Genomic DNA, 49,879 nt, shown 5'->3' on the forward strand with positions numbered 1-49,879 from the left:
GCTGGTCGCCGTGGTCGCCGCCTGCGGTCTCGAAGCCGGCGGCGCCGTTCCGCTGCCGGTCGGGCCGGGCAGTATCGAGCCGATTCCCGCGCTCGACGGCGTGCAGATCACCGTGGGCTCCAAGGATTTCACCGAACAGAACATCCTCGGCTATCTCATCGAATTCGCGCTCACCGCCGCCGGGGCTCAGGTCCGTGATCTCACCAATATCACCGGATCGAACAGCCTGCGCGATGCGCAACTGCACGGACAGGTCGATATCGCGTACGACTACACCGGAACCGGATGGATCAACTATCTGGGTAACGAGACACCGATTCCCGACTCCACGCGGCAATTCGAGGCGGTGCGCGATGCGGATCTCGCACAACACGGCATGGTCTGGGCCGATCCGGCGCCGATGAACAACACCTACACGATGGTGACCAATGCGGCCGCCGCCGCACGCACCGGCACCACGACGATTTCCGACTATGCCCGTCTGGTGAACACCGACCCGAGTACGGGTCCGACCTGCCTCGGTACCGAATTCAGCGTCCGCCAGGACGGATTTCCGGGCCTGGCTCGCAAATACGGTATCGACCTCGGCAAGGTGCACAAGCAGATCATGCAGGATTCGCTGGTGTATTCGGCCACCGCGAACGGCACCTGTCAATTCGGCGATGTCACCGCGACCGACGGCCGCACCAAGGCGCTGAATCTGGTGCAGCTCACCGACGATCTGAACTTCTTCCCCAAATACAATGCGGCACTGGTGATGCGGAAATCCTTCGCCGACGCGCATCCACAGGTGGCGCAGGTCATGGCGCCGATCTCCGCACTGCTCACCAACGAGACGATCACCGAGTTGAACCGGAAGGTCGACGTCGACGGCGCCGAGCCGGCGACCGTCGCGCGCGATTGGCTGATCCGGCAGGGGTTCGTGACCGCCGGCTGAGGATCAGGCGAGCGCCGTCCGCACCGCGAGCCAGCGACCGCCCGGGTCGGCATAACCGTGATACATCAGCGGAATCCGTTGGTCCACACCGAAATAGCGGAAGACGGCCAGCATCGCCTGCCGCACCGAGTAATCGGCGAAGTCGTCGATGCGGCGCGGGCCGATCGCATGTTCGGGCAGCACGGCCAGCCGCGCCATCTCCTCCGGATCACAGACGTCGAGGCCCATCGGCCCGTCGGCGATGTAGTGATCGTGGAAGATGTGACGCAGCTCCGACGCATCGGCATGCCGAGAGACGCAGGGCAGCAACCGAATTGCCGCGCCCGGCAGGGTCGGTGCTTCCAGTGCGGCGGTCAGCTCGGGATCCGGCGCCGGCGCATCCCGAACCGGCACCTGTTCGAGCAGATGCAGCATGGACGCGCCCCGGACCCGCGGCTCGGGCACCAGGAACAGACTCACCATCGGTCCGGTATGGGCGGCATCGGTCAGACATACCCGCGTATGTGATCGATCGGGCGAACGCGGCGCGGCGGGCGTGGACGGGGGCGTGGTGATCGGGTCGGACATGCGGTCTCCTGGAGGGGAGGGCGATCGACCCTCCTGCGAACGCGCTGGTACGAGGTCCGAAGCTGCGCCGGCCGCCGAGTTACCCGACTCGGACCGATCTCCTCGACGTCCGACCGTTGTGCCATGAATTATAGGAGCCGGGGACACGACGCGACATCCGGAATCCGCTATCCGGTTGCTTCGGGGGGTGCGATCACGCGTTCAGCAGCCGCGGGAGTCCGCCCAGCTCCGTGTCGATGCGGCGGCGCACCGCCGGCCATTCCTCGTCCAGGATGGAATAGAACGCGGTGCTGCGCACGGTACCGTCCAAGCCGCGCGAATGTGCCCGGCGGACGCCGTCGCTGGTCGCGCCCAGACGCTCGATCGCCGTGCGCGAGCGGACGTTTCGCACATCGACGCGCAGCGCGATCCGGCGGACCCGCCACACGTCGAAGGCGTGCTCGAGCAGCAACAGTTTCGACTCCAGATTGATACCGGCGCCGCGCGCTCGTGGGCAGAGCCAGGTATTGCCGATTTCGGCGGCGTCGGGCACCGCGAGCAGCGGATCTCCGGTCGGCATACCGTGCACGACCGGCCACACCATCGGCCCCTGCCAATAGTCGAAACGGCAGAAGCGCGTCGAGCCCAGTACCCGGTTGTCGGCCGTGGCGACGACCGCGAAGGCCAGTGCCGAACCGACCGCGTGCGCCGCCGCGGCCTGGGCGACATAGTCCGCGGCCTCGGCTCGGCCGTGCGGTACGGGGGTGAACGCGAACGCATCGCGATCCGCGGCGCCCGCCTCGGCGAGCCCCGGAACATGGTGCGGTGCCAAAGGTTCCAGCCGCACGTGGCGGCCGGTCAGGATGACGGGTGCAGGCACGTTCCCTCGATCTTTCGGGACGGACTCCGGTAACGCCCAACGATCGTCACACCGGCCTACAACGCTCCGGATCGACGACCAGTCCTGGCGCGCCGGCAGCAGCATCGGACAGTGAGATGAACGATAACCGAACGTGTGCCGTCGTCAATGCAGGTGTGGCTTAAATTTTACGGGATTGCTCGCGTGTCGCTCGGCGCGTCGCAGGGCGGTTTTCGGCGTCCTTTTCGGTGCGTTCGCCCCGGTTATCGGGTCGACACGAAACCGTTGCCGGAGTGCCGGACTCCTCCGGATGTGCCGTCGTAGCCTGGTAAGAGCGAACGGGGGGCGTCATGACCGAAACATCACGCGCGGCGATCCTGCTCGACGTCGACGGCCCCCTCAATCCCTACCCCCGGCCCGCGCACCCGCCCCCGCACGGGTATCTGCCTTATGTGTTGCAGCACAGCATCATTCCCGCGATACCGCCCATCGACCAGCAGGTGCTACTCGATGCCGCGGTCGGCTCGCGACTGCTGGAACTGGCCGAAATCACCGATGCCGAACTCGTGTGGGCGACCGCGTGGGAGTACGAGGCCAATACGGTCCTCGGTCCCGTCCTCGGATTGCCGCCGCTGGAGGTGATCATCTTCGAGGACACCGGAATTCGGCATCGCGAGGGCCACCACGGAAAGCTTCCGACCATCGACCGCTGGGCCGGACGCCGGCCGCTGTGCTGGTTCGACGACGAATTCCAGCCCGCCGACCAGGGCTGGGCCGAACGCCGTACCGACACCGTCGCACCCACCCTGCTCGTCCCGGTCGACCGCCACACCGGTTTGACCCCCGACCACCTCGAGGTCGCCAGGGCGTTCCTGGAGCCGCTTCGCGGGCCGCGAACTCGCTAGAGCGGCGGCAGTCGCAGCAGCGCCGCCACTGCCTTCGAGGCGCTCTGAACAGCGCTTTCCATCGTGGCAGACCAGTCGGTGCGGGTCCAGTCCCCCGCCAGCATCAGGGTCGGCACCGAGGTGCGCTGATCGGGCCGCAGCCCGTCGGTGCCCAGGGCCTGGGAGAAGGTCGCCTTCGGCATCTTGACCACATGACCGTGCACCACCCGCGCATCGGCCGCATCGGGGTAGTAGCGGCGCAGCAGCGCCATCTGCTCGTCGAGGATGTCGTCGCTGCTCTTGTGGATCTGCTCGTAGGCGCCGCTGGTGGTCAGGCAGTACAGCCAGGTGCCGTCCGGTTCGCGGCCGTGCATGCGCTGGCGGTCGAACACCTCGTCGATCACCCCGGTCCCGCCGATGATCGCCTCCATCGCACTGCGGGTGCCGAGCGGGCGGTCCAGATACAGATTGGTGCTGACGATCGGGGTGGCGCCCAATTTGTCTGCGGCGGCGTAGATCTCGGCGTGTTCGGGTAGCTCGTCGAGCAGGCCGTGGATCCGGGAATTGGGTACGGCGCAGATCACGGCATCGGCCGGGACCGTGCTGCCGTCCACCAGATCGACACCGGTCACCGCCCCGTCCTCGATCCGGATTCGGTCCGCCACCGCGCGATAGCGAACCTCGACGCCGTGGCGGCCGAACACCTCCTCCGCACCGGTGATGTAGAGCGTATCGAGGTCGACGGTCGGATAGCCGATGGTGACCGCGCGCCGATCCCGCACACCCAGCCGGATGCCGGTGGCCAGCACATCGGCGAAGACCTTCGCGCATTCACGCTGCACCGGTTCGGCGGCGATGCCCAGCGCGAGCCAATCCCACAGCGCCTCACGGGCTTTCGCGGGCATACCGATGCGCTCGAACCACTGTTCGGTGGTGATGTCGGCCAGATCCGCGGGCTGGAACAGACATTGCAGCCCCAGCCGCATCGTCGCCCGCGCGGCGGCCAGTCGCTCCACCAGCCCGGCGTCCGGATGGGCGCCCAACAGTGTGCCGAACGCCCGGATGCCTCTGGTGTGCAACGCCGTTGCGCGTCCGCCCGGCCAGCGCAGCGTGCCTCCGGTGGGGAATTCCACGTATTTCTCGGTGCCGACGCTCGCGAGGTACCGGAAGAGGTGGTGGTATCCGCTGGCGATCACATGCTGGCCGTTGTCGGGAGTATCGCCGACCTCGGCGACCGTCATCGCCTGGGTGCGACCACCGAGCCGGGCCCGGCGTTCCAGCAGTGTCACCCGCTTCCCGGCCTCGGCCAGCCAGACGGCCGCGGCGAGCCCGGCCAGACCACCACCGATCACCACGAACCGACGAGCGTCGTTCATTCGAACCTCCGTGCGCGACAGCGGGTTTCGACCCGCGGCGACCTCGATCCGAAGGCCGAGCCGCACCGAGCCGGTTCCGATCACTGTAGGCAGGTCACCACCCACGGTCAACGGTGAGTGAAAATGCGTCGCATTCTCTCACCTCCGGTGGGGGCTCCGCCGAACATCGACGCGGGAGAATGGTCGCCTCAACTCGACAAGATCCGGAGTCGCAATGCAATTCATGGTTCTCTCCCGTCGCCGCACCGAGACGTTCACCGATGCGGACTTCGAGGAGGTACTCCCGGCCGAAACCGACCATGTTCGCAAGCTCTACCTCGACGGCGTCGTCCGCCAGATCTGGCTGCGCGGCGATATCGCCGGCGCCTGCTTCACCATCGAGGCGGCCGATGCCGAACAGGCGAACGCCATCGTCGCGCGACTGCCGATGGCCGCGGCCGGAGTCTCCGAATTCACCGTGATCCCACTGAGCCCCTACCGCGGTTTCGGCGGGGCCTAGCGGAGTTCATGGCGGATCGGACGCCCTACTTGAGCATGCTGCCCGCGTCGACGGTCACCGGCAGGCCGGTGATGTAGCGCGATTCGTCCGAGGCCAGGAACAGCACGGCGTTGCTGATATCCACCGGCTCGACCCAGCCGACCGGCAGCACGTGCATGAACTTCGCCACCGGTTCGAAATCCTCGACGCCCGGATTCTCCAGATCCGGGCGGAACATCTTCATCGTGCCCTCGTTCATGAACATCGGGGTGTTGACGTTGGTCGGGTGGACGGAATTGACCCGGATCGAATTCGCGCCCAGTTCGACCGCGAAGGTCCGCATCAGGCCGACCACGCCGTGCTTGGCGGCGACGTAATGCCCGGTGTTCGGATATGCCTTGAGTCCGCCGACCGAACTGGTCAGAATGATCGAGCCACCGTTGCCACCGGAAATCAGATGCGGCACACCGGCTTTCACGGTCTTCCAGACGCCCTCCAGGTTGATGCCGATCATCGTGTTCCAGTCCTGCTCGCTGGTTTCGGCCAGGGTCGCACCCCCGTTGCCGATCCCGGCGTTCGCCACGATGATGTCGAGCCGGCCCAGCTGCTCGACCCCGTTGTCCACGGCAGCCTTCAACGCGTCGAAATCGCGGACGTCTACCTCGGCGGTCACGATGCGGCGCCCGAGACCCTTGACCAGCTCCACCGTCTCCGCCAGATCCGCCGGGGTCGAGGACGGAATCAGATCGGTGCCGCTCACCGGTTTGCAGACGTCGACGGCGATGATGTCGGCGCCCTCCTCCGCGAGTCGCACCGCATGACTTCGCCCCTGGCCGCGTGCCGCACCAGTGATGAAGGCGACCTTGCCCTCTACCCGCCCAGCCATAACGCACCTCGTTCATTGCCACTCGAGCACACCGATGCCCGATGTCGGATTGCCGACCACCCGCGCCGAGCGATCGCTCACTTGCTAATGGGATTCTCCAACATCAAGAATGAAATTTCCATACCTGGCCCGGGTGCGTTCAGTGGTCGGCGCTCGCCTGCTGCCGGATCCACCGCAGCAGGGTGGGATTGCCGGAATCGGTGGTGATCACCCCGGCCGCGGCGCGGACGAAGCGCCCCTCGGTGACGGCGGCCAGCATGCTCGCGGCCAGATCGCTGCGGGCGGTGAATATCCCGTCGGCATGCCCCTCGACCATCGTGTAATCGGTGACGTCGGGGCGGTCGTAGAGGCCACTCGGGCGCACCACGGTCCAGTCCCGATCACTGTCGCGCAGCAGCGATTCCATCCGCCGCATATCGTCGTACAGCGTTTTGCCCGCCACCCGCGTCACATACGGCACCAGCAGCCGGTTGAAGAGGAAGCCACCCTCGCTGTAGGGGCGCGGATCGACCCCGGCCGAACTCACCACCACGACCCGGCCCACGCCGTGGCGCCGCATCGCCGTCACGATGTTCGACACACCGTCGGAATAGGTGGTGATCGGTTCCTTGCTCGGCGGCACACCGAGCGCGGACAGCACCGCGTCCCGCCCCTTCACCGCGGTGTCGACCGCCCCCGGATCGAGGACATCGGCGCCGATCACCTCGAGCCGATCATGGCGCAGCGGGAATTCGCCCGGCTGCCGCGTCACCGCCGCGACCTGATGCCCGGCGGCCAGAGCCTGGGCGGTGAGCTGGCGACCGGTGGGACCGTTGGCCCCGAAGATGGTGATACGCATGGTCTTTCCTTCGGACAGCGGAGACGGACCGGCGGCGAGCTGAGCCGCCGCAGTCGCCGAACCCTCGTTGCGTGGACGCACACAAGACGCCCGCCGGGCCCGTCGCATGACAACCCGCGGCGGTGATCTACATCACCGGCGGTCGTCACCGCCCGGGATGCAGGACTGAATCGCGCGCTATCCGGAGGCCAGGGCTTCGATCGCCCGGCCGATCAGCATCGTTCCCACGAGGAACAGCAGCACCATCATCACGGTTCGGTCGTTGGCGACCAACCAGGTCTTGGTGGCGGCGAGGGGCTGGTCGAGCCGATCGCCCGCGACCAGGTAGGCGGCGACCGGCGCGATGCAGGTGGCCAGCGCGATCACGAGGAAGATCGCACCGGCGCCCAGCGCTCTGGGCGCCGAAAACCGCGCCTCCGCGATGTCGAGCCCACCCATGACGGCGGGCACGAGCGTGCTGACATCGATGATCACGAACGCCACGCCGAGTCCGAAGGCGCCCACCGGAGTCACGCGGTCGACTCGGTCCCACAGCTTCCGCGGCTTCTCCACGCCACGTGTGCGCTGGTACCCGAACCACACCGCGACACCGAGCAGCCCGATCCCGCCACAGAGCCGGATGATCGAGGTCGCGGTCGAGGCGTGATGGGGATGCAGATGCTCGGCGGTGGACGCGCCGATCAGCAGCGCCACCGCGGCGACGAGCACCGCGAATCCGCAGATCCGCCCGAGCAGATATCCGCTGCTCTTCGCTCGCGCCTGCCCCGACACCAGCATCAGCACCGCGACGATCAGCGGCAGCGGACTTACCGCGATCGCGGCGGCCAATGGCAGGGTCCTGCCGATCACGATGCCCATCCGCCGTTCCTTCCACCCGCCCGAGCGAATATTTGCCAAGGACTCGCTGTCATGTGGCTACAGGTTCGGAACTCCAACCATTTCTGGCAATCTAGCTGGGACTATAAGCCATATTCGAGGCGCTCAGCTCGAATTGCCAGCGATCCCCAGTCAGTGTCGGTCACCGGCGCGCGACAGCAGCGTCGCGGTGACGCGGACGGCGTATCGCTCACAACCACACGGTGGACAACCACGCGGCGACGAGGGCCAGCACCAGCAGGACGACATTCAGGCCGATCAGCTTCACCTCGCCGCGGCGCAGATGCAGCACGAGCGCACCGATCTGCACCAGCGCCAATCCGACGGCGGCCAGAAGCGCGAGAACCACGGCGATGCCGGTCAGCGGCGGCAGGATCAGCCCGGCCGCGCCGAGCACCTCGCTCACACCGATGCCCCGCACCAGCCCCAGCGGCACGGTATCGATCCACCCCATCATCGGCCGGAGCTGATCCTTCGAGCGCAGAATCTTGATTCCGCCCGAGTAGAGGTAGAACACCGCCAGCAGCGCCCCGACGATCCAGTACGCGATTTCCACCGCAGCCTCCAAAGTTACGAACAGTAAGCAGCAGCATCATCGTCGCTCATTTCGCATGCCGTCGCGCTCGCCAACTGAGCCGCGGCACACAGTGCGGCGATCGATGCCCACCGCCACGATCACGACTCGCGGCGGGACTGAGTCCTACTTCTGGCAGGGGACCTTGCCAAAATAGAATTTCTGGTAGAGGATCTTGCCAGATCTTCGATGAGGAGGACCTCGTGACGCCTACCGTTCCGCTCCGGCACCCGAACTCACCGCGCCCCGTTCCGGGCCCCGGCCTCGGCACCCTCGCCCGGATGCTCGGGCTCGACACCCCGGGTCCGGAGGAATTTCGCGAGCTGGGCGAGGCGCTGACCGTCGGCGACCGGCCGATGGACGAGCTCGTCGAGTGGATGTATCGCGAGGGGATGGCCACCACCCGGCCGCTGTTCGAACGCGCCCTGCGCGACGGCATCGCCGCGGTACCGGAAGCCCCCGGGCCGCTGCGCGAATTCTTCGAATACGTCGAAGCGGTGCCCGAGTGGGTCGATCGGCGAAAGATCCGCCATGCCGAACGTGTCTCCTGCCTCGGCGGTCGCGACGGGATCTACGTCGCCCGCGACATGTCGTTCCTCGGCGGATACCTGGCCTCCGGTTTCAACAAGACCCTGCTGCGCACCGGCGCCCTGGAGAAGGGCCCGGCCAAACGATTCGCCGAGACCACGCAGTGGGCGATGGACGTCACCGCGCCGGGCGGAATGGCACTGCGGGGCAGTGGTTTTCGCTCGACCGTGCACGTCCGGTTGATTCATTCGCTGGTGCGCCGGCACGTGGCCGCGATGCCGGACTGGCGAGCCGAGGAGTGGGGGCTGCCGATCAACCAGACCGATATGGCCGCCACACTGGTCGGCGCGCTGATCGCTCCGATGATCGGAGCCATCGGCATGGGAGTCGTGATCACGCCCCGCGACGCGGATGCCATGGCCCATCTCGCCCGCTACGTCGGCTGGGTGATGGGAGTCGAGGAACGCTTCCTGCCCACCGACTTTCGCGACAGCGTCCGCATTCTCTACCACACGATGACCGCCATCACGAACCCCGACCACACCTCCCGCCGGCTCGCGATCCCGATGCGCGACGAACCGCTCGGCTGGCACTACGACCATCTGCAGGGGCTGCGGCGGCGGATCGCCCGATCCCAGCATCTGTCGATCGCGATGATGTATCTGGGCCCGTCCGCGATGAAACGACTCGGACTGCCCAGTCGCACCCTGCCCTGGTATCCCGTGCTGCGCATACCGGTCAACCTCGCGCGGTCGGCGCGGGCCCGGCTCATTCCCGGACAGTTCGAGCGTGTCGTAGCCGAAGGCCGGGCCGCGCAACTGTCGTTCATCCGCACCCTCGCCGGCCCCGACGCCGCGGTGATCGGCGGGTCGGCCGAGCACATCACCCCGGCCGCCTGAACCGCTCCCCCGACTACTCCGCGACATCCGTCCACGTGACCGGAAGTGCATGCACCCCATAGATATTCATATCGGTCCGCAACGCCACCGCATCGGCCGGGACGGCCAGGGCCAGGGTCGGGAAGCGGCGTAGCAGGCCGGCGAATCCGGCGCGCATCTCGATCCGCGCCAGTTGCTGACCGAGGCACAGGTGCATGCCGTGACCGAAGGACAGGTGGCCGCGGGCCGTGCGGTGCACATCGAGGGTGTCGGGCTCGTCGAAGCGGCGTGGGTCGCGGTTGGCGGCCAGCAGCGAGACGACGACGGTCGAACCCTTGCCGATGGTTTCGCCGCCGAGCTCGATGTCCTCGGTGGCGTAGCGGTAGAAGATGTCGGCGACCGAGAGGTAGCGCATGAGTTCCTCGACCGCATCGGGAACCAGAGCCGGGTCGGCACGCAGTTCGGCCGCCTGTTCCGGATGCTCGAGCAGCGCGAAGGTGCCGAGCCCGAGCATGTTCGCGGTGGTCTCGTGTCCCGCCAGCAGGAGCAGGAAGGCGATGCCCGTCAGTTCCTCGACGGTGAGATCGTCGTGGCGGGCCAGGTCGGACAGGATGTCCTCACCCGGTTCGGCGCGCTTGCCGACGACCAGTTCGGCCAGATAGGACGTCAGCGCGCCGTAGGCCGCCATCTTCTCCTCGAGCGCCTGATCCTTGACGAGGAACTTCGCCGAGTTGACCTGGAAGGTCGCGCGATCCTCGTAGGGAACGCCGAGCAGTTCACAGATCACCAGCGAGGGCACCGGCAGTGCGAACTCCGCGACCAGGTCGATCGGCGGGGTCAGCCGCGCCATCGCCTCCAGTTGCCGCTCGACGATTTCCACGATGTGGTCCTCGAGCTGCTTCATCCGTCGGACGGTGAACGCGCCGACGAGCTTGCGCCGCAACCGGGTGTGATCCGGCGCGTCCATCGCGATGAAGACGCCGGGGATCTGCTGCGACGGCTCGGTGGCCACGGGCATGCCCGGAATCTCGTAGGGCACATGCAGAACGCCGATGTCCTGACGTGAGCTGAACCGGGAGTCGGCCAGGAGGCTGCGCACCTCGTCGTAGCCGGTGACCAGCCAGCCCTCGTGGCCGTCGGGAAAGATCATCGGACTGACAGGTCGAGCCTGGCGCAGCCGGGTGATCTCGCGGGGCGGATCGAAGGGCCCCGCATCGCGCTCCATGGGCAGGCCGTGCGGGACGGAAACCGTTCGGGTCATGGTGTTTTCCTCTCGAAAGAGACGACGGGAGTCAGGCGGCGGACGCGTGCCGGATGATGACGTTGCCGAACGCGTTGCGCGCGTACACCCGCACGGTGTGGTCCTCGTCCTGCGCACCGTCGACCGGTCCCAGCTGGTTGTGCACGGCGCCGCTCGCGACGGTGGTTTCCAGCCGCGCCGCGCTGCCCGGACGGATGCCGACCTCGAGCTCGCCCGTCGAGGTCTCCAGCCGGAGCACACCGCGCGTGGCCTCCGCGATCCGGATATTGCCCTGGGCGGTCTTCGCGGTCACCGAACCGAGCGGGCGTTCGACGACGATGTCACCGGCCGACACCTCCAGCACGCATTCGCCGAGTTCGCCGGCGCCGAGGATTCGGCCCACACCGGCGGTGCCATGGAAACGAGAGCCGGTCGGCACCTCGATGGTCACCTCGATCGACGGATTGCCGCCGAAGGGGCTGTAGGTCCGCCAGTCCTTCGGCGTCGTGACGGTCAGGGTGCCGTCGGCGAAGTCGACCCGCGTCTGCTCGGCGGCGCGCACATCGGCCTTCTTGGCCGCATCGGCGGGGCGGACCGCGACGACCGTGTCGGTGCGATCGGAGGCGGTGACGGTGACGTTGCCGGACAGCACCTCGACGGCGACGGCGATCGGTTCCGGGGTCTGGAAAGCAGGCATGGCGTTCTCCTGGGTTCTGCTGGGAATCGGGCGGCGGGATCGGGGGATCCGGCCGGTGAACCGGTCCGCGGTGCGGATCGCTGTGCTGTTCACGGGAACTACTGTCGCCGCGGGCCCTGATATCGGGCTGACGCCGGGCTGACATCTCCGCTGACATGGTGTTTCCGCTGGTGGGACGGGTGATCTCACACCGGTCGGCCCGCCACGGCAGAATGTTGCGGGTGCGAATCGGAATGCTTGGAACGCTCGACATCCGAGCAGATGACGGTGAAGTGATCGAGGTACCGGGCGCCCGGCTGCGGGCGCTGTTGATCGCCCTCGCACTCGAACCCGGCCGCGCGGTCCCCAGAACGACCCTGATCGACTGGATCTGGGGTGAGCAACCGCCCGCGGACGCGGCGAATGCGTTGCAGGCGTTGGTTTCCCGGCTGCGGCGGGTGCTGCCGGACGGATCGCTCGACGGGCAGGCGGGCGGCTATCGGCTGGCGGTGGATCCCGGCGCGGTCGACGCGTTGCGGTTCGAACGGCTCCTCGACCAGGCTCGTGGCGGCGACGTCGTCCGGCAGACGCATCTGCTACGTGAGGCGCTGGGGTTGTGGCGCGGGGCGCCGATGCAGGACATCGATGTGCGCGACAGCGAGGCGGTCGCGGCGGTGGTCACCCGCTTCGAGGGGTTGTATCTGGCCGCGCTGGAGGATCTGTACGAAGCGGAGATCCGCCTCGGCCGCGGAGCGGAGCTGGTCGCCGAACTCACCGAACTGGTCGCCCGGCATCCCGTCCGGGAACGACTGATCGCCGCCTTGATGCGGGCCCTGGCCGCCGCGGGCCGCGGCGCCGAAGCACTGCTCGTCTACCAGCGGGCCCGCGAAGCGCTCGCCGACACCCTGGGCGTGGATCCCTCGCCGGAACTATCCGACCTGCACGTGGCCCTGCTGCGCGGCGAAGCGGGACCGCGAGACAACGAACGCAAGACCAACCTGCGGACCGAATTGACCAGGTACGTGGGCAAATACACCGATATCGCCGCGGTGCGCGAACTCCTCGCGAACCATCGGCTCACCACCTTGACCGGGCCGGGCGGCTCCGGGAAGACCAGGCTGGCGCTGGAAACCGCACGCACCCTGCTCGACGATCTGCCGGATGGGGCGTGGCTGGTGGAACTGGCAGCCCTCGGCGCCGACGGTGACGTCGCGCAATCGGCCCTCGCCGCCTTCGGGCTACGGGACGCGCTGCTCGGCGGCACACCGGACGCGGAACCGGTGGACCGGCTCGTCGCGGCGATCCGCGACCGCGAGACGCTGCTGATCCTGGACAACTGCGAGCACGTGATCGACTCCGCGGCGGCCTTCGCCCACCGGGTGCTCGGCGAATGCCGGGGCCTGCGAATCCTCGCCACCAGCCGGGAACCACTCGGTATCACGGGCGAGGCGCTGTGGCAGGTGGCACCGCTGGCGTTACCGGCCGCGGACGCGAGCCCGGCCGAGATCGAATCCTCCCCCGCCGTGCAATTGTTGCGCGACCGGGCCGGCGCGGTCCGTGCCGATCTGGAGACGACCGAACCCGCCACTCTGTCGACCATCGCGCGCGTCTGCCGTGCGCTCGACGGCATACCGCTGGCCATCGAACTGGCCGCGGCGCGGTTGCGCACCATGTCCCTCGATCAGCTCGCCGACCGCCTCGACGATCGGTTCCGGCTGCTCACCGGCGGCAGCCGCACCGCCATCGCGCAGCATCGGACGCTGCGCGCGGTGGTGGATTGGAGCTGGGAACTGCTCACCGATGCGGAGCGCACGGTGCTGCGCAGGCTGGCGGTCTTCGCCGGTGGAGCGAGCCTCGCGGCGGCCGAGCGGATCTGTGCGGGCGCATCCGACGCGACGGGTGACGTCGAGCAGTGGGAGGTGCTCGAACTGCTGACGGCGCTGACCGAGAAGTCGCTGCTGCTCACCTCGCCGGACACCGAACCGCGCTACCGGATGCTCGAGACGATCAGGCGATACGCCTACGATCGCCTGGTCGAGGCGGGTGAATCGGAACATGTACGCCGACAACACCTCTCGTACTTCACGACCCTCGCCGAGACCGCCGAGCCGCATCTGCGCCGCGCCGAGCAGTTGGAGTGGCTCGCGAAACTCGAGGCCGAACACGACAACATCGCGGTCGCGCTGCGCGGCGCGCTCGCCGACGACGACGCGGCGGGAGCGTTGCGGCTCGCGGCGGCCGCGGGCTGGTACTGGTGGCTCGGCGGGCACAAAGCCGAAGGTATGGAACTGATCACCGCCGCGGCGCGAATCGGCGGGCACGAAGGCGGCAGCGAAGCATCACCACGCAGTGCCCTCGCGAGTGCCGCCGACAACCCAGCACGAATCGGCGGGCACGGAGGCGGCAGCGAGAGTGCCTGCACCGCAGACGATTCGGGTGACGACGAATTCCGGGCCAGGGTCTACGGCTTGATCGTGCATTTCATGAGTTCCGGGCCGAACGACGAGCACCAGGTGGCGGAATGGGTCCACAAGGCCTACCAGCTGGGCCGAAAAAGCGAATCCGACTATCCGCTACTGGCTTTCATCGGCGCTCTGCAACGCATGTTGCGCGGCGGGGACGAATTCCTGACCGCCTTCGAACCACTGCTCACCCACGACGACCCCTGGGTGCGAGCGCTGGCCCGGCTGCAGGTGGGCAAGGCGCGCATCGCCCTCGGCTTCCCCGGCCGGGAGGCCGACGACCATCTCGAGACGGCACTGGCGGAATTCCGGGCGCTAGGCGAGCGCTGGGGCATGTCGTTCGCACTGACCGAGCTGGCCAACAGGATCGCCATGCGCGGCGAATTCGCCACGGCCTGTGCGTATCTGGACGAGGCGATCGCGGTGGTGACCGAGGTCGGCGCCATCGAGGACGTTTTCCTGATCCGGGCGCGCCAGGCTCAACTGTATTGGCTGCAGGGCGATGCGGAGGCGAGCGCCGACGCCATGTCCGAGGCGCAGCGCTACGCGGACCGGTCCGCCTGGCCGAACGCACTGGCCGAATTCGCCTTCACGAAGGCGGAGCTGGCGCGGTGGCAGGGCGATACGGAACAGGCCCGCCGGCAGATCGAGATCGCGTCTTCCGTGCAGGGCGGCGACGCCGGCCAGAGCTACGTCGAAGCATTGCGTAACCACCAGATGGGTTGCCTCACAACGGATCTGGATGCCGCTCGGGCACTGCACGCCGCGGCGTTGCGCGCCGCGACCGGCGCCGGTTACGCACCTCTCACCGCCCTGATACTGGTGGGGATCGCGGATCTGGCGTCACGGACCCAACAAGACGAACAGGCGGTCCGGTTGCTGGCGGCCAGTGCCGCGATCCGCGGACTGGTCGACCGGTCCCAGCCGGATGTGGCGCGGATCGAGCAGACAGCACGACGCCGCCTCGGTGACCAGCGGTTCACCGAGGCGACGAAGGAAGGGGCGGAGGGGAAGTGGGAGGAATTGGTGGCGACTACGCTCGCTTGGTGAACGTGGCCCGCGACCAGAGGAATCCGACCACGGCGAATCCGGCACACCAGGCCAGCGCGGCGGCCGTATAACCGCCGGACGGGTGGCCTTCGAGAAATCCGCGCAGCGATTCGATGATCGGCGTGAACGGCTGGTACTGCGCGAACTGCCGGATACCCTGGCCCATCTTGTCGGCCGGCACGATCGCACTGCTGACGAAGGGCAGCATGATCAGCGGCACCACGCTCATACCGGCGGATTCCGGTGTCTTCGCGGCCATTCCGAGTGCGACGGTGAGCCAGGATGCCGCGAACGAGGTCGCGACCATGATGCCGACGGCGGCGAGCCAGTCCGTCGCGCTCGCCGGCGGACGGAACCCCAGGGCGAAGGCCACACCGATGACGGCCGCGATGGCGACCAGGTTGGTCAGCATGGTCGCCGCCACGTGGCCGATCAGAATGGCGCTGCGGGAGACATCCATGACCTTGAACCGGTTGATGATGCCCTTCGCCATATCGGAGCTCACCGACACCGCGGTGCCGGACAGGCCGTAACTGATGGCCAGCAGGATCAAACCCGGTGTGGCGTAATCGATGTAGTGGCCGCCGACATCGAAGGCGTTGCCGAAGACGTAGACGAAGATGAGCATCATCACGACCGGCATCAGTGCCGCGTTGAAGATGGTGACGGGGCTGCGGGCGATGTGGGTGAAGTTGCGGCCCAACATCATCGACGCATCGGACAGGGGTGCGGGCATGGTGATCGTGCTCATCGCGGGGAAACCTCCGTGGTCGCGTGACCGGTCAGGGAAAGGAAAACGTCGTCGAGATCGGGGGTGTGGACGGTGACCTCCTCGGCCTCGACCGAGGACTCGGCGAGCCGATCCAGCAGGTGACGCAGCGATGTCGTGCCGCCGTTGCCGGGGACGCGCAGGGTCAGCGCGCTGTCGTCACGGGTGGCGCCGGGCAGGCTGCGCGCGGCGGCGTCCAGTTCCTCGGGTTGGGTGAAACGAAGCTGGATGTGGCTGCCGGGCACCAGGCGCTTGAGGTCGTCGGGTGTGCCTTCGGCGACGATGCGCCCCTGGTCGAGTACCGCGATCCGGTCGGCCAGCTGATCGGCTTCCTCGAGGTACTGGGTGGTGAGGAAGATCGTCACGCCCTCGGATGTCAACTCCCGCACGATGTCCCACATGGTGCGCCGGCTGCGCGGGTCCAGTCCGGTGGTCGGCTCGTCCAGAAAAACGATCTGCGGTTTGGTGACCAGCGTCATCGCCAGATCCAGCTTCCTGCGCATCCCGCCGGAGTAGGTCGCCGCCCGCTTACCCGCGGATTCCACCAGATCGAACCGCTCCAGCAGGTCGGCCACCACCCGCTTGCCCGCAGCCCCGCGCAGGCGATGCAGCCCCGCCATCAGGCGCAGGTTCTCCTCCCCCGTCAGCAGATCGTCCACCGCCGCGAACTGCCCGGTCACCCCGATCGCCGCGCGCACGGCCTTGGCCTCGGTGGCGAGATCGTGCCCCGCGATCCGAGCCGTCCCGCCGTCGGCCTTCGCCAACGTGGTCAACACGTTCACGGTCGTCGTCTTCCCGGCTCCGTTCGGGCCGAGGAGCGAGAAGATGGTCCCGGCCTCGATGGTCAGATCGATCCCGTCGAGGATCGTCTTGTCCCCGTACGCCTTCCGTAACCCGGAGGCGGCGATTGCTGTGCTGTTCATGGGGACAACTGTGCGGCGGACGGCTGATACGCCCCTGATGCCGGCCTGACACGACCGCTGATACGCCAGTTTTCCCCGGTCAGCCGATTTCCTCGGCCAAGCCGACGATGATCCCCTCCGGACCACGGACGTAGCAGAGCCGGAAGATCTGTTCGTACTGCTCCACCGTGCCGACGAGTTCGGCACCGTGCGCACGCAGGCGGGAGATGACGTCATCGATATCGTCGACGGCGAACATGATGCGGCGAATGCCGAGCGTGTTGGCGGGCGCGTGCTGCGGCTCGGACCGGATCGGTTGCGGCTCATGGAACATCGCGAGTTCCACCCGGCCGTGACCGTCGGGAGTTCGCAGCATCGCGACCTCCTGCCGCACACCGTCGACTCCGATGATGCGTTCCACCCACCGCCCCTCGACCGGCCCCTTGTTCTCCAGCTCCATACCGAGTTCGACGAAGAACGCGATCACCGCGTCGATGTCCTCGACCACGATGAGCACGTTGTCCATCCGCTTGATCGCCACAGTCTCTCCTCCGATCGCAGGCCCACGGGATCTTCGTGAGTCCAGAGTTTCCTGTGAAAAGGATAAGCCCCGCGACATGCGCGTTCGAAGGGTTTGATTGTGAATTGATCTGGGTAAAGGAAGCCGCTCATCGAGAGACTCGAGCCGGCTCGCCGGATACGGTTCCGTGCGCGCTTGAGTCGTATTTCACATCCCGATGAAATGCTTTTTAACCTGCGACAATGCACTGTCTAAAAATCTTTGCCGCGCCGACTTCGGCGACAGACCTCGAATTCTGGACATATGACCGAATAACTCGAACAGCGGGTCGCGCAGGCCGCTGTATGTGATCCGAACCATTTTCACGAAACGTTGCTAACGGGGCGGAGAACCGGGTCGATAAACGCCATACAACTGAAAATCGTGACGGAAAGAAATCATGTATCGACAACGACAGGAGAAGTCCCATGGACCTGTCCACCGCGTTCAACCTCTTTCTCAGCTTGCTCGGCATCAACCTCGGCGCAGGCGGCCAGCTCGGCGCCGGCACCGGGTCGTCCTGAGCGCCCATAATCGCGCCGGGCCGGGCAGGGAGCTCCTGCCCGGTCCGGTCTTCACGGCCGAACGGTACGGGTTGTCGCGTGCTGCGATCATCCACCTGCCGCCCGGGTGAATCGGCCCGCGAGGGCCCGCAGATGTTCCACCAGTTCCGGCGGCGATTCGACCTCGAATTCCACATCGAGCATGCCGACCACCAGCGCCACCAAAGCGTAGGAATCCGAACCCATTTCGACGCGGCAGGTGTGCTCGTCGATCGGGGTGACCAGACCCTCGATACGCCCGGCCAGTTGTTCGGCGGGGACGTGGACGCGCATGACCGAGCGGTACGGCCACACCGCGAAACCCATCGTGCGACGCAGATAGGCGACGACGTCGCCGTCGGGGGACGGACGGTGTGCGAAACGCGGCCCGTTGGGGGTCCGCAGCGACATGCGGTCGACGCGGAAGGTGCGCCAGTCGGCCCGGTCGCTGTCCCAGCCGACGAGATACCACCGATGGCTCCAATGCGCGATGCGATGCGGCTCCACGGTGCGCCGGCTGTCCTCGCCCGCATGACTGCGATAGTCGAAGCGCAGCGTTTCGGCGGCGCGAATGGCGGCGGAGATGGCGGTGAGCTGATCGGCGTCGACAGCGGGACCCGGATCGTAGCGGGGCGGCATGGCGACCACGGCACCGCGCAGCGCGTCGACGCGGTGGCGCAGCCGGGCCGGAAGTACCTGCTCCATCTTGGTCAGCGCGCGCAGCGACGTTTCCTCGATGCCGGCGACATTGCCGGTGGTGTTGGTCTGCAGTCCGATCGTGACGGCCACCGCTTCGTCGTCGTCCAGCAGCAGCGGCGGGAGTGACGCACCCGCGCCGAGACGGTAGCCGCCCTCCGGTCCCATCACGCCGTGCACGGGATATCCCAATTCGCGCAGGCGTTCCACATCGCGCCGGACGGTGCGAGTGGTGACGTCGAGTCGTCCGGCCAGCTCCGTTCCGGTCCAGTCGCGATGCGTCTGCAACAGCGACAGCAATCGCAACAGCCGCGCCGGCGTGGTTTCGGGCATGGATCGATCATGCCGCACGAGTAGGACCGTTTCCGTCCTACACGCGGTGGATGCTCCTCTCATGACCGATACGACGATCACCCCGTTCCGCATCGACATTCCGCAGGAAGACCTGGACGAACTGAACTTTCGGCTCGCGCGCACCCGATGGACCGATGCCCTGCCGGGCGTCGGCTGGTCGTACGGGGTCGATCGCGACTACCTGATCGATCTGGCCGAGTACTGGCGCACCGGCTACGACTGGCGCGACCATGAGTCGAGATTGAACAAGGTCCCGCAGTTTCTCACCGAAATCGACGGGCAGACAGTGCATTTCATGCATGCCCGCTCTCCCGAACCCGATGCGACGCCACTGATCCTCACCCACGGCTGGCCCAGCACGCCCGCCGACTTCCTCGACATCCTCGGACCGCTGACCGATCCGCGCGCGTACGGCGGTGATCCGTCCGACGCGTTCCACGTGGTGGCACCGTCGGTACCGGGCTTCGGATTCTCCGGACCGACCCGCGAAACCGGTTGGGACGTACCGCGAATCGCGCGCACCTGGGCGACGCTGATGGAACGGCTCGGCTACGAACGCTACGGCGCCCAAGGGGGCGACTACGGCAGTCTCATCTCCCCCGCCCTGGGCCGGGTCGCACCGGACAAGGTGATCGGTGTCCACGTCAACGCGCTGGCCGATGCCGCGACCGCGACCGGGTCCGGCCGGGAACTCGACGAACTCTCGGAAGCGGACCGCGCGAAGGCCGTCGCGAACCAGCTGTGGTGGTACGGCCACAACGGCTACGCGACCCAGATGGCGTTGCGGCCGCAGACCATCGCCTACGCCCTCAACGACTCACCGGTCGGCCAACTCGCCTGGAATCTCGAATGGTTCGTCGACTGGGATCCGACGGCCACCGACCGAGCGCCGGTCGATCGCGACATCATCCTGACCGACGTCACGACCTATTGGCTCACCGGCACCGCCGGCTCCGCGGCACGGATCTACCGCGAGTCCGGGGCGTCGTGGGGCAGCAAACCCGCGCCGTCGGGCGTGCCCACCGCGGTCGCGAACTTCCGGGGCGACCGGGCCGTTCGCGGCTTGGCGGAGTCGGCCCACACCATCGTGCGCTGGAACGAGTACCCCGTGGGCGGCCACTTCGCCTCCCTCCAGGCGCCTGCGGAACTCGTCACCGACATTCGCGCGTTCTTCCGCTCGGTCGCCGGCTGACCGACCGGGATCGATTCCGGTGCGGGCGGTAAATCGCTTATCCCGCAGCGGAATCGGTCCTCGGCGCGACCGCCCACGCGCCCTCGATCATCGCGAAGACCTCATCCACCGCGGCATCCGGATCGGCCGACTCGCGAGCCAGTGAGTAGGCGTCGATCACGAATCTCGCGATCGTCCGGCAGGCCGTCGGAGTGCGAGACAGTTCGGGGTCCGCCGCGATGGCTTTCGCCAGCGACTCGGCGTGCCGCAGTCGCATCGACTCCTCGTACTGCCGCAGAGCGGGCGAGTCGTCGATCATGCGCCAGATCGGATCGGCGCCTTCCGCAGTGCAATGCCGGACCAGCGCGAGAATCTCGCGCCGCAGCGCGGGCATGAGCGGCTCCCCCGCGACCCGGTCGATGACCGCCCGGGTGAGGCGCTGTTCGAAGTCGTCGTCCCGCTCGAAAACCAGCGCTTCCTTCGAGGCGAAGTGGGAGAACAGCGTGGTCACCGCCACGTCGGCTTCGGCGGCCACATCCCGGATACCGACCGCGTCATAGCCGCGCTCGAGGAAGAGCCGCAGTGCGGTATCGGCGATCTTCTGGCGGGTCGCGGCCTTCTTCCGCTCACGACGTCCGGTCGGCGCAGTCACCTCTGGATGCTATCAAGTATGAAAAACTAACAACTACAAAACGCTAACCGTTAGTGTTATTGTCGCTCGCATGAAGAAGGTGAGTTTCGCCGAGTTCGGCGGCCCGGAAGTCCTGCAACTCGTAGACGCCGAGGAGCCGCACGCGGGCCCCGGACAGATACGCATCGCCGTGCGTGCGGCAGGCGTGAACCCCGTCGACTGGCGGATTCGCGAAGGGCAGTTCCAGCGGGCCCATCCGCTCGAGTTACCCGCCGGAGTCGGACAGGACGCGGCCGGCGTGGTGGACGAAATCGGCGAGGGCGTAACGGGTTTCGCGATCGGCGACTCCGTATTCGGCGAAGGTTCGAGCACCTGCGCCGAGTTCGCGGTGCTGTCGGTGTGGGCCCACATACCCGACGGGCTCGCGTTCGAGGAAGCGGCCGGCTATCCGTCCGTGGTGGAGACGGCATTGCGCATCATCGACCAGGTGGGTGCGCGGCCCGGCCACACCCTGCTGGTCAGCGGCGCGTCCGGCGGAGTCGGATCGGCCGTGCTCCAGATCGCCCGTGAGCGCGGTATCACGGTGATCGGCACGGCCGGGGCGGCGAATCAGGACTACCTGCGCAGCCTCGGCGCCATCGCCACCACCTACGGCGAGGGCTGGGTCGAGCGAGTACGCCGACTCGGCCGCATCGACGCGGCCCTCGACCTGGCCGGTTCTGGAATCATCCGCGAACTCGTCGAACTGACCGGAGATCCGCAGCGAGTGATCACCATCGCCGACCTCGGCGCACCGGAGTTCGGCGTCCGTTTCTCCGGCGTAGCGGGAAGCATGCCGGACGCACTCGGCGCGGCCGCCGACCTCATCGCGCGGGGAAAACTGCATATCCCGGTCGAGAAGTCGTACCCCCTCGCCGACGCCGCCGCGGCGCACATCGACAGCCAGGCCGGGCATACCCGCGGGCGACGAGTCATCGTCGTGTGACCATTCGAGAGCCGCAGCCGCTCGCACGGTGGCGGGGGATAGTGACCCATCCGCGGGAACCGTTCCCCGACAATGCAATAGCCCTCGCGATACGGTTGAAGCCATGACTTCCAGGCACGACGGCGACACCTGGGATCCCGCGACCAGCGTCGGCTCGACCGCCACCATGGCCGCGGCAGCGCGGGCGATCGCGACCCGCGCGGATCCGGAACTCATCGATGACCCGTTCGCCGAACCACTCGTCCGGGCGGTCGGGATCGATCTCCTCACCCGGCTCGCGACCGGCGAGACGCCTCCCGGCGACCTGGTCGAACAGGTCTGGATCGATATCGCCAAGGTACGCACCAAGTTCTACGACGAGTTCTTCCTCGAGGCGACGAGCGCGGGCATCGCGCAGGCCGTGATTCTGGCTTCGGGGTTGGACTCTCGTGGGTATCGCCTGCCGTGGCCGAGCGGGACCGTCGTCTACGAGGTCGACCAGCCGCAGGTCGTCGACTTCAAGACCCGCACTCTGGCCGGGCTGGGCGCCGCACCGACCGCCGACCGGCGCGCGGTCGGGGTCGATCTGCGCGACGATTGGCCCGCCGCCCTGCGCACCGCCGGATTCGACCCGGCCCGGCCGACCGCGTGGAGCGCCGAAGGACTGCTGGGTTACCTGCCGCCAGAAGCACAGGATCAGCTGCTCGACACCATCACCGACCTCAGCGCACCCGGAAGCCGGATCGCCACCGAGAGCAGGCCCAACCCGCAACCGGGCGACGACGAAACGACGAAACGAGGCCTGCACCGCATCTCGGACCGCTGGCGCGCCCACGATTTCGACACCGACATGACGAAGCTGCGCTATTTCGGAGAACGCAACGAGGCAGCCCCCTATCTGACCGACCACGGCTGGACACTCTCCGGAGCCACCATCCGAAACCTGTTGGAAATCAACAACCTTCGTCCTCTGCACGGCGACGACATGCACATGGGCGACACCCTCTACGTCAGCGGCACACTCGACCGGAACAGCAACTAGCACCGGCCGGGCCCGCAACGAGGCGAGATCGAAGCGCGAGAGCTGCTGGACCCTGATGCCTGACCGATCGAACGGTTCTGCGGGCGGCGAACAAGCTGATCACCGCAGTCCTCGCCGACCCTTTCCGAGGCATCGGAAAACCCGAGCCACTCGAACATCAGCTCGCCGGAAACTGGTCGAGACGAATACCCCGGGAACATCGCTTGATCTACTAGGTGACCGAGACCGAGATCGTCATCATCGGTGTAGGCGGGGGCATTACGACGATTGACACCCGAGCGTGACGACGAATTCTCGCCAGCGCGGGAAGGCGAGGACCACCAGGATCGGGGGCATGTCAGCGGATGTGATGACCACGTTGCGAGCGTTCTATGCGGCCGAAGCGGCCTATCTCACGGAGGGCGCCGAGTTCGGGGGGATGGCTCGGCACCTGGCACCGGATGTGGTCATGTACCAAGCAGCGAGCCTGCCTTACGGCGGTGAATGGCACGGACACGACGGCTTCCGGAAGTTCATCGCCGCGATGGGCGACAGCTGGGACGGTTTGTGGTTCGACGATCAGCGGTTCCTCAGCGACGGCGACCGGGTGGTCGTTCTCAGCCGAGGTCGGTTGCGGGCGCGCCGCACCGGTCGCGAACTGAAAACCTCACTGCTGCAATGGATCAGCTTCCGAGACGGGCTGATCACCGAGTTCCGGCCCTACTATCACGACACCTCGGCGGTCCTGGCCGTGCTGGACGAGGAGGTATAGGCACGGTTACCACGATTCGATCAGCGGGACATCGTGGTCCTGCCGCTGCCATTCCTCGGTGAGGCGGCCGAGCCGGTGCCGGGCGGCGATGCCGCGCACGCCCGCGATCTTGTCGTCGCGGACCTCCAGGATCAGCACACCCACGACGCGATCGTCGAGCGTGGCGAGCATGGCCGGGCAGCCGTTGACCACGGCGGCATGGATGGCCGGCGAGCCACCGGCGAGTTTGCGCTTGGCCGGAGAGGGTTTGAAGCCGGCCCGCACCGCGCCGGCGATCCGCTCCGGCGTCGTGTACCGGATGAGTTTCGCGGCCCATCCCAGGCCGGCGCCGTCGGAGACGCCGGTGGCGTCGGCGGTCAGCAACGCCACCAGCCGTTCGGTCCGGCCCGAGGAGGCAGCGGCGACGAACGCCTCGACGATCCGGCGCGCGGATGCGCGGTCGGTCTCGGTCGTCGCGCCGGCGGTGGCGATTCGGCGCCGCGCCCGATGGAGATATTGCTGACTCGCCGATTCGGTGATGTCGAGGATGCCGGCCGTCTCAGCGTGGCTGTACGAAAACGCTTCGCGCAGTACGTAAACGGCGCGTTCGATCGGCGACAGGCGCTCCATGAGCGTGAGCACCGCCAAGGTCACCGATTCGCGCTGCTCGACGGTCTCGGCCGGGCCCAGCATCGGATCGCCGTCGAGGAGCGGTTCGGGCATCCAGGCGCCGACCGCGCGTTCGCGCCACACCGTTGCCGACCGCAGGCGGTCGAGCGCCAGGTTGGTGACGACCTTGGTCAACCACGCCTCGGGCACCTCGACGAACTCCCGGTCGGCGGCCTGCCACCGCAGGAACGCCTCCTGCACCGTGTCCTCGGCGTCGGCGGCCGAGCCGAGTAGACGGTAGGCGAGCGAGGCCAGCCGACTCCGGCTGGCCTCGAAACGCGCCACGGTGGCGGTATCCATGAGCACGACCCTATGCGGCGACCACGCGCGGAGAATGCTCGAGGGCGGCGGCCGCGCGGTACTTGTGACTCGGCTTTCCGAAGGTCGGATGGCTCAGGGTCCAGGCGGCGGTGTCGAGAATCGTCGACTTGACGCGTGCGGCCGTCCGTCCGCACAGGGCCCACGACTTCGCGTGCGCGTCGCCGTCGACCAACTGGAAGATCCCGTCCTTGCGGCCGAGGCTGATGTGGTTGCCGACATACGACAGCGAGGTCGTCGATATCTTGCGCCCGGTCCGGTCTCCGATGATCGCCGCGGTCGCCTGCATAGCGGTGAATCCGGCCGACGCACAGGACATCGGCAACGGCCGGCCGTTCTCGCCGATGACGAAGACACTGTCACCGGCGACGTAGACATCCGGATGCGAGACCGACCGCATCTGACGGTCGACGGTGATCTGACCGTTGGCGATCACCTCGAGGCCGCTCGCGGCGGCAATCGGGTGCACGGCGAACCCCGCGGCCCACACGGTCGCGTCGGAGGCGAAAACGGCGCCGTCGGTGGCGACCGCGGCGTCCTCCTGGACGGACCCGATCGTGGTGTGTTCGTGCACCGAGATATCGAATCGCTCGAACGCGCGCAGCAGATGCCGTCGAGCTTTCACGCCCAGCCAGCCGCCCAGGTCACCGCTGGTGACGAGACCGACGCGAAGCCCCGGGCGAGATTCGGCGAATTCGGTGGCAGCCTCGATCGCGGTCAGGTTTCCGCCGACGACCAGCACCTTCCCGTCTCCGCCCAACTCGTCGAGGCGGGTGCGCAGGCGCAGCGCGGACGGTCGCGCGGCCACGTGGAAGGCATGCTCGTGGACGCCGGGAACACCCTGATCGGCGGCGGTGCTGCCGAGCGCGTAGACGAGGGTGTCGTATCCGAGTCGGTCGATGCCGTCACCGTCGGCAACCGCCACCGTCCGGTCCTCGACGTCGACCGCGGTGACCCGTGCCACTCGCAATCGGACGCCCGTACCCGCGAACACCTCGGCCAGCGGCCGATGGCGCAACTCCTGCCCGGCGGCGAGCTGATGCAGCCGCAACCGCTCGACGAAATCGGGTTCGGCATTGACGACCGTGATCTCGAAGTCGTCCGGATGCAGTTGGCGGGCCAGGTATCCGGCGGAGAAGGCTCCGGCATATCCGGCCCCGAGAACGACGATGCGGTGCTTCATGGTTCGCTCCTGTCTGGTTCACGTGCTCCCTGAACGAGACAGGGCGCGAATTCCTGACAGGAACGAATGGTGATGTGGGTCACCGTCGAGGATCGATCAGCCCTTGTTCGCCGGTTCCGCGAGCTCGGCGGGTCGTCCGGCACGCTGCGCCTTGATGCTCGCCTGCCACTTCTCGAAGTCCGCGCGCATCACCGATATCTGACGTTCGATCGCTTCCTGGGTGTCCGACCACCAGCTCTGCGCGGCATCCCGAAGTTCCGCCGCGGTCTTCTCGAACTCGTGCCCCTCATGTTCGAGAGTCGCGGTCAGCTTTTCCCGCCGAGCCTGCAATGCGGCACGGCTCTTGTCCCGAGCCCCGGCGGAGGAGTCTTCGAACTGCTTCACCCGGACCGCGAGATCCATCAGTGATTCCGACAACGGTTTCATATTCATGCCCTCTCGAAGCGGTGCGATCCTCGGCAGGATCCCGGTTGTCGCTGTCCAGCGTTGCCGCTTCGCTGGGCCGGACCAAGGGCAGAACGTCCTCTGATGTCCCGCTATGGAGATGGCCTTCGGCCCGGTCGGGTCCTCACGGACGCGCAGATGGGGCATGCTCTGGCCGGCACCGGGTACGCGCGAGACAAGAACAGTCGTCCGATGAGGAGTAGTCCGATGTCAGGAATCGCGACCCAACTGGGGCATCGAATATCGGCCGCGGCACATTCGGCCTGGGCGATGGTCCACCATCCCCGCCGCGAACCGAACACCGATCTCGCCGCCGAACACCACTCGACCACGAGCGACCCGACCGGCGGTAAGCAACCCGGCGAACCCGAATCCTCGCCCCGCGGGCTCGGTGGCATGGACTTCTAACCACTTGGTGCCTGAACTAATCGTGCAAACCTCGTCGCTTCATGCGGTTTTCGCGCAATTTCGCGGAGGTTTGCACGGAAAGTTCAGGGGCTCTGCCCTCAGCGACGCCAGAACAGATGGTGCGTCACACCACTCGGACTCGGCACCCGCTCCAAGTGAAAGCGGTCCGTGAGTTCGTCCGGACTGGTCCACAATTTTTCGCCGCCGCCCAGTTCGACCGGCGCGACGGCGATGTGCATCTGATCGATGAGATCCGCGTCGAGGAAATCGCGGATGGTGGAGACGCCACCGCCGATACGCACGTCCGAGCCGTCGGCGGCTTCGAAAGCCATCTCCAGAGCCTCTTTCGGAGACGCATCGACGAAATGAAACGTGGTGTCCCCCAGCACGATAGAGGGCCGCGGATAGTGGGTGAGAACGAATACCGGCGTACGAAACGGCGGTTCGTCACCCCACCACCCCTGCCACTCGTAGTTCTCCCACGGCCCGCGCTGCGGACCGAATTTGTTGCGCCCCATGATCTCCGCGCCGATGTTGTTGCGATAGTCACGAGTGAAGTAATCGTCGAGGCCGTAGGTTCCACCCGGCTCGGTACGGGTGGGCCAGTGCGCCGTGGGGCCACACCAGGCGAACAGCGCGCTCGGATCGGCCTGCCCGAAAGGCCGTTCCAGACTCTGCCCTTCCCCGGCCCCGTAGCCGTCGCTGGAGAGGTTGAAGTTCTGCACACGAACCAACTGTGACATCGACGCCCTTTCCGATTGCAATGCGCAACCAGTTGACGGTACCGACACTGCTCTTGTGTTGCAATCAGTTGCGAGGTCATTTCGCCGCGTAAATCTCTGCGATCAGGCGAAACGCCCTATCAGTGGCCATGTCAGGGCGATGTCAGCGCCGTGACAGCCGACCCGGCGAAAGTAACCGAACAACAGCGCAGAAACGCGGAGGGACCAGCCTTCCCTTGCGCATCACCGAAAGGAAAACAATGTCCGGCAACTTCACTTCGCACTCGGCAGACTCGACCTGGACCGGCATGGTGCCCGTCGACGACACCGCGCTGGCCGTGAGCGACACCGGCGGCTCCGGCCGGCCGATCGTCTATCTGAACGGCTCCTATGCCAGTCAGCGGCACTGGCAGCGGGTCATCGCCGACCTCGGTCCCGGCTACCGGCACATCACCTTCGACGAACGCGCCCGCGGTAAGTCGAAGCGATCCGAGGACTATTCCTTCGAGGCGTGTCTGCGCGATATCGACGCGGTCCTCGACGCACGGGGAGTGCATCAGCCGCTGCTGGTGGGCTGGTCCTACGGCGCGTTGCTGGGGGTGCACTGGGCCGACCGCCACCCGGACCGGGCCCTGGGAGTGGTCGGGGTGGACGGGCCGTACCCGTCCGGCTGGACCGACGAAGCCGGCCGGGAACGACTCCGCAAGACGTTTCGCCGCATGCGATTGCTGCTACCGCTGGTCGCCCCGATGGGCCTGGCCGCGCGTATGAGCGCCGACCAGCATGCCGAGATCCAGATCGAGGCCCATGAGCTCCATGCCGCCCTCGGCCCCATCCTCGACAGCATGAACCGCCCGGTCCGGTACGTGGCCGCCTCGGCCGAGACCGTCTACGACAAGGGCGGTGAGCTGGAGCAGATGCGCCGCACCCTCGACCCGTACCTGGAGCGGAACCCGAACCTGAAGGTCAGCGCGAGAGTCGCCAGTGACCACGGCAAGATCCTGCGCAAGGATTCCCCCGCGGTCGCCGACGCGGTCCGGGAGATCGTCGGCCTCCTCGAGTACAAGGAGAGCTGAGCGGTACCGAACTCCTTTGCACGCAACGGCATCCCGCGCGCCGGCGCCGCACTCGGCGGTCCTGCCTCAGATGACGCCCTCCCGCACCGGATAGTCGATGACGACCACACCGCCGGTGGCGTAGTTGACGACATCGGCGGCCGCCCGACGGCCGTACGACGACGCCCGCATCGCGGCCAGGGCGGCGGCGTCAGCGAAGTCGGCTTCGAAGACCGCGAAATACGGCGCTTCTCCGTTGGTCGCCGCCACGTCGAAGCTGTAGCGCCACCCGAGCAGGCCGGGCCACTTCGTGACCAGCGGAAGGTGATTGGACACGTAGTAGTCGCGGAAGTGGTCAGGGTCGGCGGGCTCGGGATACAGGACTACCAACTTATGCATAACTGCCTCCTGCATATACCGCGGTCGATCGAATCGTCATATGCGCAGGTTAGGGCTTGAAGTGTGGGCGAGGGAAAGACCGGGGCGCGATAGACTCAGAACAGATCGTTATCAATCGGCAGGGAGGGCACGTGGCGCCGGATACGGTGAGCCTGCGGTATTTTCTGGTGCTGGCGCAGGAATTGAACTTTACCCGCGCGGCCGCACGGATCGGTATCGCGCAGCCCGCCCTCAGTGCCCGGATGCGCCGATTGGAGGCGGAACTGGGTACGAGCCTGCTGGTTCGCACCACGCGCAGTGTCGTATTGACCACGGCCGGTGCGGCTTTGGCGGAGTCCGCGCCGCCCGCGCTGGCGGCGCTGGACCGGGCGTGGGACACCGCCCGGAAAGCAGGGGCTGGTGAACTGGGCACGCTGCGCATCGGTTTCAGCCTCAGCACGGGTGCCGAGACGGCGCCGGCCTTGGTGGACGAGCTCATTCGCAGCAGCCCGGGACTCGAGGTCGGCGCGGTCCCGATGGCGACACCGGAGATCACCTCCGCGGTCGCCGACGGCCGCATCGATGCGGGGATCACCCGCGGTGAACAGCCGGGTCGTGGCGTGCGCCGATTCCTGCTGCGGCGTGAGCGCGTCGGGGTCCAACTGGCACAGCATCATCCGCTGGCCGCACACCCCGAGATCGAGATCGCCGATGCGGCCGCGTATCCGCTGCGACTCCCCGACCGTGCCGCCAACCCCGTGATCCACGATCAGCTGTCCGCGCTGTTCCACGACACCCGGCCGAGCCCCCGATTCCACACGCCCACAGTCTCTTTCGACATGTCGCAGCGCGACCTACGCGACGGGCTCACCCTCGCTCCGGCCGGTGAAGTCGCGGTCACGACACAACCGGCCGGTCTCACGTGGCGACCGCTGCGGGGCGCACCCACCTTGACCATCCACCTCGTCCTTCCGCGCGTGCAGTCACCACTACACCGGCGCATCCGTACCGTCGCCAAAACCCTTGCACACGAGCTGCACTGGCTGCCGGACTGAACGCGCGGCAGGTCCGGCGGTTTGCCTACGGTCGATGGCGCTTACCTCCGGTATCGAGCAGAATCGTGCAGTGACCAGGAGACCGACCGCGCTGCGCGCAGCCTTGACCAAGGAATCGCGCGCGGCGTTCAGCCGCCGGGCGGGACGAATACAGCTGTTCCCCGCGGTCACCGCGGCGCTGCTCGCCGGACTGGCTGTCGCCTTCGCGGCCTACGGATTCCTACGCTGGATCACCCCCGTCGATGCGACCAAGCAAGCCGCCGAAATCGATATCACTCGTGTCGCATTGACCGTCGTCGCCGGTGTCGGCGGCGTGGTCGCCCTCGTCATCGCCTACCGGCGTCAACGCGATCTGGAACAGAGCCGGTTCGTCGAACGCTTCGGCGCCGCAGCCGCCCAACTCGGCGCGACAGATGTCGCGGTCCGAATCGCCGGGGTCTACGCGATGGCCGGTGTCGCCGATGGATCCGACGGCCCGCGCCGCCAGCAATGCATCGACGTGCTGTGCGGATACCTCCGCTTGCCCTACAGCCCGGAGCTCGGTGCCAACCACCAGAGCAAACTGGTCGTCAAACAGCACCGCGCGACGGCGGACAACACCCGCGCCGACGACCGGGAACACCACCACGAATATCGACACAATGACCGAGAAGTCCGGGCGACCATCGTCCGTGTCATTAGCGACCACCTTCGGCCCAACGCCGCATACAGCTGGTCAACAGCCGATTTCGACTTCCGCACGGCCTATCTGGAGAACGTCGATTTCAGCCGTGCGCAGTTCTCGGGTGCTGCTCGGTTCGGCGGCGCGATCTTTTCGGGCGACGCCCGGCTCGGTAGCGCGACCTTCGCCGGCAATGCCGAATTCGACGGCGCAACGTTCTCCGGCAACGCATGGTTCGACGACGTAACCTTCTCTGGCAACGGCCATTTCGACGGTGCGACATTCTCCGGCAGCGCCCATTTCGAAGGCGCGACTCTCTCCGGAAACTCCCGGTTCGACAAGGCAACCTTCGCCGAGAACGCCTCGTTCGCCGGTGCGAACTTCTCCGCCGACTCCCGGTTCGGCGGCGCGACCTTCGCCGGCGACGCCCATTTCGGTGGGACGACCTTCGCCGGCAACGCCCGGTTCGATGGCGTAATCTTCTCCGGCAACGGCCATTTCGACGGCGCAACATTTTCCGGCAACGCGCGGTTCGGCAACGCCACCTTCGCCCGCGACGCCCGGTTCGACGGTGTGACCGTGTCCGGCAATGCCCGGTTCGGCGACGCGTCCTTCGCCGGCGACGCAGCATTCGGCGGCGCCACCTTCTCCGGCAACACAGGATTCGACAGCGTGACCTTTTCCGGTGACGCGGAGTTCGGCGAGGCGAGCTTCTCCGGCAATGCCGAGTTCGGTGACGCGACCTTCGCCGGCGGCGCAGGATTTCGCGGCACCACCTTCTCCGGCGACACGGGATTCGGCGGCGCCACCTTCGCCGGCGACGCCCGATTCGACCGTGCGACCTTCGCCGGCAATACATGGTTCGGCAGCGCGACCTTCGCCGGCAAGGCGCGGTTCGACCGTGTGACCTTCGCCGCCAACACCCGATTCGACGAGGCCGACTTCGGTAGCGACACCATCTCGTTCGATGAACCGAGGCAGTGGGGACCTCCGACACCTGCATTCGACTGGAGCCAGGACCACAGTCGAAAGCCCACCAATATCGAACCGCAGGATTGGCCGCCCGTTGTCGCGGCACATTAGCCGGCCGCAATCCTCTCGAGAATCGCTTTGGTTCCGCCTCCACGCCCGACCTGTTCGCGCTCACCCACGCCGCCAGATTGCCACCGAACTGAAATCGATAAGAGGACTCGCCCGTGCACGGCACAGGCTCGCCCCTCGGGCGGAGGCACACACCGACCGCCGCGAAACAACAGCTGTCAGAACGTGATTCGGAGGGTCGTGGGGTGGGCGGCCCGATCCGGGGACGTCCGCCCGCGACCGGCGATGGGACAGCCCGACCAACCCGACCGGACCGTCCCCGTAACGCACAACGCGGCTACCGGCGGCTGGGTGCCGCCGGTAGCCGGGCGTTATGCGTGGGTCATCGCTTGATCAACGCGCGCAGGGCGGTGATCGAGGCCCGGCGTTCGTAGGCGATCCAGGCGAAGATCGCGGTGAGCACCAAGGGGAAGGGAGCCAATTCCGGGGTGCCGGCCAGGAACGCGTTGAAGCCCGCGGCGAGGAAGGTGACGATCGCCAGGCCGATCGCGGCGGCCGCGGTCAGGCGGGGCACCATGAGTCCGATCCCGCCCGCGACCTCCGCGAGACCGATGAAGACCAGCAGCGCCAACGGGATCGAGAAGGCGGTGGCGTTGTTTTCCACCAGGGTCTGCGGGATGACGAGCTTCGGGCCGCCGGAGGCGATGATGAAGAACAGACCGAGCACGATCTGCAGGGTCCACAGGACGCGGTTGCGGATCTTGCCGGGGCGGACGGCGGCGGTGGTCTGGGTGGCGGTGATGGCGGTCATCTCTTGTTCCTTCTGGGTCGGTCGCGCCGGGTTGGTGGCGCGTTCAGCAGTAGGGACGGGGGCGGTCCGGAAAACTCATCGCCGCGGTCGAAAGAATCTTCACCGCCGTCGAGGTCGGCCATCGCACCGCGCCGGCGAAACGACCGAGCCCCACCCGAATACCGGATGGGGTCCTCAGTAGAGGCGCTACCAGCAGCGATGCAAGCGCTGCCCTCCTTCTTCCACAGCCGATTACGAAGCCGCTGCCATTCAGCCCGGCCGACGGCTCGTGTCACCCTGGCGAGAGCACGGTTCAGACGTCACAAGACGGCCCCGCGGGCGTACGAGCCTCGAGGTCGACGATCCGGTTGCGCGGAATCTGTAGCCGCTCGCTGGGCTCGATGCGGAGGACCGCCGACAAACGGGAAGGCGTACAAGTCATTTCCTGACTTTGAACCGCAGGTGCAGCACGCGCTCGCCCTGGATGACCACATGGGGGTCCTCCAGCAGATGCTGGCCGTCGATGTCGCCGAAGAAGCGTTTACCGGATCCGAAGACCACGGGGACCACGTCCATGGCGACTTCGTCGACCAGGCCCGCGGCGAGGATCTCGCCGCCGACCCGTCCGGCGTTGACGGCGACGGTGCGGTCACCGGCGAGCTCGCGCGCGGTGGCGATCGCGGAAGCGACGTTGTCGGCGAAGTGGTACGAGGCCTCCGGATGCCAGCCCTGCGGTTTGGGGCGGTGCGAGACGACGACCACGTGCTCTCCGGCGGGTGGCTGCCCTTCCCAGCCGTTCACCAGGTCGAACAGTGTGCGGCCCATGACGATCGTCCCGATGGACGCCCACATGTCGCGGACATAGTCCGCGGAGGCGCGCGAGACCTTGAATCCGGCTCCGGTGCCGGAATGGTCGAAACCCTGATCGCCGGCAGGTTCGGTGATCAAGGTGTCACCGCTGAAATACCACTCGTGCAGCGGGCCGACGTCATCGTTTTTATCGGCGATGAAGCCGTCCACCGACATCACATTGTGCATGATCACCGCGCTCACGGTGTCTCCTCGGGTCGCTCGGGTAATGGTTTCCGATTCTGCTGCACCCCGTGCGCGCACGCTTGTAAAAAATCACTCGGCCGGCATGGGTCCGGCATCCGGTGGGAATCGGTCCTGGGCGGGAAATCTGCGCCGCAGAGCCAAGTAGTCGGTGGGGGTGTGGCCGGTGAAGGCCTTGAACTCCTTGCTCGCATGCGCCTGATCGAAATAGCCTGCAGCGTGCGCGAATTCGGTCCAGCCGATTGGGCCCCGCGTATTGACGGACAGGATCAGCCGGGCGAATCTGTAGATGCGCGCCACTCGCTTCGGTGTGACGCCGACATGAGATTTGAACTGCGCGGCCAGGTGATTGCCGCTCACCCCGGCAGCGTCGCTGAGCGCGGTGACCGGCACCGAACCGTAGGACCGCTCCAGCCGCGCCCCCGCGTGCGCGACCAAGTCGAGGGTTTGCGTCGGTTTCTCCGCGAGGCGCGATCGCAGCTCCTGCTCGACGAGGTCGAGCGCCTCGACAGGAGAGGCGGTCTCGCCGAGCCGATTGCGGATGCGGTCCAGTGCGCGCTGCCACACCGCGTCGACGGGCACATAGCGATCCCGCAGCTCGATCGCCGGAACATCAGTGAAGGCCGAGAGCCCCCAGGGCTTGAAATGTACTCCGACCAGTCGCACATGGGCCGGATACTCCAACAGGACGCGCTCGGTCCACAAGCCCATGAACCATCCGTCGACCAAGGTCGCGGGCGGCACCGCAGGGTCGCACACCGACAGCCGGACCGGATCGCCGAGGTTGATGAACAAATGCGCCGAAGGCATCGGGGGAACGAGCACGCGGCGATGGCGCGGCACTCCGGACAGACAGTAGATGTCGTCGATGAACCGGCTCAGCGGTGGGGTGAGGACCCGCCCTACGTAGCGCATACCTTCAGTGTTGTGCATCCACGGCGCCCGGATCGGTTCGACTGGTGTGCCCCGAGAGGTTCAGGCACTGGTGGAAACGGTGGGACCGCGCATCGGGCGGCAGCCGCGACCGGCGCGATTTCGTCGTCGGTTCGGGTATCCGGCCCGGTCGGGGGATGTAATCTGACTGCCCTCAGGGGGATTCGCCGGAGTCGGCTCCCTCCAGGGGAGGGAAGTTCGAATGACGGGCAGTGTCGTATCAGCCTGTGGCGCAGCGTGTTCAGTGGTCAAGCGCGGTCAGCTGCGCTCGGTTCTGATCGCGGTTTCGGCCGTGTTGTGCATTACCGGTACTTCCGTGGCGGTCGGTAGTGCGGATCCGATCCCGATTCCGCAGAACGACCCGTTCTACACCCCGCCGTCGGGCTGGGAATCGCAGGCGCCGGGCACCGTGCTGAATTCGCGGCCCGTCGAGGTGGCCTCGATGGGTCCGCAGGCGCAGGACGCCGATGCCTGGCAGTTGCTGTATCGAACGACCGATAACACCGGTCAGCCCATCACGACCGTGACAACGGTGCTGCGGCCACGAACGGGGCAGGTCAAAGGCTTGATCAGCTATCAGGCTGCCGAAGACGCCTCGGCCCCGGAGTGCGCTCCCTCGTTCGCGCTCCGGCAAGGAGCGGTCCCGATGGACCACAAGTACGACGCCTCGCTCGATTTCATTCAGATCGGCCAGATGTTGTCGTCCGGTCATGCGATTTCCGTACCCGATTGGGAGGGAGCGAACGGGGCGCTGCTCACCCCGAACCAGCCGGGCTATACCGCGCTCGACGGAGTGCGCGCAGCCGAGGCTTTCGCGCCACTCGGCCTGTCCGGCACCGATACTCCGGTTGCCGCGGTCGGCTACTCCGGCGGCTCGTACGGCAGCGCTTGGATCGCGCAGGTTCAACCGACCTACGCTCCCGAACTACGACTGGTCGGTGTTGCCCGGGGCGGCGGGGCGGGCGGCGCGGCAGAGCCCATGAGCATGTACCTGCAGTCGCTCGACGGCGGTCCGTTCTCCGGTTTCCTGCTGTCGCTCCTGCCGGGCATGATGCGCGCCGACCCGCGGATCGCGGCGGTTTTCGACATGTATCTGACGCCCGCCGGGAAAGCGTTGATGGCTGCGGGTGGCGACGAATGCTCGGTGCCGGACGTGGAACAGCATGCGTTCCTGCACATGGACGACTACCTGACGATCCCGTATTCGCAAGTGCTCGAGCAACTCCAGGCATCGTTCGACGAGATCGACGGCATCACGGCACCGACCGTGCCGCTGTTCCTCTATCACGCCGTGCACGACGAGATCGTCAACATCGCACCGGTCGACCATACGGTGGCGAATTGGTGCGCGACGGGGGCGCCGATCACCTACACACGGGACGAAATGAGCGAACACGCCAGTCTCGAGGTCGCTGCGATCCCCGCGGCCATGCGTTGGATCGATGACCGTCTGGCGGGGCAGCCTGCGCCGGATGGTTGTTCGATCCGCACGGTGCCGTCCATGTCGCTCGGTGGTGCTTAGCGCGCGGTCGGGACTACGCGGGGCGATGCCCACACAGTTCGACCGAACAACCGAGCTCCCTCCCGGTCTCCGAAGGGAGCTCGGTCAGAGTCTCCGACCAGCAAGGTCACTGCCTCGATGCCTACTTCTTCGCAGACGCTGATCCGCTATACGTTGAATCTGAACTCGACTACATCCCCGTCGTGCATGACGTAGTCCTTGCCTTCCATCCGCACCTTGCCCGCGGATTTGGCGGCGGCCATGGAACCGGCCTCGACGAGATCGTCGTAGGCCACGATTTCGGCCTTGATGAAGCCGCGTTCGAAGTCGGTGTGGATGACGCCTGCCGCCTTGGGCGCGGTGTCGCCCTGGTGGATGGTCCACGCGCGGGCTTCTTTCGGGCCGGCGGTGAGGTAGGTCTGCAGGCCGAGGGTGTGGAAGCCGGCTCGGGCCAGGGCGTGGAGGCCCGGTTCGGTTTGGCCGATGGATTCCAGGAGCTCCAGCGCGGATTCGGCGTCCAGCTCCAGGAGTTCAGCTTCTACCTTGGCGTCGAGGAAGACCGCATCGGCCGGGGCGACAGCGGCTTTCAGTTCGGCGACGCGGGCCTCGTCGGTGAGGACCGACTCGTCGGCGTTGAAGACGTAGAGGAACGGCTTGGTGGTGAGCAGCGACAGTTCGCGCAGCAGGTCGGCGTCGATCTTGTCGCGGACCGCGTAGAGGGTCTTGCCCTCATTGAGGAATTCCTGGGCCTGCTTGGCGGCGTCGGCTACCGGCTTGCGGTCCTTCTTGACCTTGGCTTCCTTGTCGAGGCGGACGACCGCCTTCTCCAGGGTCTGCAGGTCGGCGAGGATGAGCTCGGTTTCGATGACCTCGATATCGCTGAGGGGGTCGACCTTGCCGTCGACGTGGACCACGTCGTCGTCGGCGAAGACGCGGACCACCTGGCAGATGGCGTCGGCTTCGCGGATGTTGGCGAGGAACTTGTTGCCCAGGCCCGCACCCTCGGAGGCGCCCTTGACGATGCCGGCGATGTCGACGAAGGAGACCGTCGCGGGGACGATGCGCTCGGAGCCGAAGATCTCGGCGAGCTTGTCCAGCCTCGGGTCGGGCAGCGGCACCACGCCGACGTTCGGCTCGATGGTGGCGAAGGGGTAGTTCGCCGCGAGCACGTCGTTGCGGGTCAGCGCGTTGAACAGCGTCGACTTTCCGACGTTGGGCAGGCCGACGATACCGAGGGTGAGACTCACGAGTGCAAGAGTCTACGCGGCGCACCTTCGGCGACCGAATCTGCCCAGGTCGCGACCAGTGCTTGGAGTACCCGAACCCGCGGACCCGAGCGCCTCGCAGATGGCGAAGCCGCGGCCACCACGCCCGTGCGCACCCGTCCATACCCGGACGTTCTGCCACCTGTGCGCGGGTGGCGGGCAACGCGACCGCGCTGTCGATCGCCGCATCCAGAAACGCGAGAGTGTCACGGCGGCGTGCGAGCGGATCGCGGTAGGAGCGCGCCTCTCGGCACCGTTCGTGCGGAGGTGAAGACTCCCGACCACAACAACGTCTCGGCCTGCTCCGGAAGGCGGGACGGCCCCGCGACGCGGCGCACAAACATACACTGCCGCAAAGGATTAGGCGTCCCACACCGCCGCCCGCACACCGCGACGACACCCGGCTAAGGTCGACCCATGGCGCAGATCCCTCGACTTCCCGGATTGGGCTTGGCCGATGCCGATTGGCTGGTGACCGCGGCCCTGACGGTCGCCTCCGAACACCGATTTCCGCCGCTGGCGGTGGCGGTGACCGATGTGAGCGGCGCGGTGATCGCGCTGCGGCGGGCAGACGGCGGGATGCCGATGACGAGTCGCCTCGCAGTGGCCAAGGCGCGCACCGCACTCCTGACGCTGCATCCGTCGGGACAACTCCCGTTGCCGGGCGAGATCGTCGACAGCATTCAGCATCTCTACGACGGCGACTACATCCCCTTCGCGGGTGGGGTGCTCGTCACCGAGAACGGTGTGATTCTCGGGGCCGCCGGGGCCTCGGGTGCGCACGCGACACAGGACGAGGAGGCCGTGCAGGCCGCCGTGCAGCGGTGGCACGAAAACCGTTCGCACGCAGCCTGATCGGGCACACGGACATGCTCTCGTAGCCGCGGAAGCATGGAGATCGGACGATGCGATCGAAAGACGGCGCTCGGCTATACCGGGCCGGGCGCCGGGCGAGTCGGCACACCCAGCCCGAACTCGGCGCATTCGTCGTCCTGTTCGGGCCGCCCGCCACTGACCGCGACCGCGCCGAGTACGACACCGTCGCGACGAATCAGCCGCGAGCCCGCGCCCGCCACGATCGGTGTCGGCGCCAGCTGATCAATGCGGTCGAAGAGGGCGGGCCAGGCATTCTGGAGCTGCTGCAGTTCACCGCCGTCGCGATGGAACAGGGCGACGCCGGCCGCCTTCGCGGGAGCGATCCGGGCCGAGAGCGGTGGTGCACCGTCCATCCGATCCAGCACTCGCACGTGCCCACCCTCGTCCACGACGGCCACGGTCACCCTGACATCCAATTCCGCAGCGCGAGAGCGTATCCGAGCACTGATGGCGTGCGCTTCATCCAGCGTGAGCCACATCTTCTCCACCTCCGATAATCGTTGGGCGATCCAACGGTTCACTCAGGCGACGCTACGCCACATTCGTTGGCCCGTCCAACGAATCCACTAGACTTCACGCATGGACGACACACCCGCACGCCTGCGCGGCAAACCGAGCTGGCTGGTCAGCAAGACCGCGGCACTCGCCCAGCGGCATATCGGAGAAGCCCTGTCGGCGTTCGGCGCCCGCGGCTACCACTTCGCGATTCTGGCCGCGCTCGACGAGTTCGGGGCCGCCAGCCAGGTGGCGATCGGCCAGCGGTGCCGCATCGACCGCAGCGATATGCACGCTATGCTGACCGAGCTCGAGGCGCAGAAATACGTTGCGCGAAAACCGGATCCGGACGACCGCCGCCGCAACCTGATCACCCTCACCGCAGCCGGCGAACGACGACTGCACGATCTGGACGCCGCATTGACTACCGCCCAGGACGAGATATTCGACGGACTGACAACCGCAGAGCGCGACCGCCTGGTCCGCCTACTGACCCGCGTGCTGGACCGGCACGGGAACGGCTAGCAGAACCGGCCGAGCAGGCAAGGCGACCAAGGGCAGTCCCTCCCGTCTGCGAGTTACCATTGCGCCATGGTCCTGCCCGGAATCGACCGCCCCGACCTCCCCGAATACATGACGTGGGAGGAACTGGAACGGCTTCCGGCGGACGTGGCGGATCAGATCGAACTCTGGGAAGGGCCGGACGGTGTGACGCCGTTACGACCGGCCAACTATCTGCTGGTCGGCGAATGGACCCACGACGACGAGGCGGGAATTGCCTTCGGACACCCCTTCGATACCACGATGCCCTGGTCTGCCCTCGCCTTCTGAATCCGCCTTCCGCATCCCTTACAGAGTGCCCGAACGGGGCGTGCCGGCCATCGCATGTCGGCACGAAACCCGTTCTCGCGGAGGACAACCAGCAGACTCAGGGGCGCGGGTTGCGGCCGAGGTAGCGCAGGAGGGTGTCGGCGGGGGTGTCGCCGGGCTCGGCATTCAGCACCGCCGCGTAGGCACCCCACTGGCGCAGCGGTTCGATCAGATCGGTTGCGGCAGTGAGGAGATGGGTGGCCAGGGTGTCGGTGAGCGGGGAGGGGCGGCCGGTGGCGATCGCGATGTCCCAGGCGTGGACGGCGGCGTCGAGGGCGGCCATGACGGCGGCGACGGGGGTCGGGAGGGCGCCGTGCGGGAGCGGGGTGGGGACGGTTTCGGCGTCGTCGGTGACGGTGGCCCAGGCGGTGGCGGTCTGGTCGAGGGCGGCGGAGATCAGCTCCACGCCGGTGCCGTCGAGCGAGCCGGAGGGGGCGAAGGGGTCGTAGGTGGGGCCGGCGCCCACGCCGAGGGCGGCGGCGAAGGCGAGCTGATCACCGGCGGCGTGCTGGACGACCTGGGTGACGGTCCACTGCGAGCACGGGGTGGGCAGGTCCCATTGAGCGGCGCCGATTCCGGCGACCACGTCGGCGAGGGCACGGTAGGAGTCGGCGACGACCTCACGCCAGACGGGGGCGAGGACGGCGGCAGGGGCAAGGGTGGTGGCGTTCATCGGATGGCCTTTCGTTCTTCGTTTTCGGCGTTGAACTCAGACTATGTACCAATTAGGCTTGATTCCTTCCTAATAATCCGCCGCCGAAAAGGGCTTCGATGTGACGTCCACCACAACTCGGGTGCTGCGCCTGCTGTCGCTGTTGCAGGACCGCACATATACCGGGCGCGAGCTGGCGCAACGCCTCGATGTGAGCGACCGGACTCTGCGCCAGGACATCGCCCGGCTGCGGGAACTGGGCTATCCGGTCCATGCCGAGCGCGGAGCGGTCGGCGGCTATCGGATCGGCCAGGGCAAGACGATGCCGCCGCTGCTGCTCGACGATGACGAGGCGGTCGCGGTGGCCGTGGCGATCGGCCTCGCGGAGGACGGGTCCACCGGGATCGCGGATATCGACGAGAACGTGGCGCGGGCACTCGCCAAATTGGAGCGGATTCTGCCGGTTCGATTGCAGCGCAAGGTGACAGCGTTGCGCACCGCCACCGAGATCGGTCCCGCGACGACCGGCTCACGCGAACCCGATGCGCCCGTGCCGGCACAGACTCTCGCCACCATCGCGTCAGCGATTCGCGGCACCAGGGTCCTGACCGTCGACGGCGGACTGCTCGAGCCGTATCGGCTGATCAACTGGCAACGCCGGTGGTATCTCGTCGCCTACGATCTCGAAACCCATTGCTGGCGTGCGCTTCCCGTGGCCTCCGTCGACCGCGTCGCGAGCGGATCCCGGCACTTCGCGGCCCGTACGCTGCCCGACGACGATCTCGTGGCGTTCGTGCTGCGGGAAATCGCCACGGCCGGTTGGCGTGTCCACGCCCGGATCACGGTACTGGCGCCCGCCGAAACGGTGATCGCCCGCATCAACCCGGCCGTCGGCGTGGTGGAACCCGTCGACGCACAGTCGTGTGTGTTGTACACCGGCGCGGACACTCTGGAGACGATCGCGATCTACCTGAGCATGCTCATGATGGACTTCCGCGTCGACGGACCGCCGGAACTCGTGGACCATATCCGGACCCTGGGCCGGCGCTATTCGTCGGCTGTTCCGCCCGAATGATGGCCGGGCCGCCCGACACGCGACCACCTGCGGTTCGACCCTCGAGGCCGGGATCCGGTCCGATGAACAGTTCCTGAACGGGGTGCGGATACCAGGGAGGGCTCGCCCGATTCGGCGGGATTCCGCTACCTTGAGTCAGTTCCACCTGATGTCCGGCCGGAAGCTCCTCTTCGATCGGACCTAGACCAGCACGGGAGAGTAGCTCGCATGGCGACCATCGAATACCTCCGAACCGAGCCGGAGCTGCCTCCCGTCGGGATCGTCGACCGCCGGCCGATCACGCCCGCCAAGAAGGCGATCTTCGCGGCCGTCGCCGTCTTCGGTGCGGTCGCCTGGGCGATCCTCGCCGTCGCCCGCGGCGAGAACGTCAACGCGGTATGGATCGTCATCGCGGCGGTGTGCACCTACATCATCGCCTACCAGTTCTACGCCCGGCTGATCGAATGGAAGATCACCAAGCCGCGCGACGACACCGCCACTCCGGCAGAGGAACTGGAGAACGGCACCGATTACATGCCGATGGACCGGCGGGTCCTGTTCGGCCATCATTTCGCCGCCATCGCCGGCGCCGGACCTCTGGTCGGGCCGGTACTCGCGGCGCAGATGGGGTATCTGCCGGGCACGCTGTGGATCGTGATCGGTGTCGTGCTCGCGGGCGCCGTCCAGGACTATCTGGTGCTGTGGGCTTCGGTGAAGCGCCGCGGCCGCAGTCTCGGGCAGATGGCCCGCGACGAACTCGGTGTGGTGGGCGGTATCGCCGCGCTGATCGCGGTGCTGGTGATCATGGTGATTCTGCTGGCCGTGCTGGGCATCGTGGTGGTCAACGCGCTCGCCGCGACCAAGGGCGCCGACGGGCAACTGCACGGCGGCAGTCCGTGGGGTGTGTTCTCGATTTCGATGACGATTCCGATCGCGCTGTTGATGGGTCTGTACCTGCGCTACGTGCGGCCGGGCAAGGTCGGCGAGATCTCCGTCGTCGGATTCGTACTGTTGCTGCTGGCCATCGTCTCCGGGCGCTGGGTGTCGGAATCCGGCTGGGGCCGTGATCTGTTCACCCTCTCGGGCACCACCATCGCGTGGATGCTGATCATCTACGGCTTCATCGCGTCGGTGCTGCCGGTCTGGCTGCTGCTGGCGCCGCGCGACTATCTGTCGACGTTCATGAAGGTCGGCACCATCGTGCTACTGGCGCTGGGCGTGGTGATCACCATGCCGGTGCTGCACGCACCCGCGGTCTCCCAGTTCGCCGGGAACTCCAAGGGTCCGGCTTTCGCGGGCAGCCTCTTCCCGTTCCTGTTCATCACCATCGCCTGCGGTGCGCTCTCCGGATTCCACGCCCTGGTGTCCTCGGGCACCACGCCGAAACTGCTCGAAAAGCAGTCGCAGGCACGGATGATCGGCTACGGCGGCATGCTGATGGAGTCGTTCGTCGCGGTGATGGCGATCATCGCGGCCAGCATTCTCGACCAGCATCTGTACTTCGCGATGAACACCGGTGGCCTCACCAGCGCGCAGGCCGCCGCGGACAAGGTGAACGCCCTCGGACTCGGCGGGACACCGATCACCGCGAACGAGTTGAACCAGGCCGCCCACGATGTGGGTGAACAGGCGATCTACTCGCGCACCGGCGGCGCGCCCACCCTGGCCGTCGGGATGGCCGAGGTGATGCACAACTTCATCGGCGGCGCCGCGATGAAGTCGTTCTGGTACCACTTCGCGATCATGTTCGAGGCGCTGTTCATTCTGACCACCATCGATGCCGGCACCCGCGTCGCACGCTTCATGCTGTCGGACACGCTCGGCAACCTCGGCGGACCGGCCCGCAAGTTCAAGGATCCGTCCTGGCGGCCCGGAGCCTGGCTGTGCACCTTCGTCGTGGTCGCCGCCTGGGGTTCGGTGCTGCTGATGGGCGTGACCGATCCGCTCGGCGGTATCTACACGCTGTATCCGCTGTTCGGCATCGCCAACCAACTGCTGGCCGCGGTCGCGCTGACGGTGGTGCTGGTGATCGTGATGAAGAAGGGGTTGTGGAAGTGGGCCTGGATTCCGGCGCTGCCGCTGATCTGGGATCTCATCGTCACCATGACGGCCTCGTGGCAGAAGATCTTCTCCGGCGACAAGAACATCGGCTACTGGACCCAGCACCGCATCTACAGCGACGCGCGGGACGCCGGGAAGGTGCTCGCGCCGGCCAAGAGCATGGCCGATATGGACAAGGTCGTACGCAACACGTTCATCCAGGGCTCGCTGTCGATCATCTTCGCGGTGCTGGTGTTGATCGTGGCCGTGGTCGGTGTGATCGTGTGCGTTCAGGCGGTGCGCCGCGGTGGTGGAGCCACCACCGAGACTCCGGAAGTGCCGTCGAAGATCTTCGGGCCGTCGGGCTTCCTCACCACCAAGGCCGAGAAGGAGGTGCAGCGCGAATGGGAGGAAATGGAACGCGCGGGAGCGGTGAAGGTCCCCGGAGCAGCCCACGCGTCGACTCCGGAACCGGCTTCCTAGCAAGCGAATTCGAGGGTTCCGGCGCGGCGGCAGGGGCCGCGTCGGCCCTGTCCGCCGCTACGGACGCGGCGAGAACACACCGGCGGACCGTCACGGTTCTCCGGGCGCTGCTGCGTACGGTCAGGGCGGGAGCCCGCTATCTGAACGCGGTGCTCGGCGGCCAGGACTATCGGCGATATGTGGAACATCTGCGCCGCCGGCACCCCGATCGGCCGATTCCGAGCGAGCGGGAGTACTGGCGAGAGCGGCATGCCGCAGCCGATCGCAATCCCGGAACCCGGTGTTGCTGAACTCGCCGCGGCACTGATCGGTGGCGGCCTGGCCGATCGATGTGGCAGCCGAGAGCGGTCCCGCGCATCCGGCTCGTCGGGCTGTCGAGCCCGATAGCGAAGCGGGCCGGTTCCGGTCCGTTCGCGCGAGTGCCCGCGGATTCGCCGGCCGCAACGTTCGCGTGTGATCTGCGACCAACTCCGCACAACTCATCCGGCGACTCCGGCCGACCCGAAATCCTTGCGACGCTGCGGAATAGGCCCTTTGCGGCGGTTATACGCAGCTGCTCTCAGTCGCCCGACTATTGATAGCACACAGCTATGTCGCTGAAACGTTGTCCCTCGGGGGTAGTTGTCTGATTCCCGCTAGCGCAGGCGGCCTCGGGCTGACAAGGTGGACTGCGTGAGTGTGAACGGTCTGGACTTCGAGCGCTGTTATCGAGCGGTGGCCACCCGCGATGCCCGTTTCGACGGGCAATTCGTCACGGCGGTGCGCACCACCGGAATCTACTGTCGGCCATCGTGTCCTGCTATCACTCCGAAGCGTACGAATGTCACGTTCCTCCCCACCGCGGCCGCCGCGCAGCAGAGCGGATTTCGCGCCTGCCGCCGGTGCCTGCCCGATGCCGCGCCCGGCTCACCGCTGTGGAACACCCGCGCCGATCTGGCCGCGCGGGCGATGCGGCTGATCGCCGACGGAGTGATCGAACGCAGCGGCGTCCCGGGCCTGGCCGACAAACTCGGCTATTCACAGCGGCAACTGACCCGGGTACTCACCGCCGAACTCGGCGCCGGTCCGCTCGCCCTGGCTCGCGCCCATCGCGCTCACACCGCCCGGCTGCTCATTCAGACCACGCGAATGCCCATGTCCGACATCGCCTTCGCGGCCGGTTTCGCCAGCATCCGGCAGTTCAACGACACCGTGCGCGAGGTGTTCGTGGTGAGCCCGACCGTCTTGCGTGAGGAGGCGCGTCGGTTGCGCGGCGACACACTGCCCGCCACCAACGGCGCCCTCACCCTGCGCCTGCCCTATCGCGAACCGCTCGACGCGAGCTGGCTCGAATGGTTCCTGTCCGCACATGCGGTCCCCGGTCTGGAGAGCTGGGAGGACGGCGTCTACACGCGCAGCCTGCGCACCCCGCACGGACATGCCACGGTGCGCGCGAGCATCCACCCCGGCCATGTACGCGCGAGCCTGGCGCTGCACGATATGCGCGATCTGGCGCCGACGGTCGCGCGGATCCGGCATCTGCTCGACCTGGACGCCGATCCGGTCGGAATCGACGCCGCACTCACCGAGGGTTTCGGGCCCGGCGCGCCGGCGATCGGCGCGGGCATCCGCGTGCCCGGCTGCCTGGACGGCTCGGAGTTGTTGCTGCGCACCATGATCGGACAGCAGATCTCGGTGTCGGCGGCGACCACGCACACCGCCCGCCTCGTCGACGCGCTGGGTGAGAACGTCAACGGCCCCATGCCGCGGCTCTTCCCCACCGCCGAGGCCATCGCCGAACGCGGCGCCGACGTGCTGACCGGACCGGCCCGGCGGACCGCCTCGATCGTGGGCGCCGCCCGTGCGCTCGCCTCGGGTGACCTGCGACTGCACGCCGGCCGTACCGCCGCCGACGTACGCCGCGATCTGCTCGCCATCGACGGGGTCGGCCCGTGGACGGCCGACTACGTGACAATGCGCCTGCTCGCCGACCCGGACATCCTGCTGCATACCGATCTCGTGGTCCGGCAGGGCGCGGCCCAGTACGGGATCGATCTCACCGACACGTCGCGATGGGCACCGTGGCGGTCGTATCTGTCGATGCATCTGTGGAAGCGCGCGCTCTCCGAACGCACCGCGGTGGCCGGGGCCGGGGCGGCGCGAGCGGCATCGGCACGCAACGGCGGATACCCCGCCGGGCGTGACGACGCCACCCGGCCCGCGCCCGCCCGAGCACCACTCGACCGTCGTGGCGACGTCGCCCGTCCCGGAGCCGCTGCCGCCGATGCCGGCCGTCGCACGGCCTATCTGGGCGCGCGGCGATGACCACCGCGGATTACGCGACGGTCCCGACCCCGATCGGGCCGTTCACGGTGATCGCCGACGCCGACGGCGCGGTCCTCGCCTCCGGCTGGACCTCCGATGCCGAGGGTCTGCGCGGACTCGTCCATCCGCAACTGAGGCCGGCCGCATTGCGCCGCTACGACGCCCTCGACGAGCTCACCGACACCGTCGAGCGATACCACCAGGGCGAGCTGGACGCCATCGACGGAGTGGCCGTGCGGCAGGTGTCCGGTCCGTTCCTCGAACACGCCTGGTCGGTGCTGCGGGCGGTACCGGCCGGCGCGCCGATCACCTACACCGCGTTCGCGCTGCGGTCCGGCCGCCCGGAGGCCATTCGCGCCGCCGCCAACGCGTGCGCGCGCAATGCGGCCGCGCTGTTCGTTCCGTGCCACCGGATCCTGCGTACGGACGGATCGCTCGGCGGTTTCCGCTGGGGACTGGGCTGTAAACGCTGGCTGCTCGCCCACGAGCGGGCGGCGGAGGACAAGGCCCAGCTCACGCGCTGAGCTCGCGCCTAGCCCCGATCCGGCGCACCGAACCCGTGCCGAACAGTCGGTCCGGCGGGCAGAATGCGGAACGACGAAGGAGTTCTGCATGGAAACGATCGTGTCGGTCACAGGTGGCAAGGTCCGCGGCATCACCGAGAACGGGGTGAGCACATTCCTCGGCATCCCCTACGCGGCCGCGCCCGTCGGTCCGGCCCGATTCGATCTGCCGCGGCCGGTCCCGGATTGGGACGGCGTGCGCGATGCGCTGACCTACGGCGCGACCTGTGTGCAATCGCCCTATCCCGCGCCGATCCACGCGCTGATCGGCAGCGACGGATTGCCCGGTGACGAATACCTGAATCTGAACGTGTGGACGCCCGAGGCCGGCGGATCCGGTCTGCCGGTCATGGTGTGGATTCACGGCGGTGCCTTCACCCGCGGCTCCAACGCCCGCACCATGTACGACGGCAGCACCTTCGCCCGCGACGGGGTCGTGGTGGTGTCGATCAACTATCGGCTCGGGATCTCCGGCTTCGCCGCCGTACCCGGCGCACCGCTCAATCGCGGCCTGCACGATCAGATCTTCGCGTTGCGCTGGGTGCGCGACAATATCGCGGCGTTCGGCGGCGACCCCGACACAGTGACCGTCTTCGGCGAATCGGCCGGCGGGATGAGTGTGGTCGACCTGCTGACCGCCGCGCCGGCGCGCGGACTGTTCCACCGCGCGATCGTGCAGAGCGGCAACGGTTCCGCGGTGGCCCAGGCCGGCGACGCGGTGAAGGTCGCCGAAAACCTCGCTCGCACCTTGGGAATCGAGCCGACGGCCGCGGCCTTCGGCGAACTCGGGCCGGACCGGCTGCGGACCGCGCAGGACGCGGTGGCGCTGGAGTTGATCACCAATCCGGATCCGAACCGATGGGGCCGCACGATCATCGACAACGGTCTCGGACTTCTGAGTTTCTTCCCGGTGATCGACGGCGAACTCATCGAGGACCGGCCCGTCGACGTACTGGAAGCCACCACCGGCCACGCGGTTCCGTTGATCATCGGCTGGACGGCCGAGGAATTCCGATTCTTCACCTTTCCGACCGGCATCGCGGCCACGGTCACCGACGAGTCGCTGGGGCCGGTGCTGGCGCGCTACGGCGTCGACCCCGCCGTGGTGGAGGTGTATGCCGGGCAGCGGCCGCAGGCCACACCCGCCGACCTCTTCGCGGCCGTGATCACCGATATGGTCTTCCGCGACGATTCGATGCGCATCGCGGCCGCCAACACCGCCGCCGGTGCGCGGACGCACGTGTACGAATTCGGCTGGCGCAGTGGAGTTCCCGACCTCGGTGCCTGCCATGTGCTGGAGATTCCGTTCGTCTTCGACAAACTCACCGAGGCACATCCGCTGACCGGACCGAACCCGCCGCAGCCTCTGGCCGACGAAATCCACCGGGCCTGGGTCGATTTCGCGACGCACGGCGATCCGGGTTGGGCGCCGTTCGGAACGGACCGGCAGGTGCGGAGATTCGACTTCCCGAGCTCGACCACCGTGCCGGATCCGCACGCCGCGGAGCTGCGGGCACTGCGCGAATCGGGCAGCCGGTTGCGCCGCGAGTGATCAGGCGACGATCGTACGCAGCCGGGAGCCGGTCGGTTCCCGGATGACATGGAGGCGGCTGGGGATGCGCTGGCGCATCTCGTCGACGTGGCTGACCACCCCGACCACCCTTCCGCCCGAACGCAATTCGTCCAGCACACCCATCACGGCGTCGAGGGTGTCGGCGTCGAGGCTGCCGAATCCCTCGTCGATGAACAGGGTGTCCAGGACCAGGCCACCGGATTCCGCCGCGACCACGTCGGCGAGGCCGAGAGCCAGTGACAGCGAGGCCATGAAGGTTTCACCACCGGACAGTGTTTTCGCGGGACGGACGGCGCCGGTGTAGTCGTCGCGGATGTCCAGGCCGAGACCACCGCGGCGGCCGCGCGGGCCGGCCGCGTCGGAATGGACGAATTCGTAGCGACCGCCCGACATCCGCCGCAGGCGTGCCGAACCGGCGATCGCGACCTCTTCCAGCCGCGCGGCGAGCACATAGGAGCGCAGGGACATACGGCGGTTGTTGGCGCCGCGTCCCGCGACCACATCGGCGAGCCCCTCGAGTTCGGTGTGCGCCTGCTGTAGCGGGGCGATGCGGTCGGCCGCGGCCCACAGCTGACTGCCGAGTTCCTCGAGTTGGGCTACGCGGCGGGTGCTTTCGGCGTGCGTGGCGACCGCCGCGTCCAGCGCGCGGCGCGCCTCGGCCACGGCCGCCTCGACCTCGGTGAGGTTCACCGCTTCGGCGTCGGCCGCGGCCCGGACCTCGGGTTCGGCGAGAACCGCTTCGGCGTGGGCGCGGCGGCGGTCGGCGGCGACGAGCTCGGCCTCCATCTCGGTCTGCTGCTGCGGGGTCCGGGTCGCGGCCGCGACGACCTTCGCGTAGGCCGCGAGCACCGTGTGGTCGGGCGCGTCGGACGCCGAGCGTTCCGGCTGCGGCTCGGTGGCGACCTGCAGGTCGGCGGCGCGGGCCGTGTGGTCGACGCGGCGGGCGAGGTCGGCGAACTGATCGCCGGCGACGGAGGCGTCGGTGCGGGCGGTGAGCAGATCCGTGGCGTCGGCGATGAGCGCTTCCAGGCGGGCGCGGCGGCGCTCCACCGTGCCGTCGGCGCCGGCGGCGACCCGGACTCGCTCGGTGAGTTCGGCCAGCCGCCGATCGGCGGACAGAATGCGTTCCTGGACGGCGCTGCCTCGGCTTTCGAGTTCCCGCAGGCGCGTGTGTAGTTCGGTTTCGGCGGTGCGCAGCCGCTCCACCTCCGCGGTGCGTTCGGCGGCGGCGCTCGCCTGCTGTTGCGCGGACCGGAACTCCTCGGTCGCCGCGTTCACGGCGGCGGCCAGTTCCGTGTGGTCGCCGTCGCCGCCGCGCTCCACGAGCAGTTCGATCCGCCGTTCCAGTTCCGTGCGGCGGGTGAGGGCGCGGTCGCGGAGCTGTTCGGCGTCGCGTTCCGCCTGTACCGCAGCGTCCTCGTCGGATTTCGCGACGGTGACGGCGGTGGGCCGGGCGGGGGCCGGATGATCGCCGGAACCGCAGACGCTGCACGGTTGGCCCTCGACGAGCGCACCCGCCAGCTCGGCCGCCATACCGGCGAGACGGCGTTCGCGAATATCGAGGGTGCGCTCGCGCGCATCGGCGTGCGCGGCGCGGGCCCGCTCGAATGCCTCGGTGGCCGTGGACAATTCCTTCCGTGCGCCCACCAGCTCGACCGCCGCCTCCGCCGCGGCACGCGTGCGCTCGCATTCGCGTTCCAAGCCCGGCAGGGCTGCCCGCGCATCCGCCGCCTCCCGCAGCGCCACCTCGGCCGAGCGAATGGCCTGCGGCAACTGTTCCCTGCGCCGCGCCAGCTGTTCCAGTTCGCGCGCGGCGGCGGCGTATTCCGTTCGTAGACCGGCCAATTCGGTGGTCAGGCGGACGGCGTTCTCCGCGTCGGCGCGGACCTCTTCCAGGGAGCCGATATGTGCCGACCACCTTTGGACGGCGGCGTCGATACCGCGCGGAGTCGTGGTGTGCACAGTGTCGTCCGCTGCGCGCGGGTTGTCGCCCGCTGCGCGCGGGTTGTCGCCCGCCGGGCGCGGGTTGTCGCCCGCCGGGCGCG

Annotated in this window: 50 protein-coding genes; 24 read left to right on the plus strand and 26 right to left on the minus strand. The window is 67.5% G+C overall.

Annotated elements, in window-relative coordinates:
• Nucleotide 1 precedes the first annotated feature (1 nt).
• Nucleotides 2-937 (plus strand): glycine betaine ABC transporter substrate-binding protein, encoded by a 936-nt coding sequence (locus RJ03_RS20570; protein ID WP_051024950.1) that lies wholly within the window; start codon nucleotides 2-4, stop codon nucleotides 935-937.
• Nucleotides 938-940: 3 nt separating this feature from the next.
• Here the strand turns inward: RJ03_RS20570 and RJ03_RS20575 are convergent, their stop codons facing one another.
• Both RJ03_RS20575 and RJ03_RS20580 read right to left on the minus strand, forming a co-directional pair.
• Nucleotides 941-1,504 (minus strand): hypothetical protein, encoded by a 564-nt coding sequence (locus RJ03_RS20575; protein ID WP_232329475.1) that lies wholly within the window; start codon nucleotides 1,502-1,504, stop codon nucleotides 941-943.
• Between the two features lie 193 nt (nucleotides 1,505-1,697).
• Complete coding sequence (locus tag RJ03_RS20580) at nucleotides 1,698-2,363, minus strand: GNAT family N-acetyltransferase (protein WP_036504906.1); 666 nt, start codon at nucleotides 2,361-2,363, stop codon at nucleotides 1,698-1,700.
• A gap of 329 nt (nucleotides 2,364-2,692) precedes the next feature.
• Between RJ03_RS20580 and RJ03_RS20585 the strand changes: the two genes are divergently transcribed.
• Nucleotides 2,693-3,247, plus strand: coding sequence for an HAD domain-containing protein (locus RJ03_RS20585; RefSeq protein ID WP_051024953.1), 555 nt, complete (start codon nucleotides 2,693-2,695; stop codon nucleotides 3,245-3,247).
• Here RJ03_RS20585 and hpnE read toward each other — a convergent pair.
• A complete protein-coding gene (gene hpnE, locus RJ03_RS20590; protein WP_036504974.1) occupies nucleotides 3,244-4,602 on the minus strand; it encodes a hydroxysqualene dehydroxylase HpnE in 1,359 nt (452 codons plus the stop codon). The two genes, RJ03_RS20585 and hpnE, sit on opposite strands and share 4 nt — an antisense overlap.
• 223 nt (nucleotides 4,603-4,825) lie before the next feature.
• Between hpnE and RJ03_RS20595 the strand changes: the two genes are divergently transcribed.
• Nucleotides 4,826-5,101, plus strand: a complete 276-nt coding sequence (locus tag RJ03_RS20595; protein ID WP_218000983.1) for a hypothetical protein — start codon at nucleotides 4,826-4,828, stop codon at nucleotides 5,099-5,101.
• Nucleotides 5,102-5,126: 25 nt separating this feature from the next.
• Here RJ03_RS20595 and RJ03_RS20600 read toward each other — a convergent pair whose 3' ends face one another.
• The 4 genes from RJ03_RS20600 to RJ03_RS20615 all read right to left on the minus strand — a co-directional run bounded on the left by RJ03_RS20600 (nucleotide 5,127) and on the right by RJ03_RS20615 (nucleotide 8,236).
• Nucleotides 5,127-5,966: a mycofactocin-coupled SDR family oxidoreductase gene (locus tag RJ03_RS20600; protein ID WP_036504911.1), complete on the minus strand. Its 840-nt coding sequence runs from the start codon at nucleotides 5,964-5,966 to the stop codon at nucleotides 5,127-5,129.
• Between the two features lie 139 nt (nucleotides 5,967-6,105).
• Nucleotides 6,106-6,804, minus strand: a complete 699-nt coding sequence (locus tag RJ03_RS20605; protein WP_036504913.1) for an NAD(P)-dependent oxidoreductase — start codon at nucleotides 6,802-6,804, stop codon at nucleotides 6,106-6,108.
• A gap of 177 nt (nucleotides 6,805-6,981) precedes the next feature.
• Nucleotides 6,982-7,662 (minus strand): GAP family protein, encoded by a 681-nt coding sequence (locus tag RJ03_RS20610; RefSeq protein ID WP_036504915.1) that lies wholly within the window; start codon nucleotides 7,660-7,662, stop codon nucleotides 6,982-6,984.
• Nucleotides 7,663-7,870: 208 nt separating this feature from the next.
• A complete protein-coding gene (locus RJ03_RS20615) occupies nucleotides 7,871-8,236 on the minus strand; it encodes a DoxX family protein (protein ID WP_036504918.1) in 366 nt (121 codons plus the stop codon).
• 221 nt (nucleotides 8,237-8,457) lie between these two features.
• On the opposite strand from RJ03_RS20615, the gene RJ03_RS20620 reads away from it, so the two are divergent.
• Nucleotides 8,458-9,681 carry an oxygenase MpaB family protein gene (locus RJ03_RS20620; protein WP_036504919.1) on the plus strand — a complete coding sequence of 408 codons (1,224 nt, stop codon included), beginning with the start codon at nucleotides 8,458-8,460 and terminating at the stop codon, nucleotides 9,679-9,681.
• Between the two features lie 13 nt (nucleotides 9,682-9,694).
• On the opposite strand, the gene RJ03_RS20625 is transcribed toward RJ03_RS20620, so the two are convergent.
• On the minus strand, nucleotides 9,695-10,921 hold the full coding sequence (locus RJ03_RS20625) for a cytochrome P450 (RefSeq protein WP_036504921.1): 1,227 nt from the start codon (nucleotides 10,919-10,921) through the stop codon (nucleotides 9,695-9,697).
• A 31-nt stretch (nucleotides 10,922-10,952) separates the two neighbouring features.
• Entirely contained in the window at nucleotides 10,953-11,690 is a 738-nt protein-coding gene (locus RJ03_RS20630; protein ID WP_232329474.1) for a DUF4097 family beta strand repeat-containing protein, read from the minus strand.
• A gap of 179 nt (nucleotides 11,691-11,869) precedes the next feature.
• Here RJ03_RS20630 and RJ03_RS35115 point away from each other — a divergent pair, with 179 nt between their 5' ends.
• Complete coding sequence (locus RJ03_RS35115; RefSeq protein WP_245552342.1) at nucleotides 11,870-15,088, plus strand: BTAD domain-containing putative transcriptional regulator; 3,219 nt, start codon at nucleotides 11,870-11,872, stop codon at nucleotides 15,086-15,088.
• Here RJ03_RS35115 and RJ03_RS20640 read toward each other — a convergent pair.
• The 4 genes from RJ03_RS20640 to RJ03_RS20655 form a co-directional block, all read right to left on the minus strand.
• Nucleotides 15,072-15,839, minus strand: coding sequence for an ABC transporter permease (locus RJ03_RS20640; RefSeq protein WP_051024956.1), 768 nt, complete (start codon nucleotides 15,837-15,839; stop codon nucleotides 15,072-15,074). The genes RJ03_RS35115 and RJ03_RS20640 overlap by 17 nt on opposite strands.
• The gene (locus RJ03_RS20645; protein ID WP_036504922.1) at nucleotides 15,836-16,780 is read right to left on the minus strand and encodes a daunorubicin resistance protein DrrA family ABC transporter ATP-binding protein; all 945 of its coding nucleotides are present in this window, start codon (nucleotides 16,778-16,780) and stop codon (nucleotides 15,836-15,838) included. The genes RJ03_RS20640 and RJ03_RS20645 overlap by 4 nt, the downstream gene beginning before the upstream one ends.
• Nucleotides 16,781-16,859: 79 nt before the next feature.
• A complete protein-coding gene (locus tag RJ03_RS20650; protein WP_036504923.1) occupies nucleotides 16,860-17,300 on the minus strand; it encodes a VOC family protein in 441 nt (146 codons plus the stop codon).
• Between the two features lie 629 nt (nucleotides 17,301-17,929).
• Complete coding sequence (locus tag RJ03_RS20655; RefSeq protein WP_036504926.1) at nucleotides 17,930-18,889, minus strand: helix-turn-helix transcriptional regulator; 960 nt, start codon at nucleotides 18,887-18,889, stop codon at nucleotides 17,930-17,932.
• Nucleotides 18,890-18,950: 61 nt separating this feature from the next.
• Here RJ03_RS20655 and RJ03_RS20660 point away from each other — a divergent pair, with 61 nt between their 5' ends.
• A complete protein-coding gene (locus tag RJ03_RS20660; protein ID WP_086007289.1) occupies nucleotides 18,951-20,102 on the plus strand; it encodes an epoxide hydrolase family protein in 1,152 nt (383 codons plus the stop codon).
• Between the two features lie 37 nt (nucleotides 20,103-20,139).
• Here the strand turns inward: RJ03_RS20660 and RJ03_RS20665 are convergent, their stop codons facing one another.
• Complete coding sequence (locus RJ03_RS20665; RefSeq protein ID WP_036504927.1) at nucleotides 20,140-20,733, minus strand: TetR/AcrR family transcriptional regulator; 594 nt, start codon at nucleotides 20,731-20,733, stop codon at nucleotides 20,140-20,142.
• A 70-nt stretch (nucleotides 20,734-20,803) separates the two neighbouring features.
• Here RJ03_RS20665 and RJ03_RS20670 point away from each other — a divergent pair, with 70 nt between their 5' ends.
• The 4 genes from RJ03_RS20670 (at nucleotide 20,804) to RJ03_RS20680 (ending at nucleotide 23,469) form a co-directional block, all read left to right on the plus strand.
• On the plus strand, nucleotides 20,804-21,697 hold the full coding sequence (locus RJ03_RS20670; RefSeq protein WP_036504929.1) for an NADP-dependent oxidoreductase: 894 nt from the start codon (nucleotides 20,804-20,806) through the stop codon (nucleotides 21,695-21,697).
• Between the two features lie 103 nt (nucleotides 21,698-21,800).
• Nucleotides 21,801-22,718 carry a class I SAM-dependent methyltransferase gene (locus RJ03_RS20675; protein WP_036504932.1) on the plus strand — a complete coding sequence of 306 codons (918 nt, stop codon included), beginning with the start codon at nucleotides 21,801-21,803 and terminating at the stop codon, nucleotides 22,716-22,718.
• A 59-nt stretch (nucleotides 22,719-22,777) separates the two neighbouring features.
• Nucleotides 22,778-22,933, plus strand: coding sequence for a Txe/YoeB family addiction module toxin (locus RJ03_RS36170; protein ID WP_083871223.1), 156 nt, complete (start codon nucleotides 22,778-22,780; stop codon nucleotides 22,931-22,933).
• Between the two features lie 119 nt (nucleotides 22,934-23,052).
• Entirely contained in the window at nucleotides 23,053-23,469 is a 417-nt protein-coding gene (locus RJ03_RS20680) for a nuclear transport factor 2 family protein (protein ID WP_218000984.1), read from the plus strand.
• A gap of 6 nt (nucleotides 23,470-23,475) precedes the next feature.
• Here RJ03_RS20680 and RJ03_RS20685 read toward each other — a convergent pair whose 3' ends face one another.
• The 3 genes from RJ03_RS20685 to RJ03_RS20695 all read right to left on the minus strand — a co-directional run bounded on the left by RJ03_RS20685 (nucleotide 23,476) and on the right by RJ03_RS20695 (nucleotide 26,044).
• Entirely contained in the window at nucleotides 23,476-24,417 is a 942-nt protein-coding gene (locus tag RJ03_RS20685) for a sigma-70 family RNA polymerase sigma factor (protein ID WP_036504936.1), read from the minus strand.
• A 10-nt stretch (nucleotides 24,418-24,427) separates the two neighbouring features.
• On the minus strand, nucleotides 24,428-25,618 hold the full coding sequence (locus RJ03_RS20690; RefSeq protein WP_036504937.1) for an NAD(P)/FAD-dependent oxidoreductase: 1,191 nt from the start codon (nucleotides 25,616-25,618) through the stop codon (nucleotides 24,428-24,430).
• 96 nt (nucleotides 25,619-25,714) lie between these two features.
• A complete protein-coding gene (locus RJ03_RS20695) occupies nucleotides 25,715-26,044 on the minus strand; it encodes a hypothetical protein (protein WP_157122086.1) in 330 nt (109 codons plus the stop codon).
• Nucleotides 26,045-26,269: 225 nt separating this feature from the next.
• On the opposite strand from RJ03_RS20695, the gene RJ03_RS37280 reads away from it, so the two are divergent.
• The gene (locus tag RJ03_RS37280; RefSeq protein ID WP_157122082.1) at nucleotides 26,270-26,470 is read left to right on the plus strand and encodes a hypothetical protein; all 201 of its coding nucleotides are present in this window, start codon (nucleotides 26,270-26,272) and stop codon (nucleotides 26,468-26,470) included.
• Nucleotides 26,471-26,568: 98 nt separating this feature from the next.
• Here RJ03_RS37280 and RJ03_RS20700 read toward each other — a convergent pair whose 3' ends face one another.
• Nucleotides 26,569-27,213: a dihydrofolate reductase family protein gene (locus tag RJ03_RS20700; RefSeq protein WP_036504941.1), complete on the minus strand. Its 645-nt coding sequence runs from the start codon at nucleotides 27,211-27,213 to the stop codon at nucleotides 26,569-26,571.
• Nucleotides 27,214-27,452: 239 nt separating this feature from the next.
• On the opposite strand from RJ03_RS20700, the gene RJ03_RS20705 reads away from it, so the two are divergent.
• Nucleotides 27,453-28,268 carry an alpha/beta fold hydrolase gene (locus tag RJ03_RS20705; protein WP_036504944.1) on the plus strand — a complete coding sequence of 272 codons (816 nt, stop codon included), beginning with the start codon at nucleotides 27,453-27,455 and terminating at the stop codon, nucleotides 28,266-28,268.
• Nucleotides 28,269-28,334: 66 nt separating this feature from the next.
• Here the strand turns inward: RJ03_RS20705 and RJ03_RS20710 are convergent, their stop codons facing one another.
• On the minus strand, nucleotides 28,335-28,646 hold the full coding sequence (locus RJ03_RS20710) for an EthD family reductase (RefSeq protein WP_036504946.1): 312 nt from the start codon (nucleotides 28,644-28,646) through the stop codon (nucleotides 28,335-28,337).
• 131 nt (nucleotides 28,647-28,777) lie between these two features.
• Here RJ03_RS20710 and RJ03_RS20715 point away from each other — a divergent pair, with 131 nt between their 5' ends.
• Together RJ03_RS20715 and RJ03_RS20720 are read left to right on the plus strand one after the other, a co-directional pair.
• Nucleotides 28,778-29,680 carry a LysR family transcriptional regulator gene (locus tag RJ03_RS20715; protein WP_036504948.1) on the plus strand — a complete coding sequence of 301 codons (903 nt, stop codon included), beginning with the start codon at nucleotides 28,778-28,780 and terminating at the stop codon, nucleotides 29,678-29,680.
• A 70-nt stretch (nucleotides 29,681-29,750) separates the two neighbouring features.
• Nucleotides 29,751-31,424: a pentapeptide repeat-containing protein gene (locus tag RJ03_RS20720; protein ID WP_051024958.1), complete on the plus strand. Its 1,674-nt coding sequence runs from the start codon at nucleotides 29,751-29,753 to the stop codon at nucleotides 31,422-31,424.
• A gap of 340 nt (nucleotides 31,425-31,764) precedes the next feature.
• Here RJ03_RS20720 and RJ03_RS20725 read toward each other — a convergent pair whose 3' ends face one another.
• The 3 genes from RJ03_RS20725 to RJ03_RS20735 all read right to left on the minus strand — a co-directional run bounded on the left by RJ03_RS20725 (nucleotide 31,765) and on the right by RJ03_RS20735 (nucleotide 34,140).
• Nucleotides 31,765-32,193 (minus strand): DoxX family protein, encoded by a 429-nt coding sequence (locus RJ03_RS20725; RefSeq protein ID WP_036504949.1) that lies wholly within the window; start codon nucleotides 32,191-32,193, stop codon nucleotides 31,765-31,767.
• Between the two features lie 417 nt (nucleotides 32,194-32,610).
• Nucleotides 32,611-33,225, minus strand: coding sequence for a dihydrofolate reductase family protein (locus tag RJ03_RS20730; RefSeq protein ID WP_086007290.1), 615 nt, complete (start codon nucleotides 33,223-33,225; stop codon nucleotides 32,611-32,613).
• Nucleotides 33,226-33,297: 72 nt separating this feature from the next.
• Complete coding sequence (locus tag RJ03_RS20735) at nucleotides 33,298-34,140, minus strand: helix-turn-helix domain-containing protein (protein ID WP_036504950.1); 843 nt, start codon at nucleotides 34,138-34,140, stop codon at nucleotides 33,298-33,300.
• 460 nt (nucleotides 34,141-34,600) lie between these two features.
• On the opposite strand from RJ03_RS20735, the gene RJ03_RS20740 reads away from it, so the two are divergent.
• Nucleotides 34,601-35,680 carry a lipase family protein gene (locus RJ03_RS20740; RefSeq protein WP_232329470.1) on the plus strand — a complete coding sequence of 360 codons (1,080 nt, stop codon included), beginning with the start codon at nucleotides 34,601-34,603 and terminating at the stop codon, nucleotides 35,678-35,680.
• Nucleotides 35,681-35,826: 146 nt separating this feature from the next.
• Here RJ03_RS20740 and ychF read toward each other — a convergent pair whose 3' ends face one another.
• On the minus strand, nucleotides 35,827-36,906 hold the full coding sequence (gene ychF / locus RJ03_RS20745) for a redox-regulated ATPase YchF (RefSeq protein ID WP_036504953.1): 1,080 nt from the start codon (nucleotides 36,904-36,906) through the stop codon (nucleotides 35,827-35,829).
• Between the two features lie 435 nt (nucleotides 36,907-37,341).
• On the opposite strand from ychF, the gene RJ03_RS20750 reads away from it, so the two are divergent.
• The gene (locus RJ03_RS20750) at nucleotides 37,342-37,779 is read left to right on the plus strand and encodes a GlcG/HbpS family heme-binding protein (protein ID WP_174372329.1); all 438 of its coding nucleotides are present in this window, start codon (nucleotides 37,342-37,344) and stop codon (nucleotides 37,777-37,779) included.
• Between the two features lie 74 nt (nucleotides 37,780-37,853).
• On the opposite strand, the gene RJ03_RS20755 is transcribed toward RJ03_RS20750, so the two are convergent.
• The gene (locus RJ03_RS20755) at nucleotides 37,854-38,279 is read right to left on the minus strand and encodes a GlcG/HbpS family heme-binding protein (protein WP_245552343.1); all 426 of its coding nucleotides are present in this window, start codon (nucleotides 38,277-38,279) and stop codon (nucleotides 37,854-37,856) included.
• 100 nt (nucleotides 38,280-38,379) lie between these two features.
• On the opposite strand from RJ03_RS20755, the gene RJ03_RS20760 reads away from it, so the two are divergent.
• Both RJ03_RS20760 and RJ03_RS20765 read left to right on the plus strand, forming a co-directional pair.
• Nucleotides 38,380-38,820, plus strand: coding sequence for a MarR family winged helix-turn-helix transcriptional regulator (locus RJ03_RS20760; RefSeq protein WP_036504955.1), 441 nt, complete (start codon nucleotides 38,380-38,382; stop codon nucleotides 38,818-38,820).
• Between the two features lie 66 nt (nucleotides 38,821-38,886).
• A complete protein-coding gene (locus tag RJ03_RS20765; RefSeq protein WP_036504958.1) occupies nucleotides 38,887-39,126 on the plus strand; it encodes a hypothetical protein in 240 nt (79 codons plus the stop codon).
• Nucleotides 39,127-39,223: 97 nt separating this feature from the next.
• Here the strand turns inward: RJ03_RS20765 and RJ03_RS20770 are convergent, their stop codons facing one another.
• A complete protein-coding gene (locus RJ03_RS20770) occupies nucleotides 39,224-39,838 on the minus strand; it encodes a TIGR03086 family metal-binding protein (RefSeq protein ID WP_036504959.1) in 615 nt (204 codons plus the stop codon).
• 100 nt (nucleotides 39,839-39,938) lie between these two features.
• Here RJ03_RS20770 and RJ03_RS20775 point away from each other — a divergent pair, with 100 nt between their 5' ends.
• The 6 genes from RJ03_RS20775 to RJ03_RS20795 all read left to right on the plus strand — a co-directional run bounded on the left by RJ03_RS20775 (nucleotide 39,939) and on the right by RJ03_RS20795 (nucleotide 47,813).
• Entirely contained in the window at nucleotides 39,939-40,892 is a 954-nt protein-coding gene (locus RJ03_RS20775; RefSeq protein ID WP_036504961.1) for a helix-turn-helix transcriptional regulator, read from the plus strand.
• A gap of 207 nt (nucleotides 40,893-41,099) precedes the next feature.
• Nucleotides 41,100-43,394, plus strand: a complete 2,295-nt coding sequence (locus tag RJ03_RS20780) for a carbon starvation CstA family protein (RefSeq protein WP_036504964.1) — start codon at nucleotides 41,100-41,102, stop codon at nucleotides 43,392-43,394.
• Nucleotides 43,395-43,504: 110 nt separating this feature from the next.
• Nucleotides 43,505-43,684, plus strand: coding sequence for a YbdD/YjiX family protein (locus tag RJ03_RS36175; protein ID WP_086007291.1), 180 nt, complete (start codon nucleotides 43,505-43,507; stop codon nucleotides 43,682-43,684).
• Nucleotides 43,685-44,057: 373 nt separating this feature from the next.
• The gene (locus RJ03_RS20785; protein ID WP_083871221.1) at nucleotides 44,058-45,698 is read left to right on the plus strand and encodes an AlkA N-terminal domain-containing protein; all 1,641 of its coding nucleotides are present in this window, start codon (nucleotides 44,058-44,060) and stop codon (nucleotides 45,696-45,698) included.
• A complete protein-coding gene (locus tag RJ03_RS20790) occupies nucleotides 45,695-46,222 on the plus strand; it encodes a methylated-DNA--[protein]-cysteine S-methyltransferase (RefSeq protein ID WP_036504967.1) in 528 nt (175 codons plus the stop codon). The genes RJ03_RS20785 and RJ03_RS20790 overlap by 4 nt, the downstream gene beginning before the upstream one ends.
• An 88-nt stretch (nucleotides 46,223-46,310) precedes the next feature.
• Nucleotides 46,311-47,813 carry a carboxylesterase/lipase family protein gene (locus RJ03_RS20795; RefSeq protein WP_036504969.1) on the plus strand — a complete coding sequence of 501 codons (1,503 nt, stop codon included), beginning with the start codon at nucleotides 46,311-46,313 and terminating at the stop codon, nucleotides 47,811-47,813.
• Here the strand turns inward: RJ03_RS20795 and RJ03_RS20800 are convergent.
• A partial coding sequence (locus RJ03_RS20800) for an SbcC/MukB-like Walker B domain-containing protein (RefSeq protein ID WP_281032291.1) occupies nucleotides 47,814-49,879 on the minus strand: 2,066 nt, incomplete at its 5' end.

Origin of the sequence: Nocardia aobensis NBRC 100429, from assembly GCF_000308375.1 — a bacterium.
Lineage (GTDB): Bacteria > Actinomycetota > Actinomycetes > Mycobacteriales > Mycobacteriaceae > Nocardia > Nocardia aobensis.

Excerpts from the sequence above, each read along its gene's own strand:
- RJ03_RS20575 (WP_232329475.1), bottom strand. The coding sequence starts at position 1,504 with ATGTCCGACCCGATCACCACGCCCCCGTCCACGCCCGCCGCGCCGCGT.
- RJ03_RS20585 (WP_051024953.1), top strand. The coding sequence starts at position 2,693 with ATGACCGAAACATCACGCGCGGCGATCCTGCTCGACGTCGACGGCCCC.
- hpnE (WP_036504974.1), bottom strand. The coding sequence starts at position 4,602 with ATGAACGACGCTCGTCGGTTCGTGGTGATCGGTGGTGGTCTGGCCGGG.
- RJ03_RS20595 (WP_218000983.1), top strand. The coding sequence starts at position 4,826 with ATGGTTCTCTCCCGTCGCCGCACCGAGACGTTCACCGATGCGGACTTC.
- RJ03_RS20600 (WP_036504911.1), bottom strand. The coding sequence starts at position 5,966 with ATGGCTGGGCGGGTAGAGGGCAAGGTCGCCTTCATCACTGGTGCGGCA.
- RJ03_RS20605 (WP_036504913.1), bottom strand. The coding sequence starts at position 6,804 with ATGCGTATCACCATCTTCGGGGCCAACGGTCCCACCGGTCGCCAGCTC.
- RJ03_RS20610 (WP_036504915.1), bottom strand. The coding sequence starts at position 7,662 with ATGGGCATCGTGATCGGCAGGACCCTGCCATTGGCCGCCGCGATCGCG.
- RJ03_RS20625 (WP_036504921.1), bottom strand. The coding sequence starts at position 10,921 with ATGACCCGAACGGTTTCCGTCCCGCACGGCCTGCCCATGGAGCGCGAT.
- RJ03_RS20640 (WP_051024956.1), bottom strand. The coding sequence starts at position 15,839 with ATGAGCACGATCACCATGCCCGCACCCCTGTCCGATGCGTCGATGATG.
- RJ03_RS20645 (WP_036504922.1), bottom strand. The coding sequence starts at position 16,780 with ATGAACAGCACAGCAATCGCCGCCTCCGGGTTACGGAAGGCGTACGGG.
- RJ03_RS20655 (WP_036504926.1), bottom strand. The coding sequence starts at position 18,889 with ATGCCCGAAACCACGCCGGCGCGGCTGTTGCGATTGCTGTCGCTGTTG.
- RJ03_RS20660 (WP_086007289.1), top strand. The coding sequence starts at position 18,951 with ATGACCGATACGACGATCACCCCGTTCCGCATCGACATTCCGCAGGAA.
- RJ03_RS20670 (WP_036504929.1), top strand. The coding sequence starts at position 20,804 with ATGAAGAAGGTGAGTTTCGCCGAGTTCGGCGGCCCGGAAGTCCTGCAA.
- RJ03_RS20675 (WP_036504932.1), top strand. The coding sequence starts at position 21,801 with ATGACTTCCAGGCACGACGGCGACACCTGGGATCCCGCGACCAGCGTC.
- RJ03_RS20680 (WP_218000984.1), top strand. The coding sequence starts at position 23,053 with ATGTCAGCGGATGTGATGACCACGTTGCGAGCGTTCTATGCGGCCGAA.
- RJ03_RS20685 (WP_036504936.1), bottom strand. The coding sequence starts at position 24,417 with ATGGATACCGCCACCGTGGCGCGTTTCGAGGCCAGCCGGAGTCGGCTG.
- RJ03_RS20690 (WP_036504937.1), bottom strand. The coding sequence starts at position 25,618 with ATGAAGCACCGCATCGTCGTTCTCGGGGCCGGATATGCCGGAGCCTTC.
- RJ03_RS20695 (WP_157122086.1), bottom strand. The coding sequence starts at position 26,044 with ATGAAACCGTTGTCGGAATCACTGATGGATCTCGCGGTCCGGGTGAAG.
- RJ03_RS37280 (WP_157122082.1), top strand. The coding sequence starts at position 26,270 with ATGTCAGGAATCGCGACCCAACTGGGGCATCGAATATCGGCCGCGGCA.
- RJ03_RS20700 (WP_036504941.1), bottom strand. The coding sequence starts at position 27,213 with ATGTCACAGTTGGTTCGTGTGCAGAACTTCAACCTCTCCAGCGACGGC.
- RJ03_RS20705 (WP_036504944.1), top strand. The coding sequence starts at position 27,453 with ATGTCCGGCAACTTCACTTCGCACTCGGCAGACTCGACCTGGACCGGC.
- RJ03_RS20710 (WP_036504946.1), bottom strand. The coding sequence starts at position 28,646 with ATGCATAAGTTGGTAGTCCTGTATCCCGAGCCCGCCGACCCTGACCAC.
- RJ03_RS20725 (WP_036504949.1), bottom strand. The coding sequence starts at position 32,193 with ATGACCGCCATCACCGCCACCCAGACCACCGCCGCCGTCCGCCCCGGC.
- RJ03_RS20735 (WP_036504950.1), bottom strand. The coding sequence starts at position 34,140 with ATGCGCTACGTAGGGCGGGTCCTCACCCCACCGCTGAGCCGGTTCATC.
- RJ03_RS20740 (WP_232329470.1), top strand. The coding sequence starts at position 34,601 with ATGGGTCCGCAGGCGCAGGACGCCGATGCCTGGCAGTTGCTGTATCGA.
- RJ03_RS20750 (WP_174372329.1), top strand. The coding sequence starts at position 37,342 with ATGGCGCAGATCCCTCGACTTCCCGGATTGGGCTTGGCCGATGCCGAT.
- RJ03_RS20755 (WP_245552343.1), bottom strand. The coding sequence starts at position 38,279 with ATGTGGCTCACGCTGGATGAAGCGCACGCCATCAGTGCTCGGATACGC.
- RJ03_RS20760 (WP_036504955.1), top strand. The coding sequence starts at position 38,380 with ATGGACGACACACCCGCACGCCTGCGCGGCAAACCGAGCTGGCTGGTC.
- RJ03_RS20765 (WP_036504958.1), top strand. The coding sequence starts at position 38,887 with ATGGTCCTGCCCGGAATCGACCGCCCCGACCTCCCCGAATACATGACG.
- RJ03_RS20770 (WP_036504959.1), bottom strand. The coding sequence starts at position 39,838 with ATGAACGCCACCACCCTTGCCCCTGCCGCCGTCCTCGCCCCCGTCTGG.
- RJ03_RS20780 (WP_036504964.1), top strand. The coding sequence starts at position 41,100 with ATGGCGACCATCGAATACCTCCGAACCGAGCCGGAGCTGCCTCCCGTC.
- RJ03_RS20790 (WP_036504967.1), top strand. The coding sequence starts at position 45,695 with ATGACCACCGCGGATTACGCGACGGTCCCGACCCCGATCGGGCCGTTC.
- RJ03_RS20795 (WP_036504969.1), top strand. The coding sequence starts at position 46,311 with ATGGAAACGATCGTGTCGGTCACAGGTGGCAAGGTCCGCGGCATCACC.